Here is a 46283-nt window from a genome sequence, read left to right on the forward strand (position 1 = left end):
GGCGGTGATATTAACAAGATACGTGCAGGAACCCTGTTAAACCTCCCTGAAGCCAGTCAATATGATCATCTTTATAAAGTAGCGGCTGGTGACAATGTCAGTACGATTGCCTGGAGAATGCAGTATAAATATCCCCATCCCACTGGATGGCGAGGGATGATGCAACAGATTGTTTATATGAACCCCGGGGCTTTCACGGATGGTAATCCAAACAGGCTTCGGGCAAATGAAATACTGATCATGCCCAATGCCGGGGCCGTTGAGATTGAGGCGGAAAATCAAGAGTTGCCTGAGGAGCAACCAGAAATAAAGAAATCAAACGCTTATAATCGCATTAAGCGGCAAGAAATACGGCAGAAATTAGCAAACATAGCCAGGAAGAAGCCTTCTCCCTCTCTGCAGCCATCAGAAGCACAGACACCAAATACCAATAACAGTAAGCCGGAAATAACACACCAGATGTTAGCAAAGCCAGACAGGATGAGGTTCTCTCCCACTCTGGAGCGGCCAGAAGCACAGACATCAAATACTGATATTCACAGTAAGCCGCAAAAAAAGCAGCAGATGTTAGCAAAGCTAGCCCGAAAGATTCCATCGACTCCTGAACAGCAGCCGGTTCAGGAGAAAGCAGAAACCATTTATAAAGTCACCGAAAGTGAAAGTCTTGCTGCTATTGCCCATAAGCTGATACCAGATTATCCACAGTTCGACAGCTGGTATGCTTTACTTCAGGAACTGGCAAAGCTAAACCCCTCACTGTTTGTGAATAATGATATTAGCGCTATCAAAAGAGGCACTGTGTTGCAGCTACCAGAAAAAAACGCCCCCAAGCAAAAAATGGATAGCACATCGACAAAATCCAAACCTGTTGAGCGTAATAAAGGCCAACCAATTAGCGTAACAAAACCTGAGGAAACCTCGGGGAATGTGACAACCCCTTCATACAACAAAATCAGTAACTCACTGCTATCCGGAATCGGTAAGACACCGGTATACAAGGTACCTGAGGGCTATACCATCAGCATGGTGGCTATTAAGCTGTTACCTCTGTATCCGGACTATGACAACTGGACATCCTTGATGAAAGCGATCTATAAACTCAACCCTGATGCTTTTATCAACAGAGATATCAACAAGCTCCGTGACAACAGCCGGTTGAAATTGCCCCGCAAGTTAAGCTCATGATCCTGTACTAAAACAGGCACCGGGCATAGACTATGCCATCGTTTTAGCAGTTACCGATGGCTCGTTATGTCTGATTTCAGCAATCTTCACCAGGATACCATTGCCGCCCAGTCGACAGCCCCCGGTCGGGGAGGCGTGGGTATTATTCGGGTGTCGGGTCCTGATGCCCTGGGTGTGGCAAGAGAAGTACTGAAATTAGAGCCAAAACCCCGGTTTGCCCACTACACCTCATTTCATGATGCTCATGGTCAGATATTGGATGAAGGCATAGCACTCTATTTTCCAAACCCCAACTCCTTTACCGGTGAGGATGTTCTTGAGCTTCAGGGACATGGTGGCCCCATCATCCTCGATATGCTGCTGAAACGCATTCTTGCTCTTGGCGTCCGTCAGGCAAACCCGGGGGAGTTCTCCGAGCGGGCTTTTCTGAATGATAAATTGGATCTTGCCCAGGCTGAGGCCATTGCTGACCTGATCGACAGTAGTTCAGAGCAAGCGGCACGCTCAGCCTTACGCTCACTTCAGGGAGCCTTTTCTCAACGGGTCAATGCACTGGTTGAGTCTTTGATCGAACTGAGAATCTACGTTGAGGCCGCTATAGATTTCCCGGAAGAGGAAATTGACTTCCTGAATGATGGCAAAGTCACCGGTGAGTTGGCCAGTATCTCGCAACAACTTGCTGAGGTTATCCGTGAAGCAGGGCAGGGAGCGATTCTCAGGGATGGTATGACCGTGGTGATTGCCGGTCGGCCCAATGCCGGAAAATCCAGCCTGATGAATGTTCTGGCTGGCCGGGAGACTGCCATTGTCACCGATATTGCCGGCACCACCCGGGACGTATTGAAAGAGCATATTAATATCGATGGCATGCCGCTTCATGTGATTGATACCGCCGGTCTGCGTGAAACCGAAGACAGAGTGGAACAGATGGGTGTAGAGCGGGCTTTTAAAGCCATTGAAGAAGCTGACCGGGTGTTGTTAATGGTGGATGGATCATCAACCGATGCAACCCATGCTCATGACATCTGGCCTGAGTTTGCCGACCGTTTGCCAGTACAGGAGAAACTGACGATTATTCGCAACAAAATCGACCTTACCGGCGAGCAGCCCGGATTTTCAGAGGTTGATGGTGTTCCGGTTATACGTCTCTGTGCCTGTAACGCTCAGAAAAGCGAGCACGGAGTTGGTACTCTCAGGAAGCATCTGAAAACCTGCATGGGATTTGAAGGGGCAATGGAGGGCAGCTTTTCTGCCCGACGTCGCCACCTGGAAGCCTTGCGACAGGCGGGAGAGTATATTGAGAATGGTCGACAGCAACTGGAGCACCTTGGAGCAGGTGAACTGCTCGCTGAGGACCTTCGTCTTGCTCAGAAAGCCCTGGGAGAAATTACCGGTACCTTTTCCAGTGATGACCTGCTGGGTCGCATCTTTTCGTCCTTCTGTATTGGGAAGTAACCGGTAAATACCGGATTTGGCAAACTGAATAATCCACATTTTTCATAATGTGGATTCAATAAGCGTTTAAAGTCGGATTTATTGTTTTTTCGGGAAAAGAACTTCACAGCTATTCAACGGTCAGAGGCTGTATGGGTACTAATATCGCTGATAATGCAGCTAATTCCGTTAACCAATATCCAGCAAAACCGCCTGATCACCCGACTGGAGAAAAAACTACGGAGGGGGTTTCGGTTGTTTCTCCGGAACAGGTGTCGCCTTTATTGGCATTGCCAAATGAACTCCTGGTTGAAATTGCTAACTACCTGCCTTTCGCTGATTTTAGAAGCCTGACTTTAACCAGTAGACGACTAACTACACTTTTCAACACAGAAGAAAAACTGAAAAAACTGACCGTTCAATATTATGGCTCTGCCTCTGAAGCCTATAGAAAAATAATTGAAAGCAGGGATATACCCGCTGTTCCAGACAATAAAATTCATGACCCTTTATTACGGCTTGCTTATCATCGATACGTAAGCAATAAATACTTGGCTTCTCTGGAAAGTAATACCCTGCAAACCTGCGTGGCGACACTGAGTGGGCATACTTTAGGGGTAAGCTCAGTCACGTTATTGGCCGATGGACGGCTGGCTTCCAGTGCTGGTGATAGCATAAAGGTGTGGGATCTGAGCAAGCCCGACGGGCAGCAATGCGTGATGACGCTGAATGGGCATACCCATTGGGTGTACTCTGTCATAGAATTGCCCGATGGGCGGCTGGCTTCCTGCTCTGAAGACAAAACCATAAAGGTGTGGGATCTGAGCAAGCCCGACGGGTACCGATGCGTGGCAACGCTGAATGAGCATACCGAGGTTATAGAATCAGTTACGCTATTGCCCGATGGGCGGCTGGCTTCCGGCTCTGATGATGAGACTATTAAGGTGTGGGATCTGAGCAAACCCGACGGGCAGCAATGCGTGGTGACGCTGAATGGGCATACCGATTTGGTGACCTGTGTTAGAACATTGCCCGATGGGCGGCTGGCTTCCTACTCTCTTGACGAGACTATTAAGGTGTGGGATCTGAGCAAGCCCGACGGGCAGCAATGCGTGGCGACGCTGGATCTGAAACCCGGGATATCCAAATTCACGCCATTGCCCGATGGGCGGCTGGCTTGCTGTGTAGAAAATACCGTAAGGGTGATGGGGCTGAAGCTCGGCGTGAAGGAACAGGTGTTGACACTGAGTGGGCATACCGAATACGTGAACTCAGTTACGCCATTGCCCGATGGGCGGCTGGCTTGCTGTGTAGACAATACCGTAATGGTGTGTGATCTGAGCAAGCCCGACGGGCAGCAATGCGTGGCGACGCTGAATGGGCATACCGACGAGGTGAACTTTGTTACACCCTTGCCCGGTGGGCGACTGGCTTCCTGCTCTTCTGACAAGACCATAAGGATTTGGGATCTGGGCAAGCCAGACGGGCGACAATGCGTGGTAACGCTGAATGGGCAGCCGACTTCCTGGTCCCCTCCTCCAAAAAGAAGAAAAATCATTTAATGATGTAAAAAATACCAGAGGTCTGAACTGAAAATTGCCGCGCAATGGCCTGCCTTAAGTCCTTATCCTGTTTTCAGAACCGGATTCCTGCACTCATTAATTCATTTATTAAGTTAACGACATTTTTATAGTCGGGTTGGGAGGTGAATAGGGCTTTACTCTTTATTGGGGCAGAGTGATATAACCTGAATTCAGGCAAGTTGATTTTTGCATTTCCGGGAAGGAACTTTAGAGCTGTTTACCAGTCAGAGATGGTGTGAAAAAAAATATCGCTAATAATAATGATGCCATTTCCCCTAACCACTACCAGGGAAGCTACCCGTCTGGTAACCAGACAGGAGAAAGAACTACGGAGGGGGTTTCGGTGGTTCCTCCGCAACAGGTGTCGCCTTTTCTGAAATTGCCAAATGAGCTTCTGATTAAAATTTCCGACTACCTGACTTTCGTTGATTTTAGTCGCCTGACCATAACAAGTAAGGGCTTGATTACCCGTTTCAACACAGAAGCAAAACTGAAAAAACTGGCCTTGCAATATTATGGCTCTGCCCTTGAAGCCTATAGGAAGATAATTGAAGACAGGGATATACATATACCTGCTGTACCAAACAATGAAATTGATGACCGGTTATTATGGCTTGTTTATCATCGATACCTAAGCAATCAATACCTGGCTTCTCTGGAAAATCATACCTGGCAAGCCTGGGTGGCGTCGAAAAGGTATACCGTCGAAATGAACTCAGGCACCGCATTGGCCGATGAACGACCGGCTTCCTGCCTACGGCTTGCTGATCATCGAAACGCAAGTAATAAATACCTGATGTCTCTGGGAATTAATACCCAAAAAACCTGCGTGGCGACACTCAATGGCCATACTGACAGGGTGAACTCAGTCACGGCATTGGCCGATGGGCGGCTGGTTTCCTGCTCTACTGACAAGACCCTGAAATTGTGGGATCTGAACCAGCCCGACGGGCAGCAATGCGTGGCGACGCTCAATGGACATACAGGCAAGGTGAACTCAGTCACGACATTGCCCGACGGGCGGCTGGTTTCCTGCTCTACTGACAAGACCCTGAAGGTGTGGGATCTGAACCAGCCCGACGGGCAGGAGTGCGTAGCGACGCTCAATGGACATACAGGCAGGGTGAACTCAGTCACGACACTGGCCGATGGGCGGCTGGTTTCCTGCTCTGATGACAGGACCGTAAAGGTCTGGGATCTGAACCAGCCCGACGGGCAGCAATGCGTGGCGACGCTGAATAGTCATCAGTCATGGGTGTACTGCGTCACGCAATTGCCTGACGGGCTGCTGGTTTCCTCCTCGGCGGACGAGACCATAAAGGTGTGGGATCTGAGCAATTTCCGGGGGCCACCATGCGTGGCAACGTTGCATGGGCATGCCGGCTGGGTGAACTCAGTTGCGCCATTGGCCAGTAAGCAGCTGGTTTCCTGCGGTGATGACAAAACCATAAAGGTGTGGGATCTGGACAATCTTTACAGGCAGCCCTGCGTGGCGACGCTGCATGGGCATACCAGCTGGGTGAAATCAGTCACGTTATTGCCCGATGGGCGACTGGCTTCCTGCTCTTTTGACAATACCGTAAGGGTATGGGATCTGAGCTTGCCCGACGGAGAGCCCTGCGTGGCAACGCTGCATGGGCATACCGAAAGCGTGATCTTTGTTACGTCATTGCCCGGTGGGCGGCTGGCTTCCTGCTCTCATGACCGGACCGTAAGGGTGTGGGATCTGAGAGAGCCCGACGGGTAGGATAGCCATGGATGGCGGCGTAGAATGTGCATACCGATGGGGTGAAGCAAGTCACGGATGGCTGGCTTCCTGTTCCCCCTCCCTCCGTAAGCGAAGAAAAATCGTTGCTTTATCATGTAAAAAATACCAGTCCTGCTTTCTAACTCCCGTGATGAGCATAAAGGTTTGAGCCTTAAAACCAGACGACAATCGCCAACACAGGATTAGGCTCAAATCTTCGGCGAAACAGGAGATTAGAAAGTTCGACTGGTATTAGTACTCAACTCTGTAACTCAGGTTATAGGCTCGACCTTCAGCCTTGTGTGCACTGATACCGCTATAGGTTGTCCTTGCCCACTGGCTGTATACGGTCTCGTAGTCCTTATTCAACAGATTGGTTATTCCTGCTTTAACAGTGCCCACCGGGAGATCATAGGAAACCAGAAGGTCAACGGTTGTGTATCCATTAATGTCACGGTCTGTCACTTTCTGGGTGCTGGAGCTGTAACTTTTCCCCTTGTCATAATCCAGGAAGGTCATGGATTGCAGGCGGACATTAAGGTCTCCCTGATCATAAGCGACAAACGTTGTGAATTTCTCCGGTGAGACATCCGCCGCTTGCAGATCCAGCCACTCCCCTATTTCCTTGTAATAGCTGCGCCCTTCAGTAAAGGCGTAAGTACCCCCAACGTACCAGTAATCATTCAGGAAATATTCAATAGCCCCCTCAATACCGTAGACTTTTCTTTTTTGATCCAGCAGGTCTACATTATTGTTTACAAAGGTGATGGTTTTATCCGATTCATTGTAGAAGGTAGAGACATTGGCAAAGATATTTTCAAAGCTACCCCGCCATCCAAGCTCAAAACTATCCGTCTTGATGGCATCAAGGTTTGCTTCAGAAATATTGGTTCGCGGGAGCGGCAGGCTATTAGGAAGACGACTAACCGGGGAGACCGTATCACGCAGAATTCTCGACACATCGGGCACGTCAAAACCCTGAGAGTAATTAGCGAACAGCTCATTACTTTGATTAAGGCGGAAGACCAAGCCAAGATTAAATAGCGTATCGTCGTATTTCCTAACGGCACCTTCCAGCGGCGTTCTTAATGCCTCTTGTTGCATAAACCAGGTTTCAGCGAGAGGCATATGATCACTGATATCTACCCTTGCACGCTCATGCCTGATACCGCCATTCAGCGTCAGCTGTGTGGTTAAATCATAGGAGGTTTGCAAATAAAGCCCAAGGGTTTTGGTTTCAACATCAGGACCATATTCATACTCTGGACCATCGGGCTTAATAACTCTGCCACCACTGGCATTGTATTCAGCTAAATCATGCAGTTGCCCTCTTTGCTCGCCATCATCAACATCATAATCAAGACCGTAGGAAAGCCTGAGCTGGTTATTCAGCGAACGGTCAAGGTTCAGTTTTAATCCAAAAACTTCGGCGGTAGACGTCGATTGGTTTAAAAATGTACCGACATTTCGAATGACATTGGGATAGGGAAAGAATCTGGCTTCACGCTCCCGATAGTAGGTCTGGGCCTGGAGGTTATTGCCCAGGAAATCGTCGTCTTTATAAACAAGGTCAATAGACTGCCGCTGACTGTAAGGCTGATTTTCCAGCTCAAGTCCTTTCAGGGCTGCGGGTGAGTCTGCAATACTAGATGAAGTGTCTGGCGCATAATCAGAATCCATCTGGTCATCAAAGAATTGCAGCGTTGCCTCCAGTCGCTGCTGGTCGGTCAGGTCATACCCAAGTTTAACCAGTGCATCTTTGCTATCGGTATCCATGCGGCTGACCTGGGATGGGTCAGGGTTAACCCGGTTACCGTCTGCATCAAAAATACCGCCACGACTTTCGTAGGTGCCACTGAGCAGGTAGTCAAAGGCACCGGAGTGGCCACTGATATTCTGGTTAAGTGTCCAGGTGGTCAGTTCATCACCAGATACTTTGAATCCTGCTTCCGAAGCAAACTGTAACTCATCGGTTTCAGGTTTACGGGTAATCACATTGATAATCCCGCCGGTAGCGCCACCACCATAAATTGCACTGGCACCAGAGATAATCTCGATGCGTTCAATATTTTCTGGCCGGATAGAGTTCAGTTGTCGACTGATCTGACGGTTCTCCGTTTGAGCAATGCCATCGATCAGGATCAATGCTCTACGGCCACGGAGACTCTGGGTTCTGTCTGTCACCGTTTGCGTGCTGGGCCCAAACCCGGGAATCACCTGTTCAAGAACATCCGCCAGCTTCTGTCCTGGCTGGGACTGCTGAATAATCTCTTGCTGGCCGATCACCTGAACTGTACCCGAAACATTGGAGACGCTGGATTCTGACCGGGAGGCGGTAACGACTACCTGGTCTAAGGTCGTCACCGCTGGCTCTGAAGCTGCTGTCGCCTGAGCGGCGGTAACCAGAGAAATCGCCATCATTATTAGTGGCACTTTTTTACTCTTCATTTTACGACTTTCCCATGTGTAATGATTGCCATTCTTGCTGAGTCCATATAATTATTCAGGACCTGCTTCCTGCAGGCCTCTTTACTTCTTTTATTAAGTTAACGACGTTGGATGTATTTTCCGCTGAGCAGCAGAAGGATGAAGTAAATACCACCGGCACCAGAAACCAGAAGGCCTGAGGGTATTTCAAAGGGGGCGATTACGGTTCGTGATAACCAGTCACTGCTGACCAGTAACAATGCTCCGGTAATGGCTGCTGCAGGAATAAGATGGCGGTGACTGGACATACCGGTCACTCGGCAGATATGGGGAGCCATCAGTCCTACAAAGGAAACACCGCCTACCGCCGCCACACTGACCGCACTGAGCAACGCGACGATTACCAGCAGCAGCGCAATAGTGACGGATACACGGATACCGAGCAGCGTGGGCAGGTAAGCGCCAAGCTGAAGAATATCGAGCCTGCGCCACATCATCCACAGGATGGGGAGCAGGATTATGACGGCTGAAAACAGGGGATAGGTGCGTTCATCAGTAACCGCATAGGTGCTGCCGGAAAGCCAGATCAGCACTTCACTGGACTGGTTGCTGCCCAGAACCAGAACCATACTGATCAGGGTGGCGGAAACCGCAGAAAGGCACAAACCGCCCAGGGCAAATAATAGTGGATTGAAACCGGTCAGGCGGCTAAGCGCCAGCAATAGGAGCAACGCAAAACCACTACCGAATATGGCTAAAAGCATCAAACCAAGACTGTTTATTCCCGGGTAAAGGACGGCGCCCAGCGCTATAAATAAAACAGCGGTTGTCGTTAATCCGGATACGTCCGGGCTGGTCAGTGGGTTTCGGGTTAAGGTTTGTAAAACGAGGCCGGAAACACCCAGTGCCGCACCCGCAAACGCAGCGCTCATGACCCTGGGCCAGCGCAGGTGCATAAACGTCACCTCTATCTGGCTGAACAGGCTCAATCCCATCAATATCAGGCACAGTGCGGACAGAACTGCCAGACTGCGGTTGGGGTCCATAGGGAAAAGTGCGCGGATACCCGTTTCTCCCGGTGTTGCCACCAGTGCACTGACCCGGTTTCTCCGCGTCAGCAGAAAGATCATAAATGGGGCGCCAACAATGGTGGTCATGACGCCGGCGGGAAAACTGTAATGGGAGTCCGAGACCATGATGGGGATCAATCGTGCGGCGATATCAGCACTGAGCAGCAACAGTGCCCCCACCGCTGTAGCCATCAACAGTCGCGACCATACCGACTGACAGCCCAGGCTCCGGGCAATATGAGGCGCGATCAGGCCAACAAAACTGATCATCCCCACCTGACTGACGACGGTAGAAGACAAAATCACGGCAATCAGCAAAGAAAAACCAACGGCATGGCGCACATTTACCCCAAGGGTTTCCGCCTGTTCTGTCCCCAGGGCAATCAGGTCAAGTTGCCGGGCAAAGAATAAAGCGGTAATGGTGAACAGCAGGATTATTGGCCAGCTGTGCTGAACCGCCTGAAAATCGAACTGGGAGAGATTACCGGCACCCCAGGTATACAACCCATCCAGGCGGTTTTCGAAAAACATCAGCATGCCAGCACTGATAGCACCGAAGGACAGGGTGATTGCCATCCCCACCAGCACCAGGTTAACCGGCGAGTTACTGATGGCACTGGCCAAACGGAAGACCAGTAATGTGGTGATTATTGCGCCGGTGAATGCCAACACGACCGGGTATTGCCCGGTAATATCGGGCAACAATACCGATCCCATTACAATAGCGACCATGGCCCCGGCATTAACGCCTAGCGTTGAAGGACTGGCAAAGGGGTTCCTGGTTGCGCCCTGAATCAGTACTCCGGCCGCGCCCAGGGCTGCACCACAGAGTAAAGCCATCAGGGTTCTGGGCAGCAACAACCAGGTAACAATGGTTGCATTGAGGGGCTGATGCTCGCTGATACTTCCGCCCAGTACTGATGATGGAAAAAATGGCATATCAACCAGCAAGCTGGCGTCAAGCCCTGATGGGCCAGTCATTAAAGATATTGCCACTGCCACCACATACAGCAGAAATACCGACAGGAAGACGGTGGTTGCTTTAAAAGGTACGGAGTAAATCATCATGCCTCCGGTGCCAGTTGTGACACGATTGCCGTTGCCATGCGACTTGCGGACAGCGGTCCTCCGAATGACCACAGTGCCGGCAGATAGTGAACCCGCTCCTCCCGGACAGCCGGGATAGCCTGCCATACAGGAGAACGAGTCATGGCCGGAAGGTCATCAGGCTGACTACCGATAATGAGCAGGCTGGCATTACCGATCGTGGTCAGCTTTAACAGATCTATATGGGTAAAGTCCCGCCCTGGCAGAGCACTGTGCCAGCTATTAACCAGGCCCAGTTCATTGACGATTGCCCCCGCCATGGAAGCATCGGCATAGACCCTGAGCCCAAGGCCCATCCCCACAAATTTGCCAACGACTACTGAGTGTCCGGTCATACCGGCTTGCTGGATACGTCGTCGTGCCTGATCCATTAACTGCTGCATTTCCCGCAGCTTTTCCTCCGCCAGAGCCGTCTGTCCGATCAGCCGGGCAACCGAGCGAAAGATACTCTGCATCCTGTGGTAGTACGACGAGTTGTCTGTTATGGGATACTGGGTAAAGAGCACCGTAGGGGCAATGGCTTCCAGCTCTGAAATGATCCGATTGTGTCGCCATTGGTAGCCCAGTATTAAATCCGGTTTGAGGGCGGCAATGGCCTCAAGTGATGGTTCGGATCTTAAGCCCAGCTCCTGAACTCCGTCTGGCAATACTGGAGTATTGGATTGCCACTCCTTATACCCGTTGATCGACGTGACACCCACCGGCGTCATTCCCAGAGTCAGCAACATTTCTGCCTGGGTCCAATTAAGGACGGCGATTTTATCGGGTATTTTTTCGCCTGAATCCAGAGATGATGCCCCGGCTGACAGAGCTGTGGAGAGTAAAAACAGTAAGGTAAAAGCAGCGTGCAGCCTGGCATTGAGAGAAACTGACATTCAGGCAACTTCCTTGTCTGATACACTCAGCACCGGTTGTGGTAAATGCTCAGACGTACTGTTAGCCGATGGCAGAAACAGACAGTGATCATAGCCTTCCGGCTGAACTCTGGTGGTCTTAATATCGAACACATCTGAAATAACGTTGGTGTCCAGTACCTGCTCCGCCCTGCCCTGTCGTACCAGCTCTCCATGGTTCATCAACACCAGATCATCGCTGAATTGCAGCGCTTGATTAAGGTCGTGAAGAACCCAGACTACCGTCGTATTTTTCTCCCGGTTCAACTTCCGGACGATGTCAAGCAGCTGGAGTTGATGGGCAATATCAAGCCATGAGGTTGGCTCATCCAGCAATAAGATACCGGTTTCCTGGGCCAGTATCATCGCCAGCCATACCCGCTGCATTTCTCCCCCGGACAGGTGATCGACCCGTTCCTTCGCGAAGTCCACCATATCTACTCGAGCCAGAGCTGTGTTGATTGCCTGATGATCCCTCGATTTCATCCGGCCAAAGGGGCCGGCATGTGGGTAACGGCCACAAGCGACCAGTTCAGAAACCGACATTCCCAGAGGCACGGGTGAATGCTGAGGTAACATTGCCAGCTTCCGGGCCAGCACTTTTCTGTGCCATTGAATCAGCGGTTTTCCGGCAAGCAACGCTTCTCCTCTATCAGGCGTGATCAAACCGGAAAGCATCTTTAACAGCGTACTTTTGCCTGACCCATTGGGTCCGAGAATGGCGGTTATTCTGCCGGGAGCCAACTCAAGGCTGATCGGCTTGATAACCTGCTTGCCATTAACGCGGTAACTTGCCTGATTAAGGCGGAGTGTATTATTAGACATCCATATTTCTTTTTTAATGAATAGTGTCGTTTGTCTCAGGCTGATCCGTTTTTATGATTCCTGAATTCAGGGTTGTTTATTGATCAGTGTTTTGGTTTTTTAGGATGGCTGCGAATGATATTGATTACCATTTGATTGTTCAAGTGATTTTCTTTTTATCCTGAATTCGAGTCATTGCCCAATCCCTTGCTTCGCTCCAATCCAGGCACGCCTTCATGGGAAACGGCATGGCACTTTGCATTTTTTTACTGACCACACGGGCACCCTCCTGTTCAGAGCAAACCAGCCTGGCGACACCGGAACAATATAATCCCAGCAACTCCCGTTTCTCCTTAAACCAGAGCCCGAGCAATTTACGGGCAACGGGTGAAAACTCACTGTTAGGCTGCGCCTGTATCACCATGCTGAAGGGCTCTTTTCTGTCCAGAAGCCCGGATAACACCTGTAACCAATCCTGTGCATCCTGATCCGTTGCCGGAGAATTAAAGCGGATGGTAACCATTGGCCAACCCGTCATTTGAATCGCAGACATAGTGATTTCCCGTGTTCATGATCAACCCATAAAAAGGTGATCATCAGTGATACGCTGGCAACCAGCACTCCAACCAACTCCAGTTGCCAGCCATTCATAGTGCCGGTCAGACCAGCCAGCAATGCACCCAGCGTATAGCCAATGGTATGAATCATACTGAACATGCCGGTAAGCGCACCCTGCTGACTCTTTGCCTGACCAGACGCCAATGTCGTATAGGCTGGTGTTAATAAAGCAACCGAAGCTGCGCTAATGGTAAGTCCACTCGCCAGCCAGAACAGGCTCTCCCCGATCACCATGAACATACTGCCGATCAGCAACATCACACTGCCAAACTTCAATGCCATGACCAGATTCCGCTGAACCCAGTGAGCAGCGACCAGATGGGCAATGACGGAAGACAGAGCTGCCAGCATCATCAGGATTGACAGTAATCGGGTGGTGGTTATTCCGTCATAAACAATAAGATGAAGTCGGGGGCCTGCCAGGTATTGCAGAAACCCAAACAACGTTGTGACTGAGCACGCCAGTAACAGCAACGGCCAGGTCTCTGCCATTAATCCCAAAAAGTGCCTATTATCATTACTGGCACCTGACACCTTGTCATGCCTTACTGATACGACGGGTAAAATGACCAGCATCGTAAGGAGAACCATGGCCAGTAGCGATACCACACCGATAGGAAAAGCGCTCCCCCAACCAATAAGTAAGGCTGGAACCAGGGGACCCGATAGCCGCCCCACATTAATACTGGCGGTAATACGACTGAGCATTCTGGCTCGATTTGATGGGTCATTGTCGTCAATTACCCATGCCTGAACCGCCGGGTACAAGCCAGATGCAAGCAGCCCATAGATGATACGGGCAGAGAACATTAAGAAAATTGCCTGTTGTTGATCCAGCACGCCAGACACCACTCCCTGAATAGACAGGGTCAGTATCAAAAAGCTCAGGGCTATGCCGACAATGCCCGAGATAACCACGGGTATACGACCATAGGTGTCTGATATTCGTCCCCAGATGGGAGCCGATACGATAAACAGTCCTGTACCGAGAGCAACCATGACACTAAGTACACCATAGCCAATTCCGGTTTCTGTCAGAATGGCTGGCAAACTGATCAGCAGCGTTGTCTGGCCAGTTCCCAGCAGGAATACCGCGATCAAACGACAAAAGTCATTCCGGGCAGAGTGTTGCCCGGAATTGGTGTCTCTTGAATCGGGAAATAACGCATTTTCTGGCATGTTCAATTCTCAACACGGCACATTTATTATTCAATTTGTTGCAAATGATAATTGTTATCATATAGGATGGCAACCCAATCCAGGATGGGTTCGATGTTAAAAAATGGAAATAAAAGACGGTTGAAAAAGAAAATGGGTTGCTGGATGAGTTAAGAATTGATTACCAACCCATATGAAAACTTTTAATAATTAACTCTCAACAAAGTGCTGATGAGAGCGTAATTCGTTGAACCATAAAAACTGAAATAATGATGATGTCCTCAGATTCAATACTGAAACAGTCGGCTGATAAAATAATGTCCGGCACATCCCCCAGTAGCGAGAGCAATGAGCAGCTTAGCGATGCAGCTACGATCAGAAACCAGGCTGAAGTGCTGAGCGCTAACTGTTTTTTTAATGCGCTCTTGCGGGAATGGCAAGGCTGGACATTACATAAAGCCAGTGAGTTTAAAGCGATAGAGAGTTATCGATCACAATTGAACTCTGAAGCCGGGAAGAACATTGATCGTGTGATCAATATCCCTGTCAATGATCTATCGCTATTGGTATTTATTAGTCACTTTTCAATAACCGGGCGTCACCAGTTTTTAATGCCAGTGATTTTATCGAGCCCGGCAAAAGCAACGACTACTCCCATCACTTTTATGGAGGCTGTTCAGTTGCTGGTAACCGGGGATATTCTCTGGCAGAGCGATCAACAGACCCGGAGACATTTCCTGCAACGGGTTCATCACAGTGTTAACAATATTGAAACCAACCTGAGCATCCGCCAGTCATCATTAGACGACATTTTTAACGGTCCCGGGGAGTTTCAGGCTTCAGAACAGTCACTGCTGACAGGCCACTCTGTCCATCCCTGCCCGAAAAGTCGTGATCAATTCAGTCAGGATGATGCCGCCCGGTATATGCCTGAGTTCGGTAGCAGCTTCCAGCTCCATTGGTTTGCCATAGACTCCTGTCTGCTCGATGCCGACAGTGTTCATTCACTGTCATTCAGTGAATTGACCAGACAACTGGCAGAAGAAGACAAAAACTTTCCTGCAGCGATACTCCTTGCAACCCCGGAGCATCAAACGCTTTTGCCCGCCCATCCATGGCAGGCCCAACAGTGGCTGAAAAGCAACTACATGCGTCAGTTGATTCAGGAAAAAAAACTGGTTGATTATGGATTAAAGGGCAGTGACTGGAGAGCAACATCATCCGTGCGTTCCATACATGCCAGTCACGCGTCTTTCATGTTGAAGTATTCACTCAGCGTAAAACTGACCAACTCCGTACGGCATCTGTTGCCTAAAGAGGTGATTCGCGGCAAAGAGATCCATCAGGTTAAATATCGTACGTCCATTGGTACGGAAATGAGGCAGCGCTACCCGGACTTTGAGGTGATCACCGAGCCTGCCCATGGGGCGATCAAGGGACCCGATGGACAGATATTGCCAGAGACCATGATGGTTCTGCGGGAAAATCCATTCAATAATCCTCAGGCATTGAGGGCAACCGAGTTACTGGCCAGCCTGACCCAGGATAATCCCAACGGTGCATCAAGGCTGGTTTCACTTATCCGCAAACTGGCTGACACAGAGCAGCTTTCGCCAGAAATAATAGCTCTTCGCTGGTTTAACCAATACCTGTCAACCGTCGTAGAACCGCTGATGATTGGGCAGTCAGACTTTGGTCTTTTATTTGGAGCCCATCAGCAGAACCTGTTGATCACCCTGAAACAGGGTTATCCCTGGAAAGTCTATTTCCGTGATTGTCAGGGAACGGGCTACAGCCATATAGCCCGTGAACTTCTGGCGGAGGCGATCTCAGAAGAAACCAGACAGCAGGAGCATCATGTGGATGGTGAACTGGGCAACTGGCTGTTTACCTATTATCTGATCATCAATTCCACCTTTGGCGTCATCAGTGCCCTTGGGGCCGGGCAAGTCACCTCAGAGACTTCACTGCTGATGGCTCTAAGGGAATTCCTGGTGAAACTCAGAGCGTCTGATCCCAGAGACCCCCATTGTCTGGACTACATTCTCAATAGCCCTGAGCTCTGGTCAAAAGGCAACTTTTATTGCTCTTACTGCGATATGAATGAGAACACCCTGGAGAATCCTCTGGCAGTTTATCACTCACTGTCTAACCCACTCGTCGGGTTGTCACAGGACGAACTCCTACCTTAATCGCCAAAAATCCAAAACAGGGACAGCAATGACAACAACAATGACTCTTCCGGGAAAAACGCTTCCGGGTATTCTGAATCCGGAGATAACACTGAAGCCGCTCAGCTCCAACACACTGTTGATGAATGATGCTACGACTTCGCTGCATTTGAGTATCTCTGGCACCGACAGGCTGGTTATTTCTCCGGCCAATAGCTCCGACCAGCAGGACAGGATTCCGCCTCATCTCATGGCTGCTGGCCTGGATTATCTGTATGCAAACCATCCAATGCTGGAACAAATTCACTTGTCCCCCCTGATATCTGAACGGCTGGAGCCAGAGTCATGGCTACATGATATCGATCAGACCTCCGGGGAGAGCATCAACGTCAGAACCGGCTTTTATCAGAATCGAACGCTCTGGCATTGGCAGAACAGCAACGTTCTGACGCCGGAAATCTGGACGGAAAACAGCAATGGCATTTCCCATCCGCTGCGACCGTTACAACCTTCTGGTGTCGTTTATCAGCGCTATGATTATCAGAATGATCTCACTATTTCGTTCCGCTCCATTGATCCAGAGGAAGACCTGGCCATTTTTCATCAGTGGATGAATCAGCCGCGGGTTGCTGAGTTCTGGGAAATGGCAAAGAGCAAGGAAGAACTGCGCAACTACCTTCAAACGCTGCTCAAAGACAGAAAAACCTGGCCTCTGGTGGGCAGCATTAACGGTGAACCTTTTGGTTACTTTGAGCTTTACTGGGCGATGGAAGATCGCATTGCTCCCTATTATGACTGCCAGCCATGGGACCGTGGTTTTCATCTTCTGGTGGGAAATCCGGACTTCCTGGGAAAACGGTTTTCAAACTGCTGGACCAAATCCATAACCCACTTCCTCTATCTGGACGATCCGAGAACCGGCCGATTAGTTGGCGAGCCAAGGGCGGATAATCAGCGTTTATTGAAGTTGCTGGCACCTGCCGGTTGGTCTTTTGTCAAAGCGTTTGATTTTCCCCATAAGCGGGCAGCGCTGGTAAACGGTTATCGACGTACGTTTTTCAGGGAGGTACAGCTATGAATCAGGCGGTCACACAATCTCTACTGAAGAGTCTACTGAAGAGTCCACTGAAGACCGAACCATCGGCTTTCTGGTTACCAGCTAACCAACGATTGCTGGCCAAAAGTCTGAGCGAACTGAGCTGGGAAGAAGCGATTGTACCACTGGAGCTTGATAACGGTTATTTCACCCTGGAGCTGCAAAGTGGCGTCATCTATCAGTTCGCCGCCTGGCGAACCATCTGGGATCAATTGATGATTGACCCGGCCACCATTATTCGTACGGACCCCGGTGGTCAGTGGTCGTCATTTCCGGATGTCAGTCAGTTATTTATTGATGCCCGGACGGAGCTTCATCTCACCTCGGTAATATTGGCAAACTTTCTGGAAGAGCTGGCCAACACCCTGATGGCCGAAGTCAGGGTACAGCAGAACTACCATAAAAAAACCGCCGCTGAGTTGATTGACCTGACCGATGATGAACTTCAATGTTATCTGGATGGTCATCCGAAAGTGACCGTCAGCAAAGGCCGTATCGGTTGGGGGTTCAATGACTATGAGGCGTATGCCACCGAATTTCTGCCGGATATTCAACTGGAATGGCTGGCCGTTAGCCGAGACCATTGTCAGCTATCCAAAATAGACGACCTTTCTGAGCAGACGTTATTGTCGGCAGTGCTTGGTACAGAGGCTCAGGCTAAGCTTTTTGACGTCTTTGGTGGAATGAACTTAACGCCAGAAGCTTATTTCCTGATGCCGGTTCACCCATGGCAGTGGCAAAACAAGCTGGTGAATTTATTTGCTGGCGAGATTGCTGCGGGTCGTATCGTTCATCTGGGGGCTTTTGGTGATCCCATGTTGCCCCAACAGTCGCTGCGTACGCTATCAAACCGGCAGAGACCGAAACAGTTGAATATTAAGCTGCCGCTCTCGATTTTAAACACGTCCTGCTATCGGGGTATTCCCGGTCAATACATTAAGGCCGGGCCGATGATATCCAGGTGGCTGGCCAATATTGTGGATACTGACCCAACGCTGGCAAACCGGGGAGTCATCGTCCTTGAAGAGCCCGCAGGTGCCTTCTACCCCAACCCGATATTTACCCAGGTTGAGGATGCTCCCTATCGTTATCATGAGATGCTGGGCTGCATCTGGCGACAGAGTGTACACGACAAAATCAAGACATCTGAACGTGCTGTCCTTATCTCCACCCTGTTTCAGCGCGATGGTTTCAATAAACCCCTAATCCATGAGTACATTCGCCGTTCAGGGCTGTCAGCCAGACAATGGTTGACCCGGCTGTTCGATTCGGTGGTCATCCCACTCTACCATTTGCTCTGTAAATACGGTGTTGGCCTTGTGGCCCATGGCCAGAATGTCACGGTGGTTCTTGAGCATCATCAGCCTGCCCGTGTTGCCCTTAAAGATTTTCAGGGGGACTTGCGTCTTGTTGATCAGGACTTTCCTGAGCTGGAAAGCCTCAGTGACTATGCCCGCTCAGTGACCGCGAGACTGCCCGCTGAATACCTTATCCATGACCTGCAGACGGGGCACTTTGTCAGCGTGCTGCGCTTTATCTCCGCTTGCCTGGCGGAAAAAGGGTTTTCTGAGGTGGACTTTTACGGACTCCTTGGTAAACAGCTGCAGTTGTATATGAAAGCGCATCCGGAACTTAACGGGCGATTTAAAATGTTTGACCTGTTCCAACCTGAAATGGCCCGTGTTTGCCTGAACAGAGTCCGGTTCAAACAAGGTTATGGTGACGCCAGTGAACGTCCACTGCCGGAACTAGGAACACCGCTTAACAACCCATTAGCAACAACATTCAGGGAAGTGCCATGAGATTGCAAAAAATCACGGATTGCGAAACCGATATTCTGGAACTGGCCGGACTGGGTGCCGGGCCATTCAATTTGAGCCTGGCCGCCCTGCTCGATAGTCAGCCTGCCATTTCAACCCGGTTTTTTGACAAAAAAGCAACCTTTGGCTGGCATCCGGGCTTAATGCTTCCGGGTGCGCATATGCAGACTTCCTGCCTGAAAGACCTGGTTACCGCTGTTCAGCCTACAAGCCCGTGGTCGTTTATTTCATTTCTGGTCAATAAGGGCCGTTTTTATTCATTTCTGTCGACTGAAAAAATGGTCATCAGTCGTACAGAGTTTGTTGAATACCTGAGCTGGGTGGCAAATAACCTGAGTTCGGTAAGGTTTGATACTGAGATCCGGGAAGTCAACTTTACGGATCATCACTTTGTGCTGAAATCTGACCGTCAATCCTTTAAAGCCAGAAATCTCTGTCTGGGGACCGGCAAATCACCCTATACCCCTGAGTGTACCCAGCGATGGCTCGGCCCGCACTGTTTCCATGCCGGTAGCCTGATGACCCGGGATGTAGATTTAGCCAATAAACGGGTGGCTGTTATTGGTGGAGGACAGACCGGGGCCGAAGTCTTCCTGAACTGTCTGCGAGGCCAATGGGGAAAGGTTGCTCAGGTGAACTGGGTATCCCGGCGAGCGGGTTTTGAACCTCTGGATGAAAGCCCCTTTACCAATGAGTATTTCACCCCGGGCTATGTAGGCCAGTTTCTGTCACTGCCCAGTGATAAAAAAGAGCGCATCGTCAATTATCAAAAGCTGGCAAGTGATGGTATTACCCCGGCCTATCTACTGGAACTCTACCGGGAGCTTTATGACCGAACCTATCTGGGCAATGGTGATGTGAGCTGGCAATTGCTGCCGGATCGAACGTTAGCGGATATGTCCTTAACGTCCACAGGTTATTATGACCTGCGTCTGTTCAATGCATTGTCAGAATGCGATGAACGGCTGGCCGCTGACGTGGTTATTCTATGTACTGGCTTCCAGAATACACTGCCTGACTATCTGGAACCGATTCGGGAACGGTTAACGCTGGATCAGCACAATCGATTCCAGCTATCCTCAAGTTTTAAACTGGCCTGGAATGGCCCGGAAGACCGCCGGATTTATGCGGTCAATGCCGGTTTGCACAGCCATGGCATTGTTGAGCCGCAGTTAAGCCTCACGGCCTGGCGCTCAGCAACCATCATCAATGACTTGATGAACGACGATGTCTTTCCGGTCAATCAGCCTCCCGGTTTTATCCACTGGCTGAGTAATACGGATTTTCTGCTCAATGGCAAAGGAGAAAATGGGTAATCGTTTTGCCACCAACCTCTTTTTGCAAGGTTGGTGGTATTAATTCAAACCCCTTCTTTCTGGCGCGCATTCTGGCCACCCGCATCAAACAGCACCAGATCGTGAGGAATAATGTTCAGTTGAACGGTAGCATTTCCGGCTACCGGATTTGAATGCTCTGCCACCAGCTGATAACTCTCCTGGCAACAGTCCAGGTGAATTTCGCTGCGCATACTTTTTCCCATAAACTGCTGCCGGGTGATGGTTGCCTGTGGAAAAGTACCAGATAGTGAGCCTTCCGGTTTATCCACAGCCGAGACTGCAACCATCTGTGGTCGAATAAATAACTCAAGACTTGTCCCTGCTTTTTCCTCAGAGAGAGGTTGGGTGGATGCCACAACGCCCAATGGGGTGCTCACATGAAACTCATCTTCAATGGTGGCCGGCAGAAAGTTTCCGGCCCCCATAAAGTCAGCAATAAAACGGTTGTCAGGGTAGTGATAGATATCGAAGGCCGCCCCCTGCTGCATGATTCTGCCCTGCCCCATGACGGCAATGGTATCCGCAAAAGCAAAACCTTCTTCACGGCTGTGGGTAACAAACAGTCCGGCGACTTTTTGTTGCTTCAGGATATCCCGTATTTCCCTGACCAGATGCTGACGGACCTGGCTGTCGATATTTGAAAACGGCTCATCCAGCAACAGAATGGAAGGCTTGTTGGCCAGTGCCCTGGCGATGGCCACCCGCTGCTGCTGTCCTCCGGACAGTTCGTGTGGATAGCGCTGATCAAGACCATAAAGGTTCACCAGTTGAAGCATATCCTGAACCCGTTGCCTGATCTGTTCGGTGGTCTGTTTGTTCAGGCCGAAGGCGCCCTTAAGTCCAAAACTCCCCTTAAGTCCAAAACTAATGTTGTCAAACACCGTCAAGTGAGGAAACAGGGCATAATCCTGAAAGATCATGCCGATGCCCCGCTGTTCCGGAGGGGTTACCCTGGCAGCTGAGCTGACTTCCCTGCCATGCAGCTCAATGGTGCCGGATACCGGTTGAATCAAACCGGCGATCGCTTTTAATAATGTCGACTTACCACAGCCACTTCGACCCAGAAGGCAGACAATTTCACCATCCTCTATGGCCAGGTTTAACCCGGACAGGACCAGATGATCGGCAATGGCGCTGCTTTTTCTGATTGAACGGTCATAAGTACAGGCAAGTTCAGTGATGTTCAGGGCACTCATTGCTGTTCCTGCCTTTCCAGAGAGCGATTAAGCATAATCAGGGGAACCAATCCTACCAGAACCATTACCAATGCGGCAGGTGCCGCATATTCCAGCTGCTCATCAGAGACGTATTGGAAGACCCGGGTGGCCAGTGTTTCAAAATTGAAGGGCCTGAGTAGCAGTGTGGCAGGCAGCTCTTTCATACCCTCAATAAAGACCAGCAGCAGCCCTGCCAGCATGCCTTTACGGATTAACGGCAGGTGCACACGCTTGACCATTTCCCGGGGGTTACACCCCAGTGTTCGACTGGCCATGTCCAGCGAAGGAGACACTCGCCCAAGACTGGACTCAACACTGCCCACAGCAACGGCAGAGAAACGCACCACGTAGGCAAAAATCAGGGTAATGACAGAGCCGCTGAAAATAAGCCCTACCGGTGACTGGTGCCAGTGAATCAGCAGTTCGTTGAGCAAATTATCCGAGAGCGTCAGGGGGATCAGTACCCCAATGGCCAGAACATTGCCCGGCAGGGCATAACCGGTGGAGGCCAAGCGAGCAGGGATTCGGGAAAAACTTGTGCGCTGTAAACGCTGATAAACACCAAGAAACAAGGCAATAAAGCAGGCAGCAACGGCTGCGGACCCGGAAACCATCAGGCTGTTAACACCATATTCAAACAGCGCACTGCTCCATGAATCATTGAAATAAGCAATCAGGTATCCCTCCAGCACCAGAGATGGCAGCAAAAAGCCCAGGGTGACCAGCATCCAGCACCAGCCGATAGCCAGCCATTTTGACCAGCCGGAAAGCTCGATCAACTCCCGCTGCTCCTGCCCGGTATTTTTCTGGTAGAGCTGCTGTTGACGACGGCTGTATTTTTCTATGCTGATCAATAACATGACCACCAGCAACATCATGGCCGAGATTTTTGCCGCGGCATTCAAGTTGCCATAACCAAGCCAGGTGTCGTATATCGCCGTGGTTAATGTGGGCACGGAAAAATAGCTCACCGTGGCAAAATCACCCAGGGCTTCCATGCCCATAAGCGCCAGACCGGTTATGATGGCGGGACGGGCCATGGGCAAGGTTACCCGAAAAAAACTGTGCAGTGGTGAGCAACCCAGGAGTCGGCTGGCCAGAGTCTGGCTTTTCGACTGCTCAAGAAAGGCGGTTCTTGCCAGCAGGTACAGATAGGGATAAAGCACCAGGGCAAGCACAATAATAGCGCCGCCAAGGCTGCGTATTTCCGGGAAGGAATAGTCTGCTGCTGACGTCCAACCCGTGAGCGCTCTGAGAAAACGCTGCACTGGCCCGGCAAATTCCAGCAGGTCGGTATAGATATAAGCAATAACGTAGGATGGCATAGCCAGTGGTAATACCAGTAACCACTGGAGCTGATCTCTTCCCGGAATACGGGCATTGGCCATCACCCAGGCGGCAGGAATAGCCAGAATAGCCCCAAGCCCCCCTACTCCGAGAATAAGAAGAACACTGTTCACTATGTAGGCGGTCAGGACAGTGTTCCAAAGATGGTCAAATAACTCGCTGGCAGGGGCGAGAGCCTCCAGAACCACAGCGATAACAGGCGAAAAAAGTAAAAGGGCCAGCAGCCAGCTGCCAGCCCTCCAGTAGGTCGGTAAGTTGTGATTCATGCACTAATGACAAGATCTAAAGATCAAATTTTACTTCGTCCAGAAGACGTTGAGCCTTGGCACGGTTCGCTGCAATGTCTGCTATGGGCAGTGGATCCGCCTTGAACTCTCCCCATGCCGCAACGGTGTCAGACACTGGTACTTTCGGGTTGACCGGGTATTCCAAATTGTCACGGGCATAAATGGATTGAGCTTCCTCGCTGGCCAGGTACTCCATCAGCTTGAGGGCATTATCCTTGTTCGGTGCATACTTTGCCATCACCATGCCACTGATGTTGACATGGGAACCCGCAGTCTTCTGGTTAGGGAAGTTAATATAAACCGCATCAGCCCAGGCTTTCTGAGCATCATTCTGCATCATCTTGCCAAAATAGTAGCTGTTACCCAAAGAGACATCACAAACCCCCTCTTTGATCGCTTTGACCTGGGCCCGGTCATTACCCTGAGGGCGACGGGCCAGGTTTGCTTTTACCCCTTCCAGCCACTGTCTGGTTTCAGCTTCACCGTTATGGGCAATCATCGAGGCGACTAAACCGATGTTGTAGGGGTGCTTGCCACTGCGGGTACAGATCTTTCCTTTAAACTTACTGCTGGCCAGGTCTTCGTAGTTGATATCGACGGGCTTGTCACTGCGTCTGGAGCTGTAGATATTACGAACCCGCATGGTCAATGAGTACCACTGGTTATTCGGGTCCCTTAAGTGTGCAGGGATATTGTCATTAATGGTTTTACTGTTCACGGGTTGCACCAGTTGGCGATCAACCAGATCAAAAAGACTGATCATGTCAGAAGTCAGTACGACATCTGCCGGGCTGAACTTTCCCTCCCTCTCAATACGCTCTTCCAGACCTTTCTTGGCAAACACGACGTTAACCTTAACGCCAGCTTCCTCTTCAAAGTCTTTTAGCATGGGCTCAATCAGAAAAGGTTGGCGATAAGAGTAAACATTGACCTCTTCGTCAGCCCGGGCGGAGAAAGAAGAACACGAGATCGCAATAGCGGAAGCAATAGAAATGAGTTTTTTCATAGCAGCCTGTAAACAAGAATTATTATCGTTTGCGGATTTTACTTATTTTTCCTGAATTCGCAACCGCTTTATTCCGCTGTGGATAAATTCAATGGCTATAAAACCGCCGATTACTTTGAACATCCCATTACAGCAGGCTGTCAGGCAAAGTACCTGAGCATTATGGGAATGTGGACATATACAGGGATAAGCTATTAACAAGGTAGGGAATAACCCTTTTATAAAATTGGTCTGTGGATAAAATCGTTTTTTTCCACAGTTTAATAACAGGTTAACTAAACCTTGCTACCAACAATATAACAGAGTTATTCAACTTATAATATATTGAAAGTAAAGAGCTTTATTTGCTTATCCACAGATTTTATCAACACCAATATCAATTAAATTAATAAATAAACATTAAGAAACAGCTATTCGCTGTTATTACTGCTGTTTAACTTGAAGAACTGCATCCGTTTGTAAAAAACCCGAGGCTTTTTTGGGCAGATCTACTGTCTGTGAGTAAAATTAGTTTCTGGTTGACGCTCACACCCGTTATGCAAGCCTGGTCATTGGGCTGGCACTGTGACTTCAGATCACTCTTATTCAATGATGGGTCACAGCGCTATTTAACCGGTGTATAATTGCTGGTCTTATCTTCTCTTGATGACAGGTGAAAAACGTTGGCAGTGGATTTCCCAAAACAATTTGATGTGATTGTGATCGGTGGTGGTCATGCCGGTACGGAGGCCGCCTTGGCTTCAGCTCGTATGGGCGTTAAAACGCTGTTGTTGACCCATAACATCGAAACTCTGGGGATGATGTCCTGTAATCCGGCCATTGGCGGGATTGGTAAAAGTCATCTGGTCAAAGAGGTAGATGCCCTTGGCGGTGCCATGGCAACAGCGACGGATCATGCCGGTATTCAGTTTCGGGTTCTGAATGGCAGAAAAGGACCGGCGGTAAGGGCTACCCGGGCACAGGCTGACCGGGCACTTTACAAGGCAGCCATTCGCTCGATTCTGGAAAACCAGGAGAACCTGTGGATATTTCAGCAGTCTGTGGATGATCTGGTGGTTGATGACAACACCAGTCAGGTTCGTGGTGTCGTGACCAACATGGGCGTTCGTTTTCTTGCCGCGAACGTTGTTCTGACCACAGGAACTTTCCTTGGTGGCCGAATTCACATTGGTCTGGAAAACCACAGCGGTGGCCGGGCCGGTGATCCGCCATCCATTGCCCTGGCCAACCGGCTGAGAGAACTGCCTTTGGATGTTCAGCGTCTGAAAACAGGCACTCCTGCCCGCATTGATGCCCGAAGTGTGGATTTTTCCGTGATGGAAGTGCAACCGGGTGATACGCCGATGCCGGTGATGTCTTACCTTGGAACGGTTGAGCAGCACCCTGGGCAGGTGTCCTGTTATATCACCCATACCAATGAGCGTACTCACGAGATCATCCGGGGTGGACTGGACCGTTCACCCATGTTTACCGGGGTTATTGAAGGCATAGGTCCAAGATATTGTCCATCCATTGAGGATAAAATTACCCGCTTTGCGGATAAAACCTCCCATCAGGTATTTCTGGAGCCGGAAGGATTATCCACCCAAGAGCTTTATCCCAATGGCATCTCGACCAGCTTGCCCTTTGATGTGCAGATCAACCTGATTCAATCCATTCGTGGCCTGGAAAATGCCCATATTACCCGTCCCGGTTATGCCATAGAGTACGATTACTTTGATCCAAGAGGACTGAAATACTCTCTGGAAACCAAAGCCATTGGTGGCTTGTTCTTTGCCGGTCAAATCAACGGTACCACCGGCTATGAAGAAGCGGCGGCGCAGGGGCTGTTGGCAGGTATGAATGCGGCGCTCAGGGCACAGGATAAAGAGTCCTGGTGCCCACGCCGTGACGAAGCTTATATCGGTGTGCTGGTGGATGACCTGATTACCAATGGCACCAGTGAGCCTTACCGCATGTTTACCAGTCGGGCAGAATACCGGTTGATCCTGCGGGAAGATAACGCCGATCTGCGGTTGACGGAGAAAGGAAGAGCGCTGGGTCTGGTGGATGATCAACGCTGGATGGCATTCAGCGACAAGAAAGCGCGTATTGAGAAGGAATCTGAGCGCCTTAGAGCGGCGTTTATCCATCCCGGCAGCGATGCTGCCAGTACCCTGGAAAATAAGCTCAGCAAACCCATAAGCCGTGAATACAGCCTTCTGGAACTGCTTCGTCGCCCGGAACTGACCTATAACGATGTGGCTGGACTGTTGGGAGACGCTGAAACCCATGATCAGGTAACGGAACAGGTTGAGATTCAGACCAAATATCAGGGTTATATTGACCGTCAGACCGAAGAGATAGACCGTATGCGACGTTATGAGAATACTCGCATACCGGAGTCGCTGGATTACACATTGATCGAAGGGCTTTCAAACGAGCTGAAGCAGAAGCTGAGTGATGCCCGTCCTGAGACTCTGGGCCGTGCTTCGCGTATTCAGGGGATGACGCCTGCGGCAGTATCTCTATTGCTGGTTTATATGAAAAAGCGCTCTATGGCTGCTTAGGATTTGTTCCAGAATAACTTCATCATTTTACTCACTGGGAAAAGGCCGCCGCCCGCTTCCCGCCACCCGCTGCCCGCAAAAGCACAAGTGGTTCCGGCTTTTCGCGGGAAGCGGGCAGCGGGTAGCGTCTGTAAAAATGTTTTACGCGGCAGATAATTCGAGGGTAATGGAAATACAGTGGGTTTGTGCAAAAATTGCTTCCGGATTATTGAGTATTTTCAGGAAGCAGTTAGTAAGCATTTACCAAGCTGAATAGTGAGCAATACCGTCCATAAACATCTGTACAGAGAGCATCACCAGGATCATTCCCATCAGTCGTTCAATGGCAAATATGCCCCGACTACCCAGCAATTTCATCATTTTACCCGACATCATCAGAATGGCGGCGCTCAATGCCCAGGAGATAAAGACGGCCATGGCAAGTTGCCACTGATTTTCCGGGTACTGACTTGAGACCAGCATCAGGGTTGCCAGGATGGATTTGAGATAAAGATGGGCATATTGCCCAAAGGATCCATGATCAAGAATAGCAGGATAACGGTTGAATATATGTCCATGTTTGAAGGTGCCATCTGTATTTATCAGGGCGCGCTTATAACATATTCACCAGAGACATAGATAGGCCTCTGGTGGTACGTTCATGCCAATAAATTAGCCTCTGACGATTTGACTGGCAAGGATATTCACCAACCGGGATTCGCGGGTCCTGCCATCACCATTTCCATCAAGATCAATGACTTCCTGCAACTGAAGCTTGGTGTGATGTTCCAGGGCGGCTTTCCTGGCTTCCCTTAATTCAGCGTCGTCTCTGGCCGCATCGGCTAGCTCGGCTTGTCTATAGATAGGGTTGTTTTCCTGGCTCACATTGTAAAGTTGGCTCATATCAAATTCCTTCTGTAAGTGAATGAAAACAGTCATAAATTGCTTTAATAATTTCAGATTAGTTATGAACAGTCCGGGCGTCATTACTACTTAGGTCATAAGGCTGATTAAAAAATGCAGGGGTAACAGTTAACGGTATGATTTTTAAGAGTTATTAAGAATTGGCTAAAGGGCTTGATTCAGCCCTTCTTCTAATTATCAGGAGCCTGATTTTCAAGATAGTTATTTTTCAGTTTTACATAGTTTCCAGCCGTATATCGGAAGAAGCTGCGCTCTTTTTCCGATATTTCCCGTGTTTTTGTGGCCGGGTTTCCCTTGTAAACAAAGCCACTCTCAAGACGCTTGCCAGGAGGGACCAGACAACCGGCTGCAACTATGACTTCCTCTTCCACCACGGCACCATCCAGAATAATGGCACCAATACCAATCAGGCATCGGTTATTGATGGTACAACCATGCAAAACCGCTTTATGACCTACCGTCACATCATCTCCAATGGTCAACGGATGGCCAACGGGGTTGTAATCACTGGCATGGGTAATATGCAGAACTGAACCGTCCTGTATGCTGGTTCTGTCGCCAATACGGATTGAATGCATATCGCCACGAATAACCGCCGTTGGCCATACAGAGCTGTCACTCCCGATCGTGACATCGCCAAGAACAACCGCACTCTCATCGATATAGACCCTTTCGCCAAGAACTGGCATTTTATTATTGAAGCTTCTGATGGCTTGATTCATTGAGCAGGGCTCCCCGGGTGTTTCTGCCTTAGTGGATGCAAATAGTGGATGCAAATAGTGGATAATGCATTGACCGGATTCTGCTTGAATTCATACGGTGACGCACCCATCTATTACCAATAATTACCATGAAATTTAAACAGTATAGAGAGCTGTCTTATGATTAACCCGCTACTGGAATCCAGTGAACTTCCGCCATTTTCCAAAATTCTTCCTGAACATGTAAAACCCGCCATTGAATCCATTATTGCTGATAATGAAAAGGCGCTTGCCGCATTACTGGCTTCCGGTGCCGCTCTCGGATGGCACTCTTTGCAGGAGCCCCTGGATCAGTTGGATGACCGGTTGGGACAGGCATGGTCACCGGTTGGTCATATGAACGCGGTAGTCAACAGTGAAGCACTGCGGGAAGCTTACAATGGCTGTTTGCCGCTGTTATCTGAATACGCTACCCGTCTTGGCCAGAATCGTCCGTTGTTTGAGGCTTATCAGTCTCTGGCAGATTCTGCAGAATTTAACCAGCTGGACAGCGCTCAGCAGAAAGTGATTAACGATAATCTCAGGGATTTCCGTTTAGCCGGTGTTGCCTTGGAAGATGATCAGAAAGCCCGTTACGGCGAGATCAAAAAACAGCTGTCCGAACTGACCAGCCAGTTCTCGGATAATGTTCTGGACGCCACCATGGCCTGGAGCAAGCTGATTACCGATGAATCTGAGCTTGCCGGGTTACCCGAGTCTGCCCTGGCAGGCGCAAAGCAGCTGGCTGAGTCAAAAGAGAAAACAGGCTGGTTGTTGAATCTGGACTTTCCAAGCTACTTTCCGGTGATGACCTATTGCGATAACCGGGAACTCAGGAAAGAGGTTTACACCGCCTTCTCTACCCGCGCTTCTGACCAGGGGCCAAATGCCGGGGAGTTTGATAACACGGAAAACATCAGACAGATTCTTAAGCTTCGTCATGAACTGGCCCGGCTACTTGGGTTTGAGAACTACGCTGAATACTCCCTGGCCACCAAGATGGCGGAGTCCCCCGATAAAGTCATTGAATTTCTGCAAGACCTGGCAGCAAAAAGTAAGCCTCAGGCGGAGCAGGAGCTGGCGGAACTGAAAACGTTTGCCAAAGCAGAGTACGGTGTTGAAGACCTTGAAGCCTGGGATGTTGGCTATTATGGCGAGAAACTCCGCCAGCAGCGGTACGCCATTTCCCAGGAAGAATTGCGCCCATGGTTCCCGGCGGAAAAAGCTATTGCCGGAATGTTTGACGTAGTCAACAGACTCTATGGCATTGAGTTTGAAACCGTGGATAACGTGGATACCTGGCATAAAGATGTTCGCTTTTTCAACATCACCAGAAAAGGAGAGGTAATCGGTCGCTTTTACCTGGATCTTTATGCCAGGGAACATAAACGTGGCGGTGCCTGGATGGATGTCTGCCGTTCCCGCTGGAAACAGGATGGCAAGTTACAACTGCCGGTCGCTTATCTGACCTGTAACTTCACACCACCGGTTGGCGATAAACCAGCGCTGTTGACCCATGACGAAGTGGTGACCCTGTTCCATGAGTTTGGTCATGGGCTGCACCATATGCTGACCAAAGTGGATTATGCGGCGATTTCGGGCATTAGTGGCGTTGCCTGGGATGCCGTAGAACTGCCCAGTCAGTTTATGGAGAACTGGTGCTGGGAGAAGGAAGGGCTGGCCATTATCTCCGGTCACTTTGAAACAGGCGAGCCGCTGCCGGAGGCGATGTTGAATAAATTACTGGCAGCAAAAAACTTCCAATCTGCCATGATGATGGTCAGACAGCTGGAGTTTTCACTCTTTGACTTCAAGCTGCACAAAGAATATCGGGATAACATCGATGTACAGTCCGTGCTTGATCAGGTGCGACAGCAGGTGGCGGTGGTGATACCGCCATCTTTTAACCGTTTTCAGAACAGCTTCAGCCATATCTTTGCCGGTGGCTATGCTGCTGGCTATTACAGCTATAAGTGGGCCGAGGTGTTATCAGCTGACGCGTTTTCACGCTTTGAAGAAGAAGGGATTTTTAACCGGGAAACCGGTGAGTCCTTCCTCCATGAGGTGCTTGAAAAAGGCGGTTCTGCTGAACCTATGGAGCTGTTTATCAACTTCCGCGGCAGAGCACCGGAGATTGATGCGTTACTGCGACACAGTGGTATTCAAACGGCTTAATGGCTTAGACTTCGCAGTCATTTTGCCCCAGCAATGATAAGTTTTGCCGTTAAATGACGGCTATTTGAAATAAATACGCAGCAGAGAGTTTGAGGTGCTTTTTTGTTGCGTATAAAAGTCACATCAGTCAGGGATTAAGAGCCATGAAAACCAAGCGCTTTATTGCAGGAGCGGTATGCCCTTCCTGCGGCACAATGGATTCAGTTCGAATGTTCCGCAGTGAGACTGAGCGGGATTACCGGGAATGTGTTGAATGCGGCTTCAGCGATGAGATGGAAGTCAATCCGAGGCTGGAGGGGAATTTGCCAGAGGCACGTATTGCCCGGGAAGAGAGTATTCTGGAAGATCATACCGACATTATTCGATTTGTTGATGACCCGCCTGTAAAAAAACAGTAATGGTCTACCTTACTGCATGAAATAATTGAATTTTGAAAACCAACCAGAGCTGCCCGGCAACAACCGGGACAAAGTTTACTTTACATGTTACCACCACCAACCGTTAGTCCGGCGGAAGCATTATGTTTACAGGCTTCCCGACAGTGTTTCAGTCCTGAGAGGGAGTGCTGCACTTTTAGAGGGCTTCATGTCACAAGGTTGGATGTTTTCAGAAGCTTGATGCTGGTAGTGGAACATACCTCAGTGGGTGCGGCTGTGGGAGGTGCCACAGGCTGTGTTGCTGGTGGTATTGCCGGGGTTATAACAGGCGGAGTGCTTGATCAAATGCAGGTGCCTTCCGAGGTTACGACTCCCATTCCCAGTGAAAGTGAATCACGGTTGTTATTGAAAACGAGATAACGTGCAAATAAACCGTAATATCGCGAAGGATCAGGCAGCAGAGGTAACTTCATCTTGCTGACCAAGTTGTTGGTGAGGTTGTTTCAGCCTGACCATATTGTGTTGCACTGAGATTATGGATAAACTCCCTGAGCTTCTCTTGATCAAATGTTGTCAGAGGATCGGGACCATAGACAGGTTATTATTGTAGATACAGATCTTACTGCTTTTATCTTCAATAATGTCGCCATAGATATGACAGTTTTTTCCACACAGCTCGGTGGTTAAATAGCAGGTAAAATTGCCAATCAATGGGGTAACTGCACAAGCAAAGGTAAAAGCACTGACGTTGTAGATTGTATTGGCCACGAGGTACATACAATCACGGGCCGTCAATTGATTTTGCTGGAATTTCCGATAGCTGCTTTGTACATCTGATAACGTTTTAACAGTTGACATAACCATCAGGCTATATCCGCCAAAAGAAATAATATTTTCACTCCGTCTACACATGAGCGACCTAGGATAATGACAGACCGGACCTACTGGGTTCACTGTTTAAAACTCCTGGTTAAGAAATTTCTGATTAATACTCCTTAGGACACTGAAATAAAATTAAAGTTCATCAGGCTGGTGAGTTCAGGCAGAAGCAGTAAATTTAAGCTCAATACCCAGATTGTTGGAAAGGCAGTTCCAGCGTGACCAGATCCTGATCCACTCCTCAGCACTGCGATCATGGATAAACTCCCTGAACTTCTCTTCATGATAGATGGCTTGCGAACGCATCATCTGATCCACCGTTTTATCCACAATCACATCCAGCTCATTGGCAAACTCTTCCCCCAATATTGAGTGAACAATCAGGTTGGCCCAGGTCATATTCATCGGGATGAGCGTAGATCCTGTTTTTATAAGATAATGGTCGTTTACTTCTTCAATAAGCCGGTGGGCAAAATAGGCCTTATCAAGCAATAAATCGAGACCGGACGCGGGATGATCCCGGGTTATGGCCGCCATAAAGTTTTCTTCAGCAATATCAAGGAATGGTGAGATAAAACGGTGAATGCCAACTTGCCGGGAGGCTTCATTTAGCGCTTCCAGAAAGTCAGGTACGTGGTCAATATAATCCATCGTGAAGATCAGCAATGTCTCACAGGCATTGTCATCAGGCAGCTCAATCGTCCGATGTAATTGTTCAACCTGATCACTAATAAGCTTTTGCAGGTGTCTGCTTTGCGCTTCCAACTCTTTGACCCGAATGATTAACTGTCGGATTGCCTGCACATCCATATCTATCCCCTGTGTTCATCCATTGATGCCTGCTTGAATAACTGGCAATGGCTGTCCGGTAGATGTTTAAAAAACCATAGTACCGGGTGTAAAACAAGGGATAGTAAATATCCCTTTTTCATATATTTCAATATTTTTATAAATAAAAAATAATGTAGAAAAACACTGCAAAATAAGGGTTTTTTCTAAATTTTGGAATCTGTTGTGCAGTCAAAAAAATGGCACACAATATATGCTATGCCAGCTTTTCTTAGAGGCATCGCATGGATGGCTGGAATGTAATATCAGGGTGCTCCTGCCACTGAAATTTTCAAAAGATTGGCTGGGTGCAAAACTGCACATCAGCCTTGCTGATAAGCAGGACTATGCCATTGCTTTTGCGGTTATAGAGCGTTAGTGCAGAGCTTGCAGTATTTTCTGAAGACTCAGGTTGATCATGAGAAAAATGTTTCCACAGGTGGGAACCATTTGTTGGCCAATGGATCCCATAATTACGAAGTGATTTATCACTGTTCTGGTTGAAATTGTTGTATCTAAACAAGTAACGATAGTCGATGGAATTCGTCACTTTTGTCAGCCTGAAATCTGTAACCGCAAATTTAACTAAAGGGTTTGAAGAGCTATGTCTCCGTTAGCAAGTTCCAATGCTCAGCCACTACCTTTACCACCGTCTGAACCAGAGGTCAGTGAAGTTGCTATCGCAACTGCATTCAATAGCAACGTTCAAATAACAGACATCTGTTCACGCCAGCTGCCCGATTCCGGGGAGCGTCCAGAGCACACGCTGGATGAACAACAAATTACTGCTGTTAAGCCTGGTGGCGTGAAAACAGAGCTTGGCAAATCACCGACTCAGTTTCAGGAAAATGATATATTACTGATTTACCCGCAAGATTTTTCTAACCACTCCAGCTTGGATTTGCACGTAAATCCCGGAAAACTGAAAGATGCCCTTAGACGGCATATTCATGACATATTGGATGATCGTTATGAAAGTTTTCAGATCGAAAATGAACCTACCTGGGATGAAGAACAGTCATTGGCGGATTCAATATTAACAAGGTTGCCTGCAGCGTTATATGAGTTCCTGAACAAAGACTGGTCTGGTAGAGACTGGTTTGTCCCCGAGGAGTATCAAGCTCTGGCGAAGTTCCACTTTGCATTTATTTTCTTTAGTAAAGACGATATTTTGGATTACAAGATGTGTGAAGAAGAAGGTTGGGAATACCCGACGTACGGGTACGCAAAGTGCAGTGAATTTAAAAAATTTTTGATAAAGGAGTGCTTGCCTCTGCGCAAAGGCTGGAGCGAAGACGAAGTGCAGTATATTGAGGAGTGGCTGAACTGCGAATTGAAACATAGTCAGAAATATCCTGACCGAGATCGCCTGAAGCGCTACGTCGATTATTGTCATTATGGCCCATTAAAAGCTGATTGTGTGTCAATCTGCGACCGCAGTTACCGCGTGCATGAAAACCGGGCTGCATACAATCGCATTAAAAACCTTGAGAGCCAGGTGGAAAAATTGTCATAAGACTGCCACTGGTTTGCCGAAAGTGGTGTCTTTGAGCCAATAAAAAATTATTTTGCTTGAAGATAAAAATTTGGAATACCGGAGGGACGAAGACGGCGAGTTTCTGGTCACTGACGGATTGACAGAAATAACTTAATTCAACCATTTGGACAAGTCGATAGAATCCGATTATCAAATTAAAGGATATGAATTGTTATGCATCCGCTAGCAAGTTCCATTGGTCAGCCCCCTGTACTGCAGCAGGATTCAGACAACTCTCCAATTTTTGCCTCTGGTGGATCCAATGGGGCAGTATATGAGTCTCCTGCCTGTGCACGCTATATCCCCAATCAACCGGTCTGCGGGGAGCCTCCAGAGCTGCCTTTGGATGAACACCTGATCACTGCTCTAACCTCTTGTGTCGTAAAAACAGAGCCTGAACAACCAACAGTAAAGTTTCAGGAAAATGATTTATTACTCCTTTATCCCTGTAATTCTCGTGTCAGAGGCACTCCCGGTCTCGACTTGAAGATTAATCCAGAAAAACTTAAAAACAGGCTTGATTATCACATAACTGAATTTTTGAGAACTTAACGATTTTATTATTAAAGAGAATATTCCCCTGCGCATTGTCTGGAGCGAAGACGACAAAGAATTTCACGAATTTTTTAAAAAGGAGTGCATGCCCCTGCGCAATGGCTGGAGCATGGACGAAATAGAGATCATACAGCGTTGGCTGAATCAGGAACTGATGTGGTGTCAGAACTATCCTGACAATGACCGGATGAAGAAATACATTAAAACTTGCCATTATGGCATATTAAAAGCCGGTTGTGTGACGGTCTGCGATCGATGTCGATACCGTGTTATTGAAAACTGGCAAATGTATGAACGCTTTAAACTGCTTATGAGGAGTCAGAAGAGGAAATTGTCATAACACAGCCATTTTTTCAGGTGGCTTAACGTTTGAATTTTTCATAAGATCCCAAAGTAGCAATGGCGAACCCTGTTCAAAAAGGGTGATAGAGCTTGGTTAGACTTACTGCCTCTCTGATTTTTGGAGCAGGGATTGCCTTAAAAAAGCAGGTTGTCTTGATTATAAAAGCTTGTACCATAGAGCCTAAATAAAAATATTGTTTAATTACAGTCCTTTACAGGCGTGATATGGGAAGTGTAAAAAATCCAATAAACGACATTTATAGTATTTTGAAATTGGCGATTTCATTTTTTTTCAGCATGTTGTTTAATGGTTTTTTAGAACTATACTCTATAAACCATTATTGTCAGACTTAGAGTGTTCTGCGTGGGATGATTTGCCATAGTATTTCTATGGCTTGAGGTGTTGGGTTTGCAGTTATGTGTATGTTAAGCAGTTTGGCTTGGTCTCAATACTGATTGCATATCTGCACTTGATTAGATGTAGTGGGGTTTTTCAGGTCAGATAAATATAAGCACTATCGCTTCCTCTCAATAAATCCATCTGTGTTTTACCTGCGTAAATGACACAAAGGGGCTTTATCATGGGGTGGAGACGATGAATGTTGGTAACAATACGAGACCATTGGACAGGTCAGTATCATGACACAGGCATCCGGGCGAAATACGGCTCCGTTGGCAGTCTCACCTCTGAGAAGTGAAGTAAAGCAGCAGAACAAGTCTGCACAATAATAATAAGAAGTTTCCGCTGCGATCGGCGGATAGTCAGGGGATGTAAGGGAATAATGATGCAGCAGGCGAAATCTCTTTTTCTTCTTCTTGCGGGACTGGCTGTAACGGGTATTAGCCGTGCTGCATGGGAAGTCAATATGACCGAAGGTGTGACGGCCGTCAGCCGGAATATCTACGGACTCCACATGACCATATTGATGATCTGTGTCGTGATCGGCCTGATCGTCTTCGGTGTCATGTTTTATTCTATTTTCAAGCACCGTAAATCCAAGGGTGCAGTAGCTCACCAGTTTCATGAAAGCACACTGGTTGAGATTGTATGGACATCCATTCCTTTTCTGATACTGGTGTTAATGGCCATTCCGGCGACCAAAACGCTGGTGGAAATTTACAATACTGACGAGGCTGATATTGATATCAAAATTACCGGTTATCAATGGAAGTGGCAGTATGAGTATGTTGGAGAAGATGTCTCTTTTTTCAGCAACCTCAGTACGCCTCGGGAACAGATCCTGAATGTTCGGGACAAGAATCCCAATTACCTTCTGGAAGTGGATGAGCCGCTGGTGATTCCTGTTGATAAAAAGGTTCGCTTTCTGGTGACCGCTGCTGATGTTATTCATTCCTGGTGGGTGCCTGCCCTGGCAGTAAAGCGTGACGCCATTCCCGGATTTATTAACGAAGCCTGGACCAATATTGAAGTGCCCGGTACCTACCGTGGGCAGTGTGCAGAACTGTGTGGTAAGGATCATGGTTACATGCCCATTGTTGTTGAGGCCAAGTCACAGGAAGACTATGACGCCTGGTTGCAGGCGAAAAAAGCCGCAGCAGGAAAAGAGCGTGAGCTGACGGATAAATCATGGACCATGGCGGAATTGATGGACAGAGGTGAGCAGGCCTACAACAAAGCTTGTGCGGTATGTCACCAGCCCAACGGTGCCGGCATGCCACCGATCTTCCCGGCGCTGAAAGGCAGCCCGATGGCCACTGAAGCGGATCAGATCGGAGCACATGTCGATATCGTTATGAACGGTAAGAAGGGTTCGGCAATGCAGGCCTTTGCCAGTCAGTTGAATGAGGTGGACCTTGCTGCCGTGATCACTTATGAGCGAAATGCCTGGGGCAATAACACCGGTGAAATGGTGACCCCTAAAGAGATTGTGGAGTACAAGAAAACTGGCGAATATGTAGAAGATCCGGCCAAGCAGACCATGCCCGATAACCAACAGGCGAGCCGGTAAGGAGAGTAGATATGACTTCGGTAACAGATACTGCTTCTTCACTAGATCAGGAGCATCATCACGGGCCTGCCAAAGGGTTGATGCGTTGGGTTCTGACCACCAACCATAAAGACATTGGCTCCATGTACCTGTGGTTCAGCTTCATTATGTTTCTGACCGGTGGGGCCATGGCCATGATCATTCGGGCAGAACTGTTCCAGCCAGGACTGCAAATTGTCGAGCCGGCTTTTTTCAACCAGATGACCACCATGCACGGTTTGATCATGGTATTTGGTGCCGTTATGCCGGCTTTTGTCGGGTTGGCTAACTGGATGATTCCCATGATGATCGGGGCACCGGATATGGCCATGCCCCGGATGAACAACTGGAGCTTCTGGATTCTGCCCTTTGCTGCCGTGATGCTGGTGAGCACCTTGTTTATGGAAGGTGGCGGGCCTAACTTCGGCTGGACCTTTTATGCGCCACTATCAACAGACTATTCACCGCCTTCAACGACATTTTTCATCTTTGCCATCCATATGCTTGGGGTTTCTTCCATCATGGGGGCGATTAATATCATCGCGACCATCCTGAACCTGAGAGCCCCCGGGATGACCATGATGAAAATGCCCATGTTTGTCTGGACCTGGCTGATCACGGCTTATCTGCTGATTGCGGTAATGCCGGTGCTGGCGGGTGCAGTAACCATGATGTTGATGGACATCCATTTTGGTACCAGTTTCTTCAATGCCGGTGGTGGTGGTGATCCGGTACTGTTCCAGCATATTTTCTGGTTCTTCGGGCATCCGGAAGTTTACATCATGATTCTCCCCTCTTTCGGGATTGTCTCTGCCATTATTCCGGCATTTGCCCGCAAGCCGCTGTTTGGGTATACCTCCATGGTGTATGCCACCGCCAGTATCGCCTTTCTGTCGTTTATTGTCTGGGCGCATCATATGTTTACGGTGGGCATCCCGCTGATTGGTGAGCTGTTCTTTATGTACGCCACCATGCTGATTGCGGTACCCACCGGGGTGAAGATATTCAACTGGGTGACCACTATGTTCCGTGGTTCCATGACCTTTGAAACCCCAATGCTGTTCTCCACGGCGTTTGTGGTGCTCTTTACCATTGGTGGTTTCTCAGGGTTGATGCTGTCAATTGCTCCTGCTGACTTCCAATATCACGACACCTATTTCGTGGTGGCTCATTTCCATTATGTACTGGTACCCGGCGCGATCTTTGCCATCTTTGCTGCCTGCTACTACTGGTTGCCCAAGTGGACTGGCTATATGTATGACGAGACGCTGGCTAAAGTGCATTTCTGGATGTCCTTTATCGGGATGAACCTGACATTCTTCCCAATGCACTTTGTCGGGCTGGCTGGCATGCCACGCAGAATTCCTGACTACGCACTGCAGTTTGCTAACTTCAATGAAATGTCCAGTATTGGTGGTTTTATGTTTGGAACCACGCAATTGCTGTTCCTCTTTATCGTGATCAAATGCATCAGGGGAGGAGCAAAAGTTGAGGCCAAGCCCTGGGAAGGTGCTGAAGGGTTAGAGTGGAATGTGCCATCACCAGCGCCCTATCACACCTTCACCACACCACCGGATGTGAAGTAAACGACAGGAGTCAGTATGAGTGAACAGGATAGAGAGCAGCCTGAGTCTATTGAGCATTCAACTCGTCGTACTGTCATTCGCTCTACACTCGTAGCTTGTGGCATGTTCGCTTTTGGTTTTGCCATGGTGCCACTGTACAACGTGTTCTGTCAGGTGACTGGACTGAACGGCAAGACGGACCCTAATCCTTATATGTACAAGGCTGCAGAAGCTAAAGTGGATACCAGCCGTGATATCAAGGTGCAATTTGTGGCCACAAAGAATGCGGGCATGAGTTGGGATTTTTATCCCAGTACTCCTCAGGTAACCGTGCATCCCGGCGAACCGGGTCTGCTCAACTTTGTTGCGAAAAACCCTACAGGTAAAACAATAGTGGGCCAGGCCATTCCCAGTGTGACGCCATTTGAAGCCACCAACTTTCTGCATAAGGTCGAGTGTTTTTGTTTTACCACACAGACACTGCAGCCATGGGAAGAAAAGGTGATGCCGCTGCGGATTATCGTCGATCAGGAACTGCCGAAGCATATAAAAAAGTTAACCTTGTCTTATACGCTGTTTGATGTAACCCATTTGAACTGAATTTTTTGGGCTTTGTTTTTTAAAGATTGTTTTTTAAAGATTGTTCGGGAGAAAAGGCGTACTCCCTGTCAGATCAGGAGAGGTGAAAGAAAGTATTATGGCTACCGAAGGTACCTACTACGTTCCGGCCCAGAGTAAATGGCCAATCATTGCGTCTATTGGACTTTTTCTGACCCTTCTGGGTGCCGGCATGATGATGAATGACATGACCGCCGGTGTTAAGGACTCAAGTGCACACTATGTGTTTTACGCCGGTGGCCTGATTATGGCCTGGATGTTGTTTGGCTGGTTCGGCAATGTCATTCAGGAGTCCCGTGCCGGGCTTTACAGTGCGCAGATGGATCGGACATTCCGCTGGGGAATGTTCTGGTTTATTTTTTCAGAAGTGATGTTCTTCGCTGCACTGTTTGGAACCCTGTTCTATGTTCGGGTTCTGGCCGTCCCCTGGCTCGCTGGTGAAGGTGAAGGGGCGATGACCCACGAAATGCTCTGGCCAGACTTTACCGCGAGCTGGCCGCTGATGGTGAATCCGGACAATGACCTTTTTGTTGGCGCTGCCGATGTTGTCGATCCCTTTCACTTGCCACTGTTGAATACCCTTCTGCTGGTTGCTTCCAGTATCACACTGACACTGGCGCATCATGCACTGCGTGCTAATGATCGCTACAAGATAAAACTGTGGTTGATTCTGACGCTGGTACTTGGTACTGCATTCTTATTTTTCCAGGTTGAAGAGTACATTGAAGCCTATAATGAACTGGGTCTCACCCTCAGTGCTGGCATTTATGGCTCAACCTTCTTCCTGTTGACCGGTTTTCACGGTGCTCATGTGACCCTGGGAGCCATTATGCTGGCTGTGATGCTGGTGCGGGTTTATCAGGGGCATTTTGAGGCGGATAATCATTTTGCCTTTGAAGCCGCCAGCTGGTACTGGCACTTTGTAGACGTGGTATGGGTTGGACTGTTTATCTTCGTTTATCTGATTTAATGATTAATCATTATCGATATAACCAGGGGGCCTGGCTGTGGATATCTCCATGGAGCCAGGCGGCGACAATAATCACCATAATCAAAACGGTCAGACCGATACGAACTTTCAGGGAATTCAGCAGTTTTGGCGAACTCTTTTTCTCAGTCAGCAAATAATAAAAGCCAGTACCCAGACTGATAACCACGGCAATAAAAAGAACAATAACGACGAGTTTTATCCACATATTCCTGGCTCAAGAAAGTTATCCACAAGGAAAACTTCTGAGATGAACTCAGTTTTTTCCACACTTTCTGGGACACCATAGCATATAAAGACCGTTCACTTGATGTTTGGATTCAGATTGAAGTTGACCCTGTTAGTGATTGCCATTCTGCCAGTGCTGGTGAGTCTGGGCTTCTGGCAACTGTCACGTTACGAGCAGAAGTTGATGCTGGAACAGGCTTATGAGTCCCGGCATGCCCTTGAGCCGTTGACCCTTTCCCGTATTCAACGTCACGAAGACCCTTTGTATTTGCCTTTTACAGTGAGCGGCCGGTTTGACCTGGATCGATACTTTCTGCTGGATAATCAGGTTTTCCAGGGCGAGGTCGGGTATGAGCTGTTTATGCCGTTTCTGACCGATGACGGAGTGTGGTTGTTGATTGACCGGGGTTGGATTGTCGGCGGTGATCGGGAACGGCTGCCAGAGGTGATGACGGATCCGGGGCAGCTGATACTGACCGGCTTTGCGTATAAGCCCCTGGGTAAACCCTTTATGCTGGCGGAAGACATCTGGGACGAAGGCTGGCCTAAACGTATCCAGGCGTTTGACCCGCTGAAAATATCGGAAGCCATAGAGAGTGTGACCCCGGATTTTTTCATGGTACTCAGGGCTGGTCAGCCAGGCGCTGAACAGATGCGCCCAATGGTGATTAATCTGAAATCAGAGAAGCACCTGGGCTATGCCTTTCAATGGTTTGCCATGGCACTGGTTCTGCTCTTGCTGTATGGGTTTCAGATGATTCGCGCAGGTAAGAACCACAAGAACAACCATGACGTGTGAGGTGATCATGACCAAGACAACCACGAATAAAAACCGGCTGCAGCTTGCCCTTGTCATTCTGATCCCAGCCATTGCCATGGGGTTAGCCTGGGTTATGTACTTTACCGGGGTATGGATACCTGAAGGAAGGACCAATAAGGGCGAGCTTTTATTACCACCGGCCCAGTTTTCCGCACTGCATCTTCAGGATGGTGAAAAAAGTGTAGATGCAACAGAAACAGAGGGCCTCTGGCGAGTTGTGGTGTTTGGCAGTACCCGTTGTGAAGAGTCTGAGTGCGTAGCAAGCCTGTATAAAACCCGTCAGGTGCATATTGCCCTGGGAAAAGAGTCTGAACGGGTGACCCGATTTTATATTGCACCGGAAAAACCGGTGCCCTCCTCTGAACTTGAAACCGAGCATCCGGGAATTTACTGGCTAAACGCCGACAAAAACCATGTGCAAGCAGCGCTCGGTCTGAAACATTGGCCAGAAAACCGTATTTTTATCATTGATCCGCTGGGTAATCTGATCATGGGATACCAGGTTAATCAGCCTGGTGGTGATGTGCTGAAAGATCTGCAAAAACTGCTGAAAGCGTCCAATATCGGTTAATGGGTACTAAATGATTATTGAATCATTGGTTTTGTTTAATGTGGTATTTTTTGGTTAAAAAAAGGGTTGGTAATGGGTAGTCAACTCACTGGAGCGGTGATGAAGAAAAAAGGATTTTATCTGGCTCTGATCGCAACGTTGCTGGCGAGCATCGTGGTTGGTGTGGGTGCCTATACCAGGCTGGTGCATGCCGGGTTGGGTTGCCCTGACTGGCCGGGCTGTTATGGTTTTCTGACCGTGCCGGATACTCAGCAGGAGATTGCCCATGCCGAGTCACTCTTTCCGGATGCTCCGGTTGAAGTTGATAAGGGCTGGGCAGAGATGATCCACCGTTATGTGGCGGGCACCCTGATGCTCCTGGTGTTGATGATTGTTATTCAGGCATTCAGAAACCGGCGTGAGCCGGGTCAACCGTTCAAGCTGCCCATTCTGATCTTTGCATTGATTACCCTGCAAGCTGCTTTTGGTATGTGGACCGTCACGCTCAAGCTGTGGCCTCAGGTTGTTACTGCTCATTTGCTGGGCGGTTTTGCCACCTTCAGTTTGTTGTTTCTCTTAACGTTGAGGTTGTCCGGCGTGCATCGCGAAAAAGTGCCGGATAAGCCGTTCTTGTTCCTGAAGTGGCTGGCAGTATTCAGTCTGGTGTTGGTGGTTGGTCAGGTCAGTCTGGGTGGTTGGACCAGCTCTAACTATGCAGCGCTTGCCTGTCCTGATCTGCCAATGTGTCAGGGGCAATGGCTGCCACCCATGAATTTTGCAGAGGGGTTCGATATTGGGCAGGATATTGGTCCGAATTATCTGGGCGGGCAGCTGCATGCTGAAGCCAGAACCGCCATACATTTTGCCCATAGAGTGGGGGCAATACTGATAGTGATATTGCTAACGTTGCAAATGCTTATTGCGCTTAAGGTGTCATTCAGGGTTGGCGGTTCTGTTGGGTCAACGGTTCGAAAACTGATGCTGCTGGTTATGGTCATGTTGACGATTCAGGTGGGTCTTGGCCTGAGCAATATCATCTGGAGCCTGCCGTTGACTATTGCCGTAGCCCATAATCTGGGTGGTGCCTTGTTGTTGTTATCACTGGTGGCCTATAACTACTTCTTATTCGGCGGTGGTTTTGTGAAGAGCAGTTTGAAGGAAAGCGAGGGCTGAAGCATGAGTCAAAGTAGTGTATTACCGGCAGGGAGTGCCCACTGGCGGGATTATCTTGAGCTGACCAAGCCAAAGGTTGTCGCACTGATGATCCTAACGTCGGTTATTGGTATGTATCTGGCGACACCCGGTTGGGTGCCTCTGGATATTCTGTTCTTTGGTAACCTGGGCATTGCTCTCTGTGCCGGTGCTGCAGCGGTGATTAATCATGTGGTTGACCGACAGATCGATACGGTGATGGCGAGAACCCATAATCGACCGGTGGCCACCGGTCGGGTTGAACCGCTCCAGGCGGTCATTTTCGCCTTTATTATTGGTTCACTGGGCATGGCCATGCTGTTTGTGCTGGTTAACCCTCTGACCGCCTGGTTAACGTTTGCATCCCTGATGGGTTATGCGGTGGTTTATACGCTGATTCTTAAACGGGCAACGCCACAGAATATTGTTATTGGTGGTTTGGCCGGGGCGGCCCCTCCCCTGCTCGGCTGGACTGCCGTAACCGGACAGTTTGAAGGCCATGGCCTTTTGCTGGTACTGATTATTTTTGCCTGGACGCCTCCTCACTTCTGGGCTTTGGCTATTCATCGCAAGGAGGAATACGCCAAAGCGGATGTTCCCATGTTGCCAGTAACCCATGGTGAGGCTTACACCAAACTTCATATTCTGCTCTATACCATCATCATGTTTGTGGTCACCTTGCTGCCATTCCTGACGGGTATGAGTGGGGTGATCTATCTGTTGGGTGCAACCATTCTGGGAGTTCGCTTTTTGTACTGGTCCATTGTTCTGCTTCGTGACAGCAGACCTCATGCTGCCATCAAGACTTTCAAGTTTTCGATTACCTATTTGATGCTGTTGTTTGTGGTGTTACTGGTGGACCATTATTCATTTTATCTCTGGGTGTAAGGAGTCCCTGTGGACACAGAAAGGAGTAAAGCGGTGCGCAAGACGGTCACTATTTTACTGGCAGCCGTCGCTGTTGTGCTCGGGGTGACGGCGAATAAATTTATCAACAAGCCAGCGTTATCCAAAGAGCAGCTGCAACAAATGGGGGCGGTGGTGTTTGAAACACCCAGGGCTTTCACCATGGAAGGGCTGGTTGACCATCACGGCCAGCCATTTGTCGCAGAAAATCTTAAGGGACGCTGGAGTCTGGTGTATTTCGGTTTTACCTTCTGCCCTGATATCTGTCCGGCAACGCTCAGTCAGTTAAATAAGCTGGATGCACTGCTCAAGGAGAAATCACCGAATCTGGCTAAAGAGATGCAGTACCTGATGGTGACGGTGGACCCACGACGAGACACCCCTGAAAAGCTGAAAGCCTATGTGCCCTACTTTAATAAGGACTTCACTGGAGTCACTGGAGAAATCGCCAGCATTTATAACCTGGCGGTTCAGATGAATGTCCCGTTTACACCGGTGGTTGATCCTGAGGATGAGTTTTATCTGGTGGATCACGGTGCCAATCTGGCCTTAATTAACCCGCAAGGGCATTATCACGGGTTTATACGGCCACCATTGGAGCCCGGTAAGCTCAGGGCAGCGTTGTTAAGTATTGACAAGATTCATTGAGTCTTCATTTTCCTCAAATTTTTTGATGTTAAAGTCAGCGGATGCTGGCTTTAAGCTGAATCCATGGTTCTTTGTACAGCATTGGTTAAAGCTCAGTTTGCCGGAGAAAGAGGTTTGCGTACCATCGACAGCCGATAGGTAGTAGTTTTTCAAGCGGTCAGATCGAAAGTACGATGGGTCAAGAATCGATCTGAATCTCTTCAAACTCGATAAATCTACTTATTTCATAAACCAGGTCAATGGATAAATTCGCCAATTTTGTAAAATTGTCAGCTTCCTCAGGCGTTCGTATTTTATGTTTAAAATTATTTCTTTTATTCATATTCATTAAAGGTGTTTTGAAGAAGGCGTGAATATCAAGAAAGGTTTCAATACCGTGTGGTTTTAAAAATTCCTGATCAACTTGGACCAAATCCAGAACAGGATTGGTGGTTGTGCTTTGATAATAATCAATCGCTTCCTGGATATCTTCTTCTGGTGTGTGCGCTTCAATAAAACGCAGATGATAATGTTCAAATAGCAAATTTATTAATGGTTGTTTAATTCGTTCTATATAGTTAACAATTGCTCTTTTTTGTTGATTGGTTTTACTGTTTATTTCATCATCCAAAGGTTTATAATCAGGAATTTCAGCGGTTAAAGTTGCCAACTGTTCCATGTAGGCTATTAATGGGTGATTTGGCAACCATCGGGTTAGTTCGTCTTTGTATGCAAGAGCGTCATGAAATCTTGTGATGATGACATCGATAGCAATGTCCGCTAATGTGCGCTTAAGAGGAGTATTCAAAGTAATTATTTTATCCGTTGTAGCACTACCCTTTAAAATTACTGTCTCAGAATCCCGATTATAAAGTTGATCGGTAACCACTTTAGCAGCCATTGCAAGTGATCCATCCTTTGTTTCTGTAAGCACTTTTGTATGTTTAGCAAATCTTGGGAATTCTTTTTTATCGTTGAGAATTCCTAAATATATTGCCAATTCTCCTACTTTAGGTTTAAGTTGAAATGGTTCTTCGATGACCAAAATTTTTCTGGTTAAAAGTTTCCCTGCCATGCCCTTAATAAGCCATGGAACGCTGGTATTAAGATCTCTTTTTAGCAATATTTGTGTATCCGCAGGCAGTATGCCAATTTTTCTAATGCCATGCTCAAAACAGGCTAGATAATGTTCTCCTTCATCGATATCAACTGATTTAATTGGATCTTCTTCAGTTGAGACAAATTTTTTGGGTGAAACCTGTAACTTGGCAAACAATTGAGCACAGTTGCTGTGCTCAGAAATATTTGGAAAATTTATTTTCATAACTTTTCTCGTTATCTTCTGGCTAAAAGTTTGGTCAGGGTGAAAGTCTCATAAAGCTTTAACTCAATCTACCAGTGCGTAATGTAATTGACCTGGGGCTTTCACGGTCCTTATTGCCCCAAAACAATATAGAGTTTCATCCTGACCTTTGACAACAAAAGAAATCTTGTCATCTTTGTCTTGAAAAAGCGACATTAAGTATTCATCAGCGCCGTTACCACAAATTGAGACCAGCAATTCCCGATAAATTGATTACCATCAATGATATCAAGGGTTAGAGGGAAAG

The 46283-nt window shown here is 48.6% G+C and carries 38 protein-coding genes; 22 read left to right on the forward strand and 16 right to left on the reverse strand.

Translation table 11 applies throughout. The features are described 5' to 3' along the window. The 4 genes from KDK15_RS09045 to KDK15_RS21225 all read left to right on the forward strand — a co-directional run. The coding region (locus tag KDK15_RS09045; protein WP_257295029.1) for a hypothetical protein at nucleotides 1-1185 on the forward strand (1185 nt) is incomplete at its 5' end. A gap of 66 nt (nucleotides 1186-1251) precedes the next feature. Continuing rightward, nucleotides 1252-2640 carry a tRNA uridine-5-carboxymethylaminomethyl(34) synthesis GTPase MnmE gene (gene mnmE, locus KDK15_RS09050; RefSeq protein ID WP_257295030.1) on the forward strand — a complete coding sequence of 463 codons (1389 nt, stop codon included), beginning with the start codon at nucleotides 1252-1254 and terminating at the stop codon, nucleotides 2638-2640. A 131-nt stretch (nucleotides 2641-2771) separates the two neighbouring features. Next, nucleotides 2772-4181, forward strand: coding sequence for an F-box/WD40 repeat-containing protein (locus KDK15_RS09055; protein ID WP_257295031.1), 1410 nt, complete (start codon nucleotides 2772-2774; stop codon nucleotides 4179-4181). 256 nt (nucleotides 4182-4437) lie between these two features. Beyond that, nucleotides 4438-5949 carry a WD40 repeat domain-containing protein gene (locus KDK15_RS21225; protein WP_257295032.1) on the forward strand — a complete coding sequence of 504 codons (1512 nt, stop codon included), beginning with the start codon at nucleotides 4438-4440 and terminating at the stop codon, nucleotides 5947-5949. 252 nt (nucleotides 5950-6201) lie between these two features. Here the strand turns inward: KDK15_RS21225 and KDK15_RS09065 are convergent, their stop codons facing one another. The 6 genes from KDK15_RS09065 to KDK15_RS09090 form a co-directional block, all read right to left on the reverse strand. After that, entirely contained in the window at nucleotides 6202-8397 is a 2196-nt protein-coding gene (locus KDK15_RS09065) for a TonB-dependent receptor (RefSeq protein WP_257295033.1), read from the reverse strand. A gap of 98 nt (nucleotides 8398-8495) precedes the next feature. Beyond that, the gene (locus KDK15_RS09070) at nucleotides 8496-10514 is read right to left on the reverse strand and encodes an iron ABC transporter permease (RefSeq protein ID WP_257295034.1); all 2019 of its coding nucleotides are present in this window, start codon (nucleotides 10512-10514) and stop codon (nucleotides 8496-8498) included. After that, nucleotides 10511-11428 (reverse strand): iron-siderophore ABC transporter substrate-binding protein, encoded by a 918-nt coding sequence (locus KDK15_RS09075; protein ID WP_257295035.1) that lies wholly within the window; start codon nucleotides 11426-11428, stop codon nucleotides 10511-10513. The genes KDK15_RS09070 and KDK15_RS09075 overlap by 4 nt, the downstream gene beginning before the upstream one ends. Beyond that, a complete protein-coding gene (locus KDK15_RS09080) occupies nucleotides 11429-12271 on the reverse strand; it encodes an ABC transporter ATP-binding protein (RefSeq protein ID WP_257295036.1) in 843 nt (280 codons plus the stop codon). It abuts the gene before it with no gap. Nucleotides 12272-12410: 139 nt separating this feature from the next. Further along, complete coding sequence (locus KDK15_RS09085) at nucleotides 12411-12803, reverse strand: hypothetical protein (RefSeq protein ID WP_257295037.1); 393 nt, start codon at nucleotides 12801-12803, stop codon at nucleotides 12411-12413. Continuing rightward, a complete protein-coding gene (locus KDK15_RS09090) occupies nucleotides 12785-14047 on the reverse strand; it encodes an MFS transporter (RefSeq protein WP_257295038.1) in 1263 nt (420 codons plus the stop codon). The genes KDK15_RS09085 and KDK15_RS09090 overlap by 19 nt, the downstream gene beginning before the upstream one ends. Nucleotides 14048-14343: 296 nt before the next feature. Here KDK15_RS09090 and KDK15_RS09095 point away from each other — a divergent pair, with 296 nt between their 5' ends. The 4 genes from KDK15_RS09095 to KDK15_RS09110 are packed head-to-tail and all read left to right on the forward strand — an operon-like array spanning nucleotide 14344 to nucleotide 20429. Further along, nucleotides 14344-16218 (forward strand): IucA/IucC family siderophore biosynthesis protein, encoded by a 1875-nt coding sequence (locus tag KDK15_RS09095; RefSeq protein WP_257295039.1) that lies wholly within the window; start codon nucleotides 14344-14346, stop codon nucleotides 16216-16218. A gap of 28 nt (nucleotides 16219-16246) precedes the next feature. Then, nucleotides 16247-17275, forward strand: a complete 1029-nt coding sequence (locus tag KDK15_RS09100) for a GNAT family N-acetyltransferase (RefSeq protein ID WP_257295040.1) — start codon at nucleotides 16247-16249, stop codon at nucleotides 17273-17275. After that, on the forward strand, nucleotides 17272-19095 hold the full coding sequence (locus KDK15_RS09105) for an IucA/IucC family siderophore biosynthesis protein (protein WP_257295041.1): 1824 nt from the start codon (nucleotides 17272-17274) through the stop codon (nucleotides 19093-19095). The genes KDK15_RS09100 and KDK15_RS09105 overlap by 4 nt, the downstream gene beginning before the upstream one ends. Then, nucleotides 19092-20429 carry a lysine N(6)-hydroxylase/L-ornithine N(5)-oxygenase family protein gene (locus KDK15_RS09110; RefSeq protein ID WP_257295042.1) on the forward strand — a complete coding sequence of 446 codons (1338 nt, stop codon included), beginning with the start codon at nucleotides 19092-19094 and terminating at the stop codon, nucleotides 20427-20429. Before KDK15_RS09105 ends, KDK15_RS09110 begins: the two co-directional genes overlap by 4 nt. A 44-nt stretch (nucleotides 20430-20473) precedes the next feature. On the opposite strand, the gene KDK15_RS09115 is transcribed toward KDK15_RS09110, so the two are convergent. The 3 genes from KDK15_RS09115 to KDK15_RS09125 are packed head-to-tail and all read right to left on the reverse strand — an operon-like array spanning nucleotide 20474 to nucleotide 24307. Continuing rightward, the gene (locus KDK15_RS09115) at nucleotides 20474-21646 is read right to left on the reverse strand and encodes an ABC transporter ATP-binding protein (protein ID WP_257295043.1); all 1173 of its coding nucleotides are present in this window, start codon (nucleotides 21644-21646) and stop codon (nucleotides 20474-20476) included. Beyond that, on the reverse strand, nucleotides 21643-23280 hold the full coding sequence (locus tag KDK15_RS09120; protein WP_257295044.1) for an iron ABC transporter permease: 1638 nt from the start codon (nucleotides 23278-23280) through the stop codon (nucleotides 21643-21645). The genes KDK15_RS09115 and KDK15_RS09120 overlap by 4 nt, the downstream gene beginning before the upstream one ends. Nucleotides 23281-23296: 16 nt before the next feature. Next, entirely contained in the window at nucleotides 23297-24307 is a 1011-nt protein-coding gene (locus KDK15_RS09125; protein WP_257295045.1) for a Fe(3+) ABC transporter substrate-binding protein, read from the reverse strand. A gap of 668 nt (nucleotides 24308-24975) precedes the next feature. On the opposite strand from KDK15_RS09125, the gene mnmG reads away from it, so the two are divergent. Beyond that, entirely contained in the window at nucleotides 24976-26856 is a 1881-nt protein-coding gene (mnmG, locus tag KDK15_RS09130; RefSeq protein WP_257295065.1) for a tRNA uridine-5-carboxymethylaminomethyl(34) synthesis enzyme MnmG, read from the forward strand. Nucleotides 26857-27096: 240 nt separating this feature from the next. Here the strand turns inward: mnmG and KDK15_RS21230 are convergent, their stop codons facing one another. The 3 genes from KDK15_RS21230 to KDK15_RS09145 all read right to left on the reverse strand — a co-directional run bounded on the left by KDK15_RS21230 (nucleotide 27097) and on the right by KDK15_RS09145 (nucleotide 28481). Further along, nucleotides 27097-27459 carry a MarC family protein gene (locus KDK15_RS21230; RefSeq protein WP_373691355.1) on the reverse strand — a complete coding sequence of 121 codons (363 nt, stop codon included), beginning with the start codon at nucleotides 27457-27459 and terminating at the stop codon, nucleotides 27097-27099. 48 nt (nucleotides 27460-27507) lie between these two features. Further along, nucleotides 27508-27738, reverse strand: a complete 231-nt coding sequence (locus KDK15_RS09140) for a hypothetical protein (RefSeq protein WP_257295047.1) — start codon at nucleotides 27736-27738, stop codon at nucleotides 27508-27510. A 191-nt stretch (nucleotides 27739-27929) separates the two neighbouring features. Continuing rightward, the gene (locus tag KDK15_RS09145) at nucleotides 27930-28481 is read right to left on the reverse strand and encodes a gamma carbonic anhydrase family protein (RefSeq protein WP_257295048.1); all 552 of its coding nucleotides are present in this window, start codon (nucleotides 28479-28481) and stop codon (nucleotides 27930-27932) included. A gap of 159 nt (nucleotides 28482-28640) precedes the next feature. On the opposite strand from KDK15_RS09145, the gene prlC reads away from it, so the two are divergent. Both prlC and KDK15_RS09155 read left to right on the forward strand, forming a co-directional pair. Beyond that, nucleotides 28641-30674, forward strand: coding sequence for an oligopeptidase A (gene prlC, locus KDK15_RS09150; RefSeq protein WP_257295049.1), 2034 nt, complete (start codon nucleotides 28641-28643; stop codon nucleotides 30672-30674). Nucleotides 30675-30817: 143 nt separating this feature from the next. Further along, the gene (locus KDK15_RS09155) at nucleotides 30818-31072 is read left to right on the forward strand and encodes a YheV family putative zinc ribbon protein (protein ID WP_101745358.1); all 255 of its coding nucleotides are present in this window, start codon (nucleotides 30818-30820) and stop codon (nucleotides 31070-31072) included. A gap of 552 nt (nucleotides 31073-31624) precedes the next feature. Here the strand turns inward: KDK15_RS09155 and KDK15_RS09160 are convergent. Next, nucleotides 31625-31915: a hypothetical protein gene (locus tag KDK15_RS09160; RefSeq protein ID WP_257295050.1), complete on the reverse strand. Its 291-nt coding sequence runs from the start codon at nucleotides 31913-31915 to the stop codon at nucleotides 31625-31627. Between the two features lie 174 nt (nucleotides 31916-32089). After that, entirely contained in the window at nucleotides 32090-32740 is a 651-nt protein-coding gene (locus tag KDK15_RS09165; protein WP_257295051.1) for a hypothetical protein, read from the reverse strand. A gap of 622 nt (nucleotides 32741-33362) precedes the next feature. On the opposite strand from KDK15_RS09165, the gene KDK15_RS09170 reads away from it, so the two are divergent. From KDK15_RS09170 to KDK15_RS09195, 6 genes are all read left to right on the forward strand, one after another. After that, nucleotides 33363-34274, forward strand: coding sequence for a hypothetical protein (locus KDK15_RS09170; protein ID WP_257295052.1), 912 nt, complete (start codon nucleotides 33363-33365; stop codon nucleotides 34272-34274). Between the two features lie 661 nt (nucleotides 34275-34935). Then, nucleotides 34936-35190: a hypothetical protein gene (locus tag KDK15_RS09175; RefSeq protein ID WP_257295053.1), complete on the forward strand. Its 255-nt coding sequence runs from the start codon at nucleotides 34936-34938 to the stop codon at nucleotides 35188-35190. Between the two features lie 784 nt (nucleotides 35191-35974). Continuing rightward, a complete protein-coding gene (gene coxB / locus KDK15_RS09180; protein ID WP_257295054.1) occupies nucleotides 35975-37162 on the forward strand; it encodes a cytochrome c oxidase subunit II in 1188 nt (395 codons plus the stop codon). 11 nt (nucleotides 37163-37173) lie between these two features. Further along, nucleotides 37174-38766 carry a cytochrome c oxidase subunit I gene (gene ctaD, locus KDK15_RS09185; protein ID WP_257295055.1) on the forward strand — a complete coding sequence of 531 codons (1593 nt, stop codon included), beginning with the start codon at nucleotides 37174-37176 and terminating at the stop codon, nucleotides 38764-38766. A gap of 15 nt (nucleotides 38767-38781) precedes the next feature. Further along, nucleotides 38782-39345: a cytochrome c oxidase assembly protein gene (locus KDK15_RS09190; RefSeq protein WP_257295056.1), complete on the forward strand. Its 564-nt coding sequence runs from the start codon at nucleotides 38782-38784 to the stop codon at nucleotides 39343-39345. A 97-nt stretch (nucleotides 39346-39442) separates the two neighbouring features. After that, a complete protein-coding gene (locus tag KDK15_RS09195; protein ID WP_257295057.1) occupies nucleotides 39443-40333 on the forward strand; it encodes a cytochrome c oxidase subunit 3 in 891 nt (296 codons plus the stop codon). A 10-nt stretch (nucleotides 40334-40343) separates the two neighbouring features. On the opposite strand, the gene KDK15_RS09200 is transcribed toward KDK15_RS09195, so the two are convergent. Then, nucleotides 40344-40559, reverse strand: coding sequence for a DUF2909 domain-containing protein (locus tag KDK15_RS09200; protein WP_257295058.1), 216 nt, complete (start codon nucleotides 40557-40559; stop codon nucleotides 40344-40346). Between the two features lie 117 nt (nucleotides 40560-40676). On the opposite strand from KDK15_RS09200, the gene KDK15_RS09205 reads away from it, so the two are divergent. From KDK15_RS09205 to KDK15_RS09225, 5 genes are all read left to right on the forward strand, one after another. Continuing rightward, complete coding sequence (locus tag KDK15_RS09205; RefSeq protein WP_257295059.1) at nucleotides 40677-41378, forward strand: SURF1 family protein; 702 nt, start codon at nucleotides 40677-40679, stop codon at nucleotides 41376-41378. Nucleotides 41379-41385: 7 nt separating this feature from the next. Then, nucleotides 41386-41970 (forward strand): hypothetical protein, encoded by a 585-nt coding sequence (locus KDK15_RS09210; protein ID WP_257295060.1) that lies wholly within the window; start codon nucleotides 41386-41388, stop codon nucleotides 41968-41970. Nucleotides 41971-42042: 72 nt separating this feature from the next. Continuing rightward, on the forward strand, nucleotides 42043-43122 hold the full coding sequence (locus KDK15_RS09215) for a heme A synthase (protein WP_257295061.1): 1080 nt from the start codon (nucleotides 42043-42045) through the stop codon (nucleotides 43120-43122). Between the two features lie 3 nt (nucleotides 43123-43125). Then, a complete protein-coding gene (cyoE, locus tag KDK15_RS09220) occupies nucleotides 43126-44028 on the forward strand; it encodes a heme o synthase (RefSeq protein ID WP_257295062.1) in 903 nt (300 codons plus the stop codon). Nucleotides 44029-44037: 9 nt separating this feature from the next. Next, on the forward strand, nucleotides 44038-44694 hold the full coding sequence (locus tag KDK15_RS09225; protein ID WP_257295063.1) for an SCO family protein: 657 nt from the start codon (nucleotides 44038-44040) through the stop codon (nucleotides 44692-44694). A 178-nt stretch (nucleotides 44695-44872) separates the two neighbouring features. On the opposite strand, the gene KDK15_RS09230 is transcribed toward KDK15_RS09225, so the two are convergent. After that, nucleotides 44873-45997 carry a hypothetical protein gene (locus KDK15_RS09230; protein WP_257295064.1) on the reverse strand — a complete coding sequence of 375 codons (1125 nt, stop codon included), beginning with the start codon at nucleotides 45995-45997 and terminating at the stop codon, nucleotides 44873-44875. Nucleotides 45998-46283 lie beyond the last annotated feature (286 nt).

It is taken from the genome of Endozoicomonas sp. YOMI1 (assembly GCF_024606345.1).
Lineage (GTDB): Bacteria > Pseudomonadota > Gammaproteobacteria > Pseudomonadales > Endozoicomonadaceae > Endozoicomonas.

Coding starts and splice junctions, on each gene's coding strand:
- KDK15_RS09210 (WP_257295060.1), top strand. CDS start 41,386: ATGACCAAGACAACCACGAATAAAAACCGGCTGCAGCTTGCCCTTGTC.
- KDK15_RS09145 (WP_257295048.1), bottom strand. CDS start 28,481: ATGAATCAAGCCATCAGAAGCTTCAATAATAAAATGCCAGTTCTTGGC.
- KDK15_RS09080 (WP_257295036.1), bottom strand. CDS start 12,271: ATGTCTAATAATACACTCCGCCTTAATCAGGCAAGTTACCGCGTTAAT.
- KDK15_RS09140 (WP_257295047.1), bottom strand. CDS start 27,738: ATGAGCCAACTTTACAATGTGAGCCAGGAAAACAACCCTATCTATAGA.
- KDK15_RS09110 (WP_257295042.1), top strand. CDS start 19,092: ATGAGATTGCAAAAAATCACGGATTGCGAAACCGATATTCTGGAACTG.
- KDK15_RS09170 (WP_257295052.1), top strand. CDS start 33,363: ATGTCTCCGTTAGCAAGTTCCAATGCTCAGCCACTACCTTTACCACCG.
- KDK15_RS09100 (WP_257295040.1), top strand. CDS start 16,247: ATGACAACAACAATGACTCTTCCGGGAAAAACGCTTCCGGGTATTCTG.
- KDK15_RS09155 (WP_101745358.1), top strand. CDS start 30,818: ATGAAAACCAAGCGCTTTATTGCAGGAGCGGTATGCCCTTCCTGCGGC.
- KDK15_RS09075 (WP_257295035.1), bottom strand. CDS start 11,428: ATGTCAGTTTCTCTCAATGCCAGGCTGCACGCTGCTTTTACCTTACTG.
- KDK15_RS09165 (WP_257295051.1), bottom strand. CDS start 32,740: ATGGATGTGCAGGCAATCCGACAGTTAATCATTCGGGTCAAAGAGTTG.
- KDK15_RS09160 (WP_257295050.1), bottom strand. CDS start 31,915: ATGGTTATGTCAACTGTTAAAACGTTATCAGATGTACAAAGCAGCTAT.
- KDK15_RS09215 (WP_257295061.1), top strand. CDS start 42,043: ATGGGTAGTCAACTCACTGGAGCGGTGATGAAGAAAAAAGGATTTTAT.
- cyoE (WP_257295062.1), top strand. CDS start 43,126: ATGAGTCAAAGTAGTGTATTACCGGCAGGGAGTGCCCACTGGCGGGAT.
- KDK15_RS09055 (WP_257295031.1), top strand. CDS start 2,772: ATGGGTACTAATATCGCTGATAATGCAGCTAATTCCGTTAACCAATAT.
- KDK15_RS09090 (WP_257295038.1), bottom strand. CDS start 14,047: ATGCCAGAAAATGCGTTATTTCCCGATTCAAGAGACACCAATTCCGGG.
- coxB (WP_257295054.1), top strand. CDS start 35,975: ATGATGCAGCAGGCGAAATCTCTTTTTCTTCTTCTTGCGGGACTGGCT.
- KDK15_RS09195 (WP_257295057.1), top strand. CDS start 39,443: ATGGCTACCGAAGGTACCTACTACGTTCCGGCCCAGAGTAAATGGCCA.
- KDK15_RS09200 (WP_257295058.1), bottom strand. CDS start 40,559: ATGTGGATAAAACTCGTCGTTATTGTTCTTTTTATTGCCGTGGTTATC.
- KDK15_RS09070 (WP_257295034.1), bottom strand. CDS start 10,514: ATGATGATTTACTCCGTACCTTTTAAAGCAACCACCGTCTTCCTGTCG.
- KDK15_RS09115 (WP_257295043.1), bottom strand. CDS start 21,646: ATGAGTGCCCTGAACATCACTGAACTTGCCTGTACTTATGACCGTTCA.
- KDK15_RS09065 (WP_257295033.1), bottom strand. CDS start 8,397: ATGAAGAGTAAAAAAGTGCCACTAATAATGATGGCGATTTCTCTGGTT.
- KDK15_RS09125 (WP_257295045.1), bottom strand. CDS start 24,307: ATGAAAAAACTCATTTCTATTGCTTCCGCTATTGCGATCTCGTGTTCT.
- KDK15_RS09095 (WP_257295039.1), top strand. CDS start 14,344: ATGTCCGGCACATCCCCCAGTAGCGAGAGCAATGAGCAGCTTAGCGAT.
- prlC (WP_257295049.1), top strand. CDS start 28,641: ATGATTAACCCGCTACTGGAATCCAGTGAACTTCCGCCATTTTCCAAA.
- KDK15_RS09175 (WP_257295053.1), top strand. CDS start 34,936: ATGCCCCTGCGCAATGGCTGGAGCATGGACGAAATAGAGATCATACAG.
- mnmE (WP_257295030.1), top strand. CDS start 1,252: ATGTCTGATTTCAGCAATCTTCACCAGGATACCATTGCCGCCCAGTCG.
- KDK15_RS09230 (WP_257295064.1), bottom strand. CDS start 45,997: ATGAAAATAAATTTTCCAAATATTTCTGAGCACAGCAACTGTGCTCAA.
- KDK15_RS09085 (WP_257295037.1), bottom strand. CDS start 12,803: ATGTCTGCGATTCAAATGACGGGTTGGCCAATGGTTACCATCCGCTTT.
- KDK15_RS09105 (WP_257295041.1), top strand. CDS start 17,272: ATGAATCAGGCGGTCACACAATCTCTACTGAAGAGTCTACTGAAGAGT.
- KDK15_RS09190 (WP_257295056.1), top strand. CDS start 38,782: ATGAGTGAACAGGATAGAGAGCAGCCTGAGTCTATTGAGCATTCAACT.
- KDK15_RS09120 (WP_257295044.1), bottom strand. CDS start 23,280: ATGAATCACAACTTACCGACCTACTGGAGGGCTGGCAGCTGGCTGCTG.
- ctaD (WP_257295055.1), top strand. CDS start 37,174: ATGACTTCGGTAACAGATACTGCTTCTTCACTAGATCAGGAGCATCAT.